General features: G+C 62.3%; 57 protein-coding genes and 2 tRNA genes (2 of these 59 running past the window's edge). 30 read left to right on the top strand and 29 right to left on the bottom strand.

The features are described from left to right. The 5 genes from RB548_RS19870 to RB548_RS19890 all read left to right on the top strand — a co-directional run. Positions 1 to 1564, top strand: the 3' portion of a protein-coding gene (locus tag RB548_RS19870) for a sensor histidine kinase (RefSeq protein ID WP_331372910.1). Its footprint begins 176 nt before the window's first position; 1564 of the gene's 1740 nt are visible here — the last part of the coding sequence; the start codon falls outside the window, past its left edge; it ends in the stop codon at positions 1562 to 1564. A 270-nt stretch (positions 1565 to 1834) separates the two neighbouring features. Further along, a complete protein-coding gene (gene rpsO / locus RB548_RS19875) occupies positions 1835 to 2104 on the top strand; it encodes a 30S ribosomal protein S15 (protein ID WP_097537666.1) in 270 nt (89 codons plus the stop codon). Positions 2105 to 2557: 453 nt separating this feature from the next. Then, positions 2558 to 4711 carry a polyribonucleotide nucleotidyltransferase gene (gene pnp / locus RB548_RS19880; protein ID WP_331372911.1) on the top strand — a complete coding sequence of 718 codons (2154 nt, stop codon included), beginning with the start codon at positions 2558 to 2560 and terminating at the stop codon, positions 4709 to 4711. A gap of 83 nt (positions 4712 to 4794) precedes the next feature. Further along, positions 4795 to 5811, top strand: a complete 1017-nt coding sequence (locus RB548_RS19885) for a class I SAM-dependent methyltransferase (protein ID WP_331372912.1) — start codon at positions 4795 to 4797, stop codon at positions 5809 to 5811. Positions 5812 to 5961: 150 nt separating this feature from the next. Then, a complete protein-coding gene (locus tag RB548_RS19890; protein ID WP_331372913.1) occupies positions 5962 to 6198 on the top strand; it encodes a hypothetical protein in 237 nt (78 codons plus the stop codon). 31 nt (positions 6199 to 6229) lie between these two features. Here RB548_RS19890 and fabI read toward each other — a convergent pair whose 3' ends face one another. The 3 genes from fabI to fabA are packed head-to-tail and all read right to left on the bottom strand — an operon-like array spanning position 6230 to position 8824. After that, the gene (fabI, locus tag RB548_RS19895) at positions 6230 to 7036 is read right to left on the bottom strand and encodes an enoyl-ACP reductase FabI (protein ID WP_331372914.1); all 807 of its coding nucleotides are present in this window, start codon (positions 7034 to 7036) and stop codon (positions 6230 to 6232) included. Positions 7037 to 7040: 4 nt separating this feature from the next. Further along, positions 7041 to 8261, bottom strand: coding sequence for a beta-ketoacyl-ACP synthase I (fabB, locus tag RB548_RS19900; protein WP_331372915.1), 1221 nt, complete (start codon positions 8259 to 8261; stop codon positions 7041 to 7043). 47 nt (positions 8262 to 8308) lie between these two features. Beyond that, entirely contained in the window at positions 8309 to 8824 is a 516-nt protein-coding gene (gene fabA / locus RB548_RS19905; protein ID WP_153442463.1) for a 3-hydroxyacyl-[acyl-carrier-protein] dehydratase FabA, read from the bottom strand. 387 nt (positions 8825 to 9211) lie between these two features. Here fabA and irrA point away from each other — a divergent pair, with 387 nt between their 5' ends. After that, on the top strand, positions 9212 to 9634 hold the full coding sequence (gene irrA / locus RB548_RS19910) for an iron response transcriptional regulator IrrA (RefSeq protein ID WP_153442464.1): 423 nt from the start codon (positions 9212 to 9214) through the stop codon (positions 9632 to 9634). Positions 9635 to 9693: 59 nt separating this feature from the next. On the opposite strand, the gene RB548_RS19915 is transcribed toward irrA, so the two are convergent. The 4 genes from RB548_RS19915 to RB548_RS19930 all read right to left on the bottom strand — a co-directional run bounded on the left by RB548_RS19915 (position 9694) and on the right by RB548_RS19930 (position 12310). Further along, on the bottom strand, positions 9694 to 10329 hold the full coding sequence (locus RB548_RS19915; RefSeq protein ID WP_331372916.1) for a trimeric intracellular cation channel family protein: 636 nt from the start codon (positions 10327 to 10329) through the stop codon (positions 9694 to 9696). A gap of 276 nt (positions 10330 to 10605) precedes the next feature. Next, complete coding sequence (locus RB548_RS19920; protein WP_331375024.1) at positions 10606 to 11391, bottom strand: YdcF family protein; 786 nt, start codon at positions 11389 to 11391, stop codon at positions 10606 to 10608. A gap of 202 nt (positions 11392 to 11593) precedes the next feature. Further along, positions 11594 to 11669 (bottom strand) — tRNA-Ala (locus tag RB548_RS19925). A gap of 251 nt (positions 11670 to 11920) precedes the next feature. Continuing rightward, positions 11921 to 12310: a TIGR02300 family protein gene (locus RB548_RS19930; RefSeq protein ID WP_331372917.1), complete on the bottom strand. Its 390-nt coding sequence runs from the start codon at positions 12308 to 12310 to the stop codon at positions 11921 to 11923. A 286-nt stretch (positions 12311 to 12596) separates the two neighbouring features. On the opposite strand from RB548_RS19930, the gene aroA reads away from it, so the two are divergent. The 3 genes from aroA to rpsA all read left to right on the top strand — a co-directional run bounded on the left by aroA (position 12597) and on the right by rpsA (position 16471). Beyond that, complete coding sequence (aroA, locus tag RB548_RS19935; protein ID WP_331372918.1) at positions 12597 to 13964, top strand: 3-phosphoshikimate 1-carboxyvinyltransferase; 1368 nt, start codon at positions 12597 to 12599, stop codon at positions 13962 to 13964. Then, positions 13964 to 14602, top strand: coding sequence for a (d)CMP kinase (cmk, locus tag RB548_RS19940; RefSeq protein ID WP_331372920.1), 639 nt, complete (start codon positions 13964 to 13966; stop codon positions 14600 to 14602). The genes aroA and cmk overlap by 1 nt, the downstream gene beginning before the upstream one ends. A 162-nt stretch (positions 14603 to 14764) precedes the next feature. Further along, positions 14765 to 16471 (top strand): 30S ribosomal protein S1, encoded by a 1707-nt coding sequence (gene rpsA / locus RB548_RS19945; RefSeq protein ID WP_136509254.1) that lies wholly within the window; start codon positions 14765 to 14767, stop codon positions 16469 to 16471. An 81-nt stretch (positions 16472 to 16552) separates the two neighbouring features. Here the strand turns inward: rpsA and RB548_RS19950 are convergent, their stop codons facing one another. After that, the gene (locus tag RB548_RS19950) at positions 16553 to 18199 is read right to left on the bottom strand and encodes a hypothetical protein (protein ID WP_331372921.1); all 1647 of its coding nucleotides are present in this window, start codon (positions 18197 to 18199) and stop codon (positions 16553 to 16555) included. 610 nt (positions 18200 to 18809) lie between these two features. Here RB548_RS19950 and RB548_RS19955 point away from each other — a divergent pair. Continuing rightward, a complete protein-coding gene (locus RB548_RS19955) occupies positions 18810 to 19139 on the top strand; it encodes a DUF6665 family protein (protein WP_331372922.1) in 330 nt (109 codons plus the stop codon). A gap of 32 nt (positions 19140 to 19171) precedes the next feature. Here RB548_RS19955 and RB548_RS19960 read toward each other — a convergent pair whose 3' ends face one another. Beyond that, entirely contained in the window at positions 19172 to 20215 is a 1044-nt protein-coding gene (locus tag RB548_RS19960; RefSeq protein WP_331372923.1) for a hypothetical protein, read from the bottom strand. Positions 20216 to 20605: 390 nt separating this feature from the next. Beyond that, positions 20606 to 21049 carry a BA14K family protein gene (locus RB548_RS19965; RefSeq protein WP_331372924.1) on the bottom strand — a complete coding sequence of 148 codons (444 nt, stop codon included), beginning with the start codon at positions 21047 to 21049 and terminating at the stop codon, positions 20606 to 20608. Positions 21050 to 21386: 337 nt separating this feature from the next. Here RB548_RS19965 and RB548_RS19970 point away from each other — a divergent pair. Next, a tRNA-Leu gene (locus RB548_RS19970) sits at positions 21387 to 21471 on the top strand. A 263-nt stretch (positions 21472 to 21734) separates the two neighbouring features. Here the strand turns inward: RB548_RS19970 and RB548_RS19975 are convergent. The 3 genes from RB548_RS19975 to RB548_RS19985 form a co-directional block, all read right to left on the bottom strand. Further along, positions 21735 to 23867 carry an adenylate/guanylate cyclase domain-containing protein gene (locus tag RB548_RS19975; RefSeq protein WP_331372925.1) on the bottom strand — a complete coding sequence of 711 codons (2133 nt, stop codon included), beginning with the start codon at positions 23865 to 23867 and terminating at the stop codon, positions 21735 to 21737. 470 nt (positions 23868 to 24337) lie between these two features. Then, a complete protein-coding gene (locus tag RB548_RS19980) occupies positions 24338 to 26305 on the bottom strand; it encodes an adenylate/guanylate cyclase domain-containing protein (protein ID WP_331372926.1) in 1968 nt (655 codons plus the stop codon). A 236-nt stretch (positions 26306 to 26541) separates the two neighbouring features. Next, on the bottom strand, positions 26542 to 26868 hold the full coding sequence (locus RB548_RS19985) for a hypothetical protein (protein WP_331372927.1): 327 nt from the start codon (positions 26866 to 26868) through the stop codon (positions 26542 to 26544). A gap of 127 nt (positions 26869 to 26995) precedes the next feature. On the opposite strand from RB548_RS19985, the gene RB548_RS19990 reads away from it, so the two are divergent. Further along, positions 26996 to 27622 carry a ribonuclease D gene (locus RB548_RS19990; RefSeq protein WP_331372928.1) on the top strand — a complete coding sequence of 209 codons (627 nt, stop codon included), beginning with the start codon at positions 26996 to 26998 and terminating at the stop codon, positions 27620 to 27622. Between the two features lie 6 nt (positions 27623 to 27628). On the opposite strand, the gene RB548_RS19995 is transcribed toward RB548_RS19990, so the two are convergent. Beyond that, the gene (locus RB548_RS19995) at positions 27629 to 27973 is read right to left on the bottom strand and encodes a YqaA family protein (RefSeq protein WP_331375025.1); all 345 of its coding nucleotides are present in this window, start codon (positions 27971 to 27973) and stop codon (positions 27629 to 27631) included. Positions 27974 to 28284: 311 nt separating this feature from the next. Between RB548_RS19995 and RB548_RS20000 the strand changes: the two genes are divergently transcribed. Further along, the gene (locus RB548_RS20000) at positions 28285 to 29160 is read left to right on the top strand and encodes an aldo/keto reductase family oxidoreductase (protein ID WP_331372929.1); all 876 of its coding nucleotides are present in this window, start codon (positions 28285 to 28287) and stop codon (positions 29158 to 29160) included. Positions 29161 to 29285: 125 nt separating this feature from the next. Here RB548_RS20000 and RB548_RS20005 read toward each other — a convergent pair whose 3' ends face one another. Further along, positions 29286 to 29567, bottom strand: a complete 282-nt coding sequence (locus RB548_RS20005) for a SelT/SelW/SelH family protein (protein ID WP_331372930.1) — start codon at positions 29565 to 29567, stop codon at positions 29286 to 29288. Positions 29568 to 29852: 285 nt separating this feature from the next. On the opposite strand from RB548_RS20005, the gene RB548_RS20010 reads away from it, so the two are divergent. Further along, positions 29853 to 30308: a DoxX family protein gene (locus tag RB548_RS20010; protein WP_331372931.1), complete on the top strand. Its 456-nt coding sequence runs from the start codon at positions 29853 to 29855 to the stop codon at positions 30306 to 30308. Positions 30309 to 30359: 51 nt separating this feature from the next. Here the strand turns inward: RB548_RS20010 and rnk are convergent, their stop codons facing one another. Beyond that, a complete protein-coding gene (gene rnk / locus RB548_RS20015; protein WP_331372932.1) occupies positions 30360 to 30761 on the bottom strand; it encodes a nucleoside diphosphate kinase regulator in 402 nt (133 codons plus the stop codon). Positions 30762 to 31233: 472 nt separating this feature from the next. Between rnk and RB548_RS20020 the strand changes: the two genes are divergently transcribed. The 3 genes from RB548_RS20020 to RB548_RS20030 are packed head-to-tail and all read left to right on the top strand — an operon-like array spanning position 31234 to position 32815. Then, a complete protein-coding gene (locus tag RB548_RS20020; protein WP_331372933.1) occupies positions 31234 to 31725 on the top strand; it encodes a GFA family protein in 492 nt (163 codons plus the stop codon). Then, positions 31722 to 32273, top strand: a complete 552-nt coding sequence (locus RB548_RS20025; protein WP_331372934.1) for a sugar O-acetyltransferase — start codon at positions 31722 to 31724, stop codon at positions 32271 to 32273. The genes RB548_RS20020 and RB548_RS20025 overlap by 4 nt, the downstream gene beginning before the upstream one ends. Before the next feature lie 32 nt (positions 32274 to 32305). After that, the gene (locus RB548_RS20030) at positions 32306 to 32815 is read left to right on the top strand and encodes a GNAT family N-acetyltransferase (protein WP_331372935.1); all 510 of its coding nucleotides are present in this window, start codon (positions 32306 to 32308) and stop codon (positions 32813 to 32815) included. Positions 32816 to 32821: 6 nt separating this feature from the next. Here the strand turns inward: RB548_RS20030 and RB548_RS20035 are convergent, their stop codons facing one another. From RB548_RS20035 to RB548_RS20050, 4 genes are all read right to left on the bottom strand, one after another. Further along, a complete protein-coding gene (locus RB548_RS20035) occupies positions 32822 to 33121 on the bottom strand; it encodes a CcdB family protein (protein ID WP_331372936.1) in 300 nt (99 codons plus the stop codon). Next, positions 33121 to 33354, bottom strand: a complete 234-nt coding sequence (locus RB548_RS20040; protein ID WP_331372937.1) for a type II toxin-antitoxin system CcdA family antitoxin — start codon at positions 33352 to 33354, stop codon at positions 33121 to 33123. The genes RB548_RS20035 and RB548_RS20040 overlap by 1 nt, the downstream gene beginning before the upstream one ends. A gap of 58 nt (positions 33355 to 33412) precedes the next feature. Next, positions 33413 to 35239: a translation elongation factor 4 gene (gene lepA, locus RB548_RS20045; RefSeq protein ID WP_408642387.1), complete on the bottom strand. Its 1827-nt coding sequence runs from the start codon at positions 35237 to 35239 to the stop codon at positions 33413 to 33415. 82 nt (positions 35240 to 35321) lie between these two features. Beyond that, entirely contained in the window at positions 35322 to 36581 is a 1260-nt protein-coding gene (locus RB548_RS20050) for an MFS transporter (protein ID WP_331372939.1), read from the bottom strand. A 184-nt stretch (positions 36582 to 36765) separates the two neighbouring features. Between RB548_RS20050 and RB548_RS20055 the strand changes: the two genes are divergently transcribed. Together RB548_RS20055 and RB548_RS20060 are read left to right on the top strand one after the other, a co-directional pair. After that, a complete protein-coding gene (locus tag RB548_RS20055; RefSeq protein WP_331372940.1) occupies positions 36766 to 37344 on the top strand; it encodes a helix-turn-helix domain-containing protein in 579 nt (192 codons plus the stop codon). A gap of 2 nt (positions 37345 to 37346) precedes the next feature. Then, positions 37347 to 37874 carry a GNAT family N-acetyltransferase gene (locus tag RB548_RS20060; protein ID WP_331372941.1) on the top strand — a complete coding sequence of 176 codons (528 nt, stop codon included), beginning with the start codon at positions 37347 to 37349 and terminating at the stop codon, positions 37872 to 37874. A 127-nt stretch (positions 37875 to 38001) separates the two neighbouring features. Here RB548_RS20060 and RB548_RS20065 read toward each other — a convergent pair whose 3' ends face one another. After that, positions 38002 to 38640, bottom strand: coding sequence for an exopolysaccharide biosynthesis protein (locus tag RB548_RS20065; RefSeq protein WP_331372942.1), 639 nt, complete (start codon positions 38638 to 38640; stop codon positions 38002 to 38004). Positions 38641 to 38885: 245 nt separating this feature from the next. On the opposite strand from RB548_RS20065, the gene RB548_RS20070 reads away from it, so the two are divergent. Beyond that, positions 38886 to 39551: an OmpA family protein gene (locus RB548_RS20070; protein WP_331372943.1), complete on the top strand. Its 666-nt coding sequence runs from the start codon at positions 38886 to 38888 to the stop codon at positions 39549 to 39551. Between the two features lie 59 nt (positions 39552 to 39610). On the opposite strand, the gene RB548_RS20075 is transcribed toward RB548_RS20070, so the two are convergent. From RB548_RS20075 to RB548_RS20090, 4 genes are all read right to left on the bottom strand, one after another. Next, positions 39611 to 40345, bottom strand: coding sequence for a class I SAM-dependent methyltransferase (locus tag RB548_RS20075; protein ID WP_331372944.1), 735 nt, complete (start codon positions 40343 to 40345; stop codon positions 39611 to 39613). A gap of 184 nt (positions 40346 to 40529) precedes the next feature. Then, positions 40530 to 42014 (bottom strand): MFS transporter, encoded by a 1485-nt coding sequence (locus RB548_RS20080; RefSeq protein WP_331372945.1) that lies wholly within the window; start codon positions 42012 to 42014, stop codon positions 40530 to 40532. Beyond that, the gene (gene sigJ / locus RB548_RS20085) at positions 42011 to 42901 is read right to left on the bottom strand and encodes an RNA polymerase sigma factor SigJ (RefSeq protein WP_331372946.1); all 891 of its coding nucleotides are present in this window, start codon (positions 42899 to 42901) and stop codon (positions 42011 to 42013) included. The genes RB548_RS20080 and sigJ overlap by 4 nt, the downstream gene beginning before the upstream one ends. A gap of 1 nt (position 42902) precedes the next feature. Continuing rightward, positions 42903 to 43334, bottom strand: a complete 432-nt coding sequence (locus RB548_RS20090) for a carboxymuconolactone decarboxylase family protein (protein ID WP_331372947.1) — start codon at positions 43332 to 43334, stop codon at positions 42903 to 42905. Positions 43335 to 43637: 303 nt separating this feature from the next. On the opposite strand from RB548_RS20090, the gene RB548_RS20095 reads away from it, so the two are divergent. Genes RB548_RS20095 through RB548_RS20105 form a run of 3 tightly spaced genes read left to right on the top strand, consistent with a single transcriptional unit; the run spans position 43638 to position 44762 of the window. Beyond that, positions 43638 to 44246: a TetR/AcrR family transcriptional regulator gene (locus RB548_RS20095; protein ID WP_331372948.1), complete on the top strand. Its 609-nt coding sequence runs from the start codon at positions 43638 to 43640 to the stop codon at positions 44244 to 44246. 13 nt (positions 44247 to 44259) lie between these two features. Next, positions 44260 to 44544 carry a YciI family protein gene (locus tag RB548_RS20100; RefSeq protein WP_331372949.1) on the top strand — a complete coding sequence of 95 codons (285 nt, stop codon included), beginning with the start codon at positions 44260 to 44262 and terminating at the stop codon, positions 44542 to 44544. A gap of 47 nt (positions 44545 to 44591) precedes the next feature. Next, complete coding sequence (locus tag RB548_RS20105; RefSeq protein ID WP_331375026.1) at positions 44592 to 44762, top strand: DNA-3-methyladenine glycosylase I; 171 nt, start codon at positions 44592 to 44594, stop codon at positions 44760 to 44762. A gap of 80 nt (positions 44763 to 44842) precedes the next feature. On the opposite strand, the gene RB548_RS20110 is transcribed toward RB548_RS20105, so the two are convergent. Together RB548_RS20110 and epmA are read right to left on the bottom strand one after the other, a co-directional pair. Continuing rightward, positions 44843 to 45895: a lysine-2,3-aminomutase-like protein gene (locus tag RB548_RS20110; RefSeq protein WP_331372950.1), complete on the bottom strand. Its 1053-nt coding sequence runs from the start codon at positions 45893 to 45895 to the stop codon at positions 44843 to 44845. Further along, positions 45892 to 46944 (bottom strand): EF-P lysine aminoacylase EpmA, encoded by a 1053-nt coding sequence (gene epmA / locus RB548_RS20115; RefSeq protein WP_331372951.1) that lies wholly within the window; start codon positions 46942 to 46944, stop codon positions 45892 to 45894. The genes RB548_RS20110 and epmA overlap by 4 nt, the downstream gene beginning before the upstream one ends. Before the next feature lie 192 nt (positions 46945 to 47136). Here epmA and efp point away from each other — a divergent pair, with 192 nt between their 5' ends. The 3 genes from efp to mbfA all read left to right on the top strand — a co-directional run bounded on the left by efp (position 47137) and on the right by mbfA (position 50391). After that, positions 47137 to 47706: an elongation factor P gene (gene efp, locus RB548_RS20120; protein ID WP_331372952.1), complete on the top strand. Its 570-nt coding sequence runs from the start codon at positions 47137 to 47139 to the stop codon at positions 47704 to 47706. A gap of 212 nt (positions 47707 to 47918) precedes the next feature. Then, positions 47919 to 49160 (top strand): cyclopropane-fatty-acyl-phospholipid synthase family protein, encoded by a 1242-nt coding sequence (locus tag RB548_RS20125; protein ID WP_331372953.1) that lies wholly within the window; start codon positions 47919 to 47921, stop codon positions 49158 to 49160. A gap of 247 nt (positions 49161 to 49407) precedes the next feature. After that, a complete protein-coding gene (gene mbfA / locus RB548_RS20130) occupies positions 49408 to 50391 on the top strand; it encodes an iron exporter MbfA (protein ID WP_331372954.1) in 984 nt (327 codons plus the stop codon). 229 nt (positions 50392 to 50620) lie between these two features. Here the strand turns inward: mbfA and RB548_RS20135 are convergent, their stop codons facing one another. Together RB548_RS20135 and RB548_RS20140 are read right to left on the bottom strand one after the other, a co-directional pair. Beyond that, positions 50621 to 51241 carry a transglutaminase-like cysteine peptidase gene (locus tag RB548_RS20135; RefSeq protein WP_331372955.1) on the bottom strand — a complete coding sequence of 207 codons (621 nt, stop codon included), beginning with the start codon at positions 51239 to 51241 and terminating at the stop codon, positions 50621 to 50623. Positions 51242 to 51505: 264 nt separating this feature from the next. After that, entirely contained in the window at positions 51506 to 52315 is an 810-nt protein-coding gene (locus RB548_RS20140; protein ID WP_331372956.1) for an alpha/beta hydrolase, read from the bottom strand. A 221-nt stretch (positions 52316 to 52536) separates the two neighbouring features. Between RB548_RS20140 and infC the strand changes: the two genes are divergently transcribed. From infC to pheS, 4 genes are all read left to right on the top strand, one after another. Beyond that, positions 52537 to 53073, top strand: a complete 537-nt coding sequence (infC, locus tag RB548_RS20145; RefSeq protein ID WP_136506618.1) for a translation initiation factor IF-3 — start codon at positions 52537 to 52539, stop codon at positions 53071 to 53073. Positions 53074 to 53348: 275 nt separating this feature from the next. Next, on the top strand, positions 53349 to 53552 hold the full coding sequence (gene rpmI / locus RB548_RS20150) for a 50S ribosomal protein L35 (RefSeq protein ID WP_014330719.1): 204 nt from the start codon (positions 53349 to 53351) through the stop codon (positions 53550 to 53552). Between the two features lie 37 nt (positions 53553 to 53589). Further along, positions 53590 to 53994, top strand: a complete 405-nt coding sequence (gene rplT, locus RB548_RS20155; protein WP_280660457.1) for a 50S ribosomal protein L20 — start codon at positions 53590 to 53592, stop codon at positions 53992 to 53994. Positions 53995 to 54196: 202 nt separating this feature from the next. Next, positions 54197 to 54708 carry the 5' end (the start) of a phenylalanine--tRNA ligase subunit alpha gene (gene pheS, locus RB548_RS20160; RefSeq protein WP_331372957.1) on the top strand. It continues 571 nt past the right edge of the window, so only the first 512 of its 1083 coding nucleotides appear in the window; its start codon is at positions 54197 to 54199; its stop codon lies off the right edge, out of view.

The raw sequence follows: 54708 nt of genomic DNA on the forward strand, positions 1-54708 counted from the left end.
GGATGCACAGGAGCAGGTCGTGACTTCGCTTCTGAAGGCCTCGACCGGCTCCGTGGCGCGCATCGTCGAGCGCGAGGTCGAGGGCATGCTGACGACCCTCAAGGTTCTTTCGACTTCGAACGCGATGGAACTGCGCGACATGCGCGCATTTTACAACCGCGCCTCCGTCGCCCTGGCCGACACCGATTCCAGTCTCGTTGTCATAGACAGGAGCCACAATCAGAGACTGAACACCCGGCTTCCCTTCGGTGCGCCGCTTGGACCGGCGTCCGATCCCGAATCGATCGAGCTTGCCTTCAAGAGCAAGGGTCCGCTCGTCTCCGGCGTGTTTTTCGACAACACCGACGGAAGATGGGCCTTCAATGTCTACCTCCCGGTTCGGCTGCCAACCGGGGAGAGCTATCTGCTGGCCCTGACGCAAGACGCTGGCGGGATGGCGAAGGCCGTCAATCGCGACACGCTGTCGCCCGGCTGGAATGCGGCACTGGTGGATGGCAGCGGCAAGGTCATCGTTTCTTCCGATGCGGTGGTCAAACCGGGCGATGCCTTCTTCCTCGAGAAGCTGCCGGCGATCAGTATCGGCGTCGCCAACATCAGCGAAAGCGGCGCGGACTACCGCGTCGCGACGGAGTTCTCCGTGGTGACCGGCTGGCGCATCGTCGCCTGGGCGCCGCGCGCGGTCGTCGATGCGCCGATAATGTGGTCGTTCCTCTGGCTGTCGCTTGGCGGCATCATCTTCGCAAGCCTCGCCGTGGCAGGTTCCCTGACCATCGCCCGCCTGCTCTCGCAGGGGGTGAAACTGCTTGCCATGGATGCGCGCCGTCTCGGTGCCGGCGAGCCGATCAAGCCGCGTCGGTACATGATCACCGAGGTCGAGGATGTATCGAGCGCGTTTACCCAGGCGGCCGCGGCTCGCACCAAGGCCGAAGGGGAAATCCGTTTTCTGATGAGAGAGGTCGCGCATCGCTCAAAGAACCAGCTCACAGTCATCCAGTCTATGCTGAACCAGTCCGCTACTTCCACCGGGAGCGCGTCGGAATTCGCTGAGGCCTTTCGAAAGCGGATCGCCGGGCTTGCCCGGTCTACGGACCTGATGGTCGCCAATGCCGCTCTCGGTGTCGATTTCCGTGAACTGGCGCAGGACCAGTTGCAACCCTTCGCTCCCGATGACCCGCAGCGCATCGTCCTCAACGGTCCGCACATACGCTTGGAAACACAGGTGGCGCAGATGCTTGGCATGGCACTGCATGAGCTTGCGACCAATGCGACCAAACACGGCGCACTCGCCAACGCGACCGGTGTCATCAGGCTCGACTGGTCGGTATCCGACGGAATGATCGCCATTCGCTGGCGCGAAGAGGGAGCGGATATCGCCGCGCCGCCCGAACAAGCTTCGGGGCGGGCAGCGGGGCGAACGGGCTTCGGAACGGTCGTGCTCGAGCGCATGCTCGGCATGGCGCTCGGGGCCGAACTCGAAAGGGCGATGCACCCGGACGGCATCGAATGGACCATCCGAATTCCGCGCGGCGGCAGAAGCGACGTGCCGGCCGAAACCGGAAGTTGATCGCGCAAGACGCGGGCGCCGATGCTTTTCAAAGGCTTGCCGGGCAGCGCCCTCGACGCCTGGAAACCAGGGGAGGCGCCTTCAGCCAACCGGCAATTGAGGCGTGGCGCGTCGCCTCCGGACGCCGGGTTCCATGACCCTTTCCTTTTCGATCCATTTCGTTTATAGGCACGCCAGCGAAAGGCACTGCCTCTTCGTTTGAACGGCCGCGGCTGGACGACATCCCGGCTGCCGGCGACCCCGAAATCCTCGAAACGAAAGGATCATCCGATGTCGATTACTGCAGAGCGCAAAGCTCAGCTCATCAAGGAATTCGCGACCGCTGAAGGCGACACCGGCTCTCCGGAAGTCCAGGTTGCGCTCCTGACGGAACGGATCAACAACCTGACCGAACACTTCAAGGGCCACAAGAAGGACAACCATTCCCGCCGTGGTCTTCTCGCGATGGTTTCCAGCCGCCGTTCGCTCCTCGACTATCTGAAGAAGAAAGACGAAGCGCGCTACAGCAAGCTGATCGGTGCCTTGGGCATCCGTCGCTAACCGACTTTGTCCGGCGGGTCGCTTGCGGCCCGCCGGCTTTTTATCGGGCGCTCGACCGCCTGCTGCATGATTCCTTAAATCGGGGCCGATTGAAGGATAAACATGCAGAAATTCAAAGTGCTGCTGCGACCTTTGTATGTCTGAAGAGACGCACGGCGCTGCAGAAATTGTCTCTCCACTGGCGCCTGAGGCGCGGGGATTGGAGAGAACGTCCAGCGGACCGGATGGGCCGGTATCGCGGATCAACCGATGGCCCGTCATGGGGCAGGATTGCAGGATGCTTCGGCCCTGCTTGCCGGATGCTGCCACGCAAGCAGCGCGGCAAAGCGGTAACGAGCCGGTTCTTTTTGAAGCCTCCCGTTGTCTTGCCCGTGATGCGCCACCACCAAGCGGCATTCAGACCATCCGCGCTGCAACAGCCGCGGATGGTCTCCCGCACACGAAGGACAGAACATGTTCGAGACCCACAAGGTAGAAATCGAATGGGCAGGGCGTCCGCTCAAGCTCGAGACCGGCAAGATCGCGCGTCAGGCTGACGGTGCTGTTCTCGCCACCTACGGCGAAACGGTGGTGCTCGCCACCGTCGTTTCGGCCAAGGCACCGAAGCCGGGCCAGGACTTCTTCCCGCTCACCGTCAACTACCAGGAAAAGACCTACGCTGCCGGCAAGATCCCCGGCGGTTATTTCAAGCGTGAAGGCCGCCCGAGCGAAAACGAGACGCTCGTTTCCCGCCTGATCGACCGTCCGATCCGCCCGCTCTTCCCGGAAGGCTACAAGAACGACACCCAGGTGATCGTCACGGTCATGCAGCATGACCTGGAAAACAATCCGGACGTTCTCTCGATGGTTGCGGCGTCGGCCGCGCTCACCCTTTCGGGCATCCCCTTCATGGGCCCGATCGGCGGCGCCCGCGTCGGCTACATCAACGGCCAGTATGTGCTCAACCCGCACCTCGACGAGATGGACGAATCCTCGCTTGATCTCGTCGTCGCCGGCACCCAGGAAGCCGTGCTGATGGTCGAGTCGGAAGCCAAGGAACTGCCGGAAGACATCATGCTCGGCGCTGTCGTCTTCGGCCAGAAGGGCTTCCAGCCGGTGATCGACGCGATCATCAAGCTCGCCGAGGTCGCAGCCAAGGAGCCGCGCGAGTTCGAACCGGAAGATCATTCCGCGCTCGAAAACGCCATGCTTTCGATTGCCGAAGACGAACTGCGCAATGCCTACAAGATCACCGAGAAGGCTGCCCGCTACGCCGCCGTCGACGCCGTCAAGGCCAAGGTGAAGGAACATTTCCTGCCTGAAGGCATCGAGAATCCCGCACATACGGCGGAAGAGATCGCTGCCGTCTTCAAGCATCTGCAGGCCAAGATTGTTCGCTGGAACATCCTCGACACCCAGAGCCGCATTGACGGCCGCGACCTCGTCACGGTCCGCCCGATCGTCGCCGAGGTCGGCCTCCTGCCGCGCACCCACGGTTCCTCGCTCTTCACCCGCGGCGAGACGCAGGCGATCGTCGTTGCCACGCTCGGCACCGGCGAAGATGAGCAGTATGTCGATTCCTTGACCGGCATGTACAAGGAAAACTTCATGCTGCACTACAACTTCCCGCCCTTCTCGGTCGGTGAAACGGGCCGCATGGGTTCTCCGGGTCGTCGTGAAATCGGTCACGGCAAGCTCGCCTGGCGCGCCATCCACCCGATGCTGCCGACGGCGGAGCAATTCCCCTACACGCTGCGCGTCGTTTCCGAAATCACCGAGTCCAACGGCTCCTCCTCGATGGCCACCGTCTGCGGCACGTCGCTGGCGCTGATGGACGCAGGCGTCCCGCTTGCAAAGCCCGTCGCCGGTATCGCCATGGGCCTCATCAAGGAAGGCGACCGCTTCGCCGTTCTCTCCGACATTCTCGGTGACGAAGATCATCTCGGCGACATGGACTTCAAGGTTGCGGGCACGGAAGCCGGCATCACCTCGCTGCAGATGGACATCAAGATCGAGGGCATCACCGAAGAGATCATGGGTGTTGCACTCAACCAGGCCAAGGGCGGCCGCATGCACATTCTCGGCGAAATGGCCAAGGCCATCTCCGAGAGCCGCGGCCAGCTCGGCGAATTCGCACCGCGCATCGAAGTGATGAACATCCCGGTCGACAAGATCCGCGAAGTCATCGGTTCGGGCGGCAAGGTCATCCGCGAGATCGTCGAAAAGACCGGCGCCAAGATCAACATCGAAGACGACGGTACGGTCAAGATTGCATCCTCCTCCGCCAAGGAGATCGAAGCGGCCCGCAAGTGGATCCATTCGATCGTTGCCGAGCCGGAAGTCGGCCAGATCTACGAAGGCACGGTCGTCAAGACCGCCGATTTCGGCGCCTTCGTCAACTTCTTCGGCGCCCGCGACGGCCTCGTCCACATCTCGCAACTCGCGTCCGAACGCGTCGCCAAGACGACCGATGTCGTCAAGGAAGGCGACAAGGTCTGGGTCAAGCTGATGGGCTTCGACGAGCGCGGCAAGGTTCGCCTCTCCATGAAGGTCGTCGATCAGGCAACCGGCAAGGAGATCGTCGCCGAGAAGGCCGAGAAGAAGGACGGCGGCGAAGCGGCCGAATAAGCTAGCCCCGCAGAACGCATTCGGGGGTGCGGAGCGGATCGCTCCGCGCCCCCTTTCTTTAAGCAAAGAACGGATTCGACCCAATGAGCCGCGACGCACTGAAAACCCTGTTCCACCCTTTCGAGACCGGCGTCATCGACCCTCCGGGAGAGGACGAACGCGTGCTCTTTCTCGGGGCGGAGGCGGGCTACAGGCGGCCGCAGGACTTTTCCGCCTCCATTGCCGCCGTGCAGCCTCTAAGGTCGCTCTATCGCGTGCTGGAAGCGGCACGCGCCGACGTCACGCCGGTTGCCGAGGGCGAAGGCTACGACGCCGCGCTGGTGCTCTGCGGCAAGCACAAGGGCGAAAACGAGGATCGGATCGCCGAGGCGCTCAAGCGCACCCGCGCCGGCGCACTGGTCGTGATTGCAGGCGGCAAGGAGGACGGGATCCAGCCGCTGCGCAAGAAGATCGGCAAATTCGGCTGGGACGGGGACTCGCTGCCGAAATACCATGGCGTGGCCTTCTGGTTCACCCGGCCCGAAGATGTGTCGCAGGCTGTGTCCGCGCTCGCCAAGGTGGCGGTGCGTGTCGATGGCCTGTTCGAGGCGTCACCGGGCATGTTCTCCCATGATCGGGTGGATGCCGGTTCGGAGCTTCTTGCCTCCCGCCTGCCGAAAGATTTTGCCGGCCATGCGGCCGATTTCGGTGCCGGCTGGGGCTATCTCTCTGTGATGCTCGCCCATGCCTCGCCGGGGCTGAAGGGCATCGATCTCTTCGAGGCGGACTATGAGGCGCTGGAGGCCGCGCGCGTCAACATGATGGCGAACGCGCCCTCGACACCTGCCCGCTTCTATTGGCACGATCTGACCAGCGAGGAGACCCGCGACAAATACGACCTGATCGTCATGAATCCGCCCTTTCACGAAGGGCATGCCGCAGAGCCGTCGCTTGGTGCCGCGATCATCAAATCCGCCGCCAAGGCTTTGAAGCATGGCGGTAGGCTGATGCTGGTCGCCAATCGCGGCCTGCCCTACGAGCAGGTTCTCGCGGAAGCCTTCAAGGAGAGCGGCGAGACCTGCCGCAACGCGCGCTTCAAGGTGCTTTGGGCGAAACGCTAGAGCATCCCGCGAACACAGGCTCCGGAAGGCGCCGTTGCTTGCTCGCAACGGCCGTTTCCTGTTGCCAGCACGGACGATCAGGCACACCATGGTCGTGGTGGCTATGGCGACACGACAACGCGGTGCGTCTTTGCAGGAGAGGAGCAGGCTATGGGATTTGGACCAGCTCGACCCCCTATGATGGAAGATGTCGAAGAGGTGATTGCCCGCGACATCAAGAGTGCCGAAGGGCATGGCGAGACGTCGGAAGTTCCCCTGCCGTTCCTCCGCAGCCTCTATCGTGTACCGCTTGTGCCGGGAAAGCTGCGGCACATGCGTGGCGCCATTGTTGGCCTCGCGCTGCTGGCCATTCTGTTCGGATTGATTTGGGCCTGGACGGCGGCCTGATCCGGGTTCCGAATAACCCGGATCGGCTGTCTTACTCCACGTCGGCTGTGCGCAACGCCTCGAGCGTCGGCATGGAGGTGATGTTGTAGCCGGAATCCACGTAATGGATCTCGCCCGTGACGCCGCGCGAAAGGTCGGAAAGAAGGTACAGCGCGGAATTGCCGACATCGTCGATCGTCACCGTGCGGCGCAGCGGCGAGTTCTTCTGCTGCCAGGAAAGCATCGCGCGTGCGTCCGAGATGCCGGCGCCGGCGAGCGTGCGGATCGGCCCGGCGGAGATCGCGTTGACGCGGATGCCGCGCGTGCCGTAGTCGGCGGCGAGATAGCGTACCGAGGCTTCGAGCGCTGCCTTGGCGACACCCATCACATTGTAGTTCGGCATCACCCGCGTCGAGCCGCCATAGGTCAACGTCAGCATCGTGCCGCCTTCGCTCATCAACTCTGCGGCGCGCTTGGCGATTTCGGTAAAGGAGAAGCAGGAGATGACCATTGTGCGGCTGAAATTGTCGCGCGTGGTGTCCGCGTAAAGCCCCTTAAGCTCGTTCTTGTCGGAAAAGCCGATGGCGTGAACGATGAAGTCGAGCCTTCCCCAGCGCTCCTTGAGCGCGGTGATCACGGCGTCGACCGAGGCGATGTCCTCGACGTCACAGGGCAGGAGGAAGTCGGAATTGACTTCGGCGGCGAGCGGCTTCACCCGCTTGCCGAGCGCTTCGCCCTGATAGGTGAAGGCAAGTTCGGCACCCTGGGCGGCGAGTGCCTTCGAGATTCCCCAGGCAATAGAATGGTTGTTGGCCACACCCATGATGAGGCCGCGCTTTCCGTTCATCAGTCCGTTCATTGTGTTATCCGTTGTAGCGCTGGAAGACGAGCGTGGCGTTGGTGCCGCCGAAGCCGAAGGAGTTCGAAAGAACCGTGTCGATCTTGGCGTTGTCGATCCGCTTGCGGACGATCGGTACGCCCTCGAACTCGGGGTCGAGCTCGCTGATATGCGCGCTTTCGCCGATGAAGCCGCCCTGCATCATCAACAGGCCGTAGATCGATTCCTGGACGCCGGCAGCACCCAGCGAATGGCCGGTGAGAGATTTGGTCGACTGGATATGCGGCATCTTTTCGCCGAAGACTTCGCGAATGGCGCCGATTTCCTTGGAGTCGCCGACTGGCGTCGAGGTTCCGTGGGTGTTGATGTAGTCGATATCGCCCTTCACGGTCGCGAGCGCCTGACGCATGCAGCGCACGGCACCCTCGCCGGATGGGGCAACCATGTCGTAACCGTCGGAGGTTGCGCCATAGCCGATGATCTCGGCATAGATCTTGGCGCCGCGGGCCTTGGCATGCTCCAGTTCCTCGAGCACCAGAACCCCGGCGCCGCCGGCAATCACGAAGCCGTCGCGGTTGACGTCATAGGCCCGCGAGGCCGAGGAGGGCGTGTCGTTGAACTTCGAGGACATGGCGCCCATGGCGTCGAAGAGGTTGGACATGGTCCAGTCGAGATCCTCGTGGCCGCCGGCGAACATCACGTCCTGCTTGCCCCACTGGATCATTTCCGCGGCATTGCCGATGCAATGCGCCGAGGTCGAGCAGGCGGACGAGATCGAGTAGTTGACGCCATGGATCTGGAACCAGGTCGCAAGGGTGGCCGAGGCCGTCGAGGACATCGCCTTCGGGACCGCGAAGGGACCGATGCGCTTGGGGCTCGTGTTCTTGCGGGTGACATCGGCAGCCTCGACGATGGTGCGGGTCGAAGGACCGCCCGAGCCCATGATGATGCCGGTGCGTTCGTTGGTGATGTCGCCGGCTTCGAGGCCCGAATCCGCGATTGCCTGCTTCATCGCCACGTGGTTCCAGGCGCCGCCCTGCGACAGGAAGCGCATGGCGCGCCGGTCGACGAGTTCCGTCGGGTCGAGCGATGGCGCACCCCAGACCTGGCACTTGAAGCCGTTCTCGGCGAAATCCGGGGAAAACGTGATGCCTGATTTCGCATCGCGCAACGACGCCGTGACTTCCTCGGCATTGTTACCGATCGAGGAAACGATGCCGAGGCCCGTGACAACTACCCGTCTCATGGTAATGACCTTTTCTTTACTTGAACCCGTCCTGGCCGTTTTGCGGCTCAGTCGGCCTTTTCCTGGAAAAGACCGACCCTGAGGTCGCTGGCCTTGTAGATCACTTCGCCATCGGCCTTCATCCAGCCGTCGGCAATGCCGAGCACCAGGCGGCCGCGCATCACGCGCTTGAAGTCGATGCCGTATTCGACCAGCTTGGTCTTCGGCGTCACCATGCCTGTGAATTTCACCTCGCCGGTGGAGATCGCGCGGCCCTTGCCGGGCTCGCCGAGCCAGCCGAGGAAGAATCCGGTGAGCTGCCACATGGCGTCGAGGCCAAGGCAGCCGGGCATGACGGGGTCGCCCATGAAATGGCACGGGAAGAACCAGAGGTCCGGCGTGATGTCGAACTCGGCGCGGATGTAGCCCTTGTCATGCGGGCCTCCGGTTTCCGAGATGTCGGTGATGCGGTTGAACATCAGCATCGGCGGCAAGGGCAGCTGGGCATTGCCGGGGCCAAACATTTCACCTCGGCCGCAGGTCAGGATTTCCTCATAGCTGAAGCTGGATTGTCTGGTTGTCATGAATGGCTATTTCCCCGAGTGACTGAGTGTTCTCCGACCTGCTTTAGAGCAAGTTCGGGCTGAATTGAAGCGTGGCGCTGCGCCAATGGCAATACTGCCCGCCGCAGTTTCCGCCTCGACGATATCCTATAAGGTAGTGCGGATGGCGGCGAAAACCCGCTTCACTTTTTCTCTCATGCGGCTCTTATTGGCGACATCGTCCCGCCGTCGCTTACAGTATGAATGTGGGCACGACCAGAGTTAAATGCCAGCCTTCCCCCGCTTTGGGCCGATTTTCAGGCGTTTGCACCCCTGGAAGCTCGGAATCTATTGAAAGCGGCGGCGGCAGAAGTTATATCGCAAACGGATAATCTGTGAATTTTGGCCAGGATACCGAAACGGCTGCGTATGACGAAAGCACCACAAATGTGTTCGCAGGAGAGGCTGCGCAATTCGGGGTTGCGCCCGACACGCCAGCGTGTCGCGCTTGCGGATCTCATTTTCGCAAAGGGCGACCGTCATTTGACCGTCGAGGAACTGCACGAAGAGGCGGTCGAGGCCGGCGTTCCGGTCTCGCTCGCGACCGTCTACAACACGCTTCACCAGTTCACCGAAGCGGGCATGATCCGCGTGCTGGCGGTCGAGAGCGCCAAGACCTATTTCGACACCAATGTGTCCGATCATCATCACTTCTTCGTCGAAGGGCAGAACGAGGTGCTCGACATTCCGGTGAGCAATATCCAGATCGACAATCTTCCGGAGCCTCCGGAAGGCATGGAAATCTCCCATGTCGACGTCGTGGTCCGCCTGCGTCGCAAGTCCGACCGCTGACCGGACGAACGGCGCCGCGTCCGTCGGACGCTGATGGCGCCTGATATTTTCGGGAACTGCTACATCACGTCGTTCGGGTCGCGGCCCGGGCCGGCCTTGTCGATCGGCAACGTCCAGCCATACCGCAACGCACCGCCGCGCACGGCAAAGGCCGCCAGCACGCCGAGTGCCGAGGTCACGGCCAACGGCATGCCGATAACCGTAGCGGATACGAAGGCGCCGGCGCCGACAAGAGCCGCGGTGACGTAGATCTCCGGCCGCAGCAGCACGGAGGGTTCGCCGGCGAGCAGATCGCGCAGGATGCCGCCAAAGGTTGCCGTCAGCACGCCGGTCACGATCGCGACGACCGGCGAGCCTGTCGCCGCCAGGCCCTTCGCTGCACCCATGACGCAATAGGCCGAAAGGCCGATCGCATCGAGCCACATGAGCACCCGGTAGCGGGACTCGAAGCGGTGAGATGTGAGGAACACCAGAAGCCCGACCGAGGCACAGACGATCAGATAGGCAGGGTTCAACACCCAGAACACCGGTGTGGCGCCCAGGATCACGTCGCGCATCGTGCCGCCGCCGATGCCGGTGACCGAGGCCAGGAAGAGATAGCCGATGATGTCGAGTTGTTTGCGGGACGCTGAAAGCGCGCCGGTCGCGGCGAAGACGGCGACACCGGCATAGTCAAGAATCTCGAGGATCGGCATGGGTGCTCCGCGCTGGACTGCGTTGATCAAGGATCGACGCTATCCGCGATCATTAGCGTAACGCTGCGATTAAGTCAGCGGGCGGCTCTGTCATCCGGATATAAGCTACAGCTCGAAATCGAAGGCACTTGCCCCTCGCCCTGGCCCTCTCCCCGGAAATACGGGGAGGGGAGACTGAGAGGCCGCGGCTCGTCCCTTCGCCCCGCGTGCGGGGAGAAGGTGGCCGGCAGGCCGGATGAGGGGCGTCACCGGGACGCCGTATCGCGACAGGCAGACTTAATGCGGCAAAAGCGCTTGCGTCCGGCCGAGCAGGTAATAGGCGAGCAGCCCGGTCCATTCCTTGGCGGCGGTGGTCGCCAGTTGCGCATTGAGCGAGGGCTGGGTGAAGTCGAAGCCAAGCCGCACCTTGCCGTCCGTCCGATAATCCGTCGGCCAGGGCATCACGTCGATGCCGAACGAACGAAAGAGGCCGACCGAGCGCGGCATGTGGTAGGCAGAGGTGACAAGCGCGCAGTGCTCCATTCGGTTCGCGCTTAGCAAGTCCTTGGTATTGCGCGCGTTCTCGAAGGTGGTGCGCGAATCTTCCTCGCGGACCAGTCGATCGGGGGCGATGTCGAACGCGTCGAAGAACGCCCGTGAGGCTTCCGCGTCGCCGGCATAGCCGCCGCTCAAGGAACCGTCCCCGCCCGACACGAGGATGCGTGCGGCAGGATAGGTCCTGGCGAGCCGAACGGTCTCGACGAAGCGCTCCGCCGCCTGGTTGAGTTCGATACCACCGCGCCCGGCAATCACCACGTTCTCGAAGGCGCCGCCAAGTACGATGATGCAGGAGAGCTCCGCCGGCGGCAAGGGGCGGGGAAACCGGTCCTCGAGGATTTGCAGGAAATAGGAGCCCGCTGTCGTGAACAGGGTCAGGGACAGCACCGCGAGGCCGAGCGAGCCGAAAATGCCGCCGATGCGTGCGCGGCCGCGCAGCGCCAGCAGAAAGCCGATGAGGACGCTGAAGAAGGCGAGGGAGAGCGGCTGGGCAAGGAGCCAGAAGATTTTCGAGACGAGAAACATGAGGTAACTGTTCTGGCGCCTGGTGGTTAATTTTTTGCAAATTCCGGGCGTCTTCATGCCGGCAGCGAGGCCGTCGCAGTCGTCACCCGCTGAAGCTGCTGTCGTCACCTCGACATTCTGACGACGTTGCCGAGCAATGCAACGCGCGCGCAAGAAATCCTCGCCGTTGTAAGCGTTCGTATCGCAAGTCATTGGAAAATTTTGGTGGAGCTAAGCGGGATCGAACCGCTGACCTCTTGCATGCCATGCAAGCGCTCTCCCAGCTGAGCTATAGCCCCATCAGGGTCCGGCAGTGCCGGTTCCGGGAAGATCGCCGGGTGTTTGCCCGGCGAGTGGCGGCTTATTACTTCTGCTTTTTGCAGATGGCAAGCCGAAAATTTAAAGCCGGTGCGATTTTATTTCTCTTCCGGGAAAACGCCCCGACCGCAGGGTGTCGTAACGGGCGGGGCGTCTTTCATGCGTGATTTGAAACGCTTAGCGTGATGAGAGGCGTGGGCGACGGGTTTTCCCGCCCACTTCCTGCCGATAATTAGACGTCTTCATCCTCGTCGGAGACACCGATGAGGTCGCTCATATCGTCTTCGTCGTCTTCGTCGTCGGTCTCGAGGAAGGTGTCGTCGTCATCGCCGTCGATTTCGACATCGTCGTCGCCGAGATCCGGCAGGTCGTCGCCGCCCGATGCCTCGTCGTCGGCATCCTCGAGCGAGACGAGTTCGACCTCCGTGTTCTCCGTATCGACTTCCGTTACGTCTTCCTCTTCCTCCTTCTCGAGCACCTTGGCGACGGAGCTCTCCTCGAAGAAGGACAGCGGATAGGACTTGCCCGTATAGGGGGAGACGATCGGATCACGGTTCAGATCGTAGAATTTGCGCCCCGTTTCCGGGTCGATGCGCTTTGTTCCAAGTTCCGGTTTTGCCACAGTCAAAGCCTCTTGAATGGCCGGACGAGCCGGCTCTTGCCGGTAAGCCGGCGGGTGGAAAGTTATCAAGCTTATGATGATTAGCCGGTCCCCATAATCATCTTGACGACTTCTGTCAAAGACAAACTTCGGCCGGGCCTCGCTCGCATTTTCTTCGTCCGGGAGGATGACCCTATTTGTGCTTTATGTTAGGGAGCCGACAAGACCGGCGGTCCGCTCCCTAACGCGTGAGAAGGGCGTGATGTTCCGTGGCTGCCGGCAGCCGGATTGTCAGAGGAAAAACATCATGTCCCATGGCTCAAGCCCGCGGCCTGCCACCGCAAAAAAGTCGTCCGATCTCAAGGGCACAGTCCGCATTCCCGGCGACAAGTCGATCTCGCACCGCTCCTTCATGTTCGGCGGTCTTGCTTCGGGCGAGACGCGGATCACCGGCCTGCTTGAAGGCGAGGACGTGATCAACACCGGCAAGGCGATGCAGGCCATGGGCGCCAAGATCCGCAAGGAGGGCGACACCTGGATTATCGACGGCGTCGGCAACGGTGCGCTGCTCGCGCCGGAAGCGCCGCTCGATTTCGGCAATGCCGGCACTGGCTGCCGGCTGACCATGGGCCTTGTCGGCGTCTATGATTTCGACTCGACCTTCGTCGGCGATGCCTCGCTGACCAAACGGCCAATGGGGCGCGTGCTGAACCCGCTGAGGGAAATGGGCGTCCAGGTGACATCGGCCGAAGGCGACCGGCTGCCGGTGACGCTGCGTGGGCCGCAGACGCCGAACCCGATCACCTATCGCGTGCCGATGGCCTCTGCCCAGGTGAAATCAGCCGTGCTGCTCGCCGGGCTCAACACGCCCGGCATCACCACGGTCATCGAGCCGGTGATGACGCGCGACCACACCGAAAAGATGCTCAAGGGTTTCGGCGCCAATCTGACGGTCGAAACCGATGCGGACGGCGTGCGCACCATCCGCCTCGAAGGGCGCGGCAAGTTGACGGGCCAGGTGATCGACGTGCCCGGCGACCCGTCATCGACAGCCTTCCCGCTGGTGGCCGCCCTTCTCGTGCCGGGCTCTGACGTCACCATTTTGAACTTGCTGATGAACCCGACCCGCACCGGCCTCATACTGACGCTGCAGGAAATGGGCGCCAATATCGAAGTCATGAACGCGCGGCTTGCTGGCGGCGAGGATGTCGCCGATCTCCGCGTGCGTTATTCGGAGCTTAGGGGTGTCACGGTGCCGGAAGAGCGCGCCCCGTCGATGATCGACGAATATCCGGTGCTCGCCGTCGCTGCCGCCTTCGCCGAAGGCGCGACCGTCATGAACGGCCTCGATGAACTGCGAGTCAAGGAATCCGACCGCCTCTCCGCCGTCGGCGACGGCCTGAAGCTCAACGGCGTCGACTGCGACGAGGGCGAGGCCTCGCTGGTCGTGCGCGGCCGCCCCGGCGGCAAGGGCCTCGGCAATCTGTCGGGTGGTGAGGTCAAGACCCATCTCGACCACCGCATCGCCATGAGCTTCCTCGTCATGGGGCTCGCGTCCGAATATCCGGTGACCGTCGACGACGCGACGATGATCGCAACCAGCTTCCCGGAGTTCATGGATCTGATGACGGGGTTGGGCGCGAAGATCGAGCAGACGGAAGCCAAGGTGGCTTAATGACACTCACCATCGCCATCGACGGACCCGCAGCGGCCGGCAAGGGTACGCTCTCGCGCCGGATCGCCGAGGAATACGGTTTCCACCATCTCGATACGGGGCTCACCTATCGTGCGGCCGCCAAGGCGCTGCTCGATACCGGGCTACCGTTCGATGACGAGGCGGTGGCCGAAAAGATGGCGCGCGAGGTCGACCTGTCCGGTCTCGACCGCTCGGTGCTTTCCGCCCACCAGATCGGCGAGGCGGCGTCGAAGATCGCGGTGATGCCCGCCGTGCGCCGGGCACTGGTCGAGGCACAGCGCGCCTTTTCGCAAAAGGAGCCGGGAACCGTGCTCGACGGGCGCGATATCGGCACCGTTGTCTGCCCCGACGCTGCCGTGAAGCTCTACGTCACGGCGTCGCCGGAAGTCAGGGCGAAGCGGCGTTTCGACGAGATCATCGCCGGCGGTGGCTCGGCCGATTACGACGCGATCTTCGAGGATGTGAAGAAGCGCGACGAGCGCGACATGGGCCGGGCCGACAGCCCGCTTCGCCCGGCGGCGGATGCACACTTGCTTGACACTTCGGAAATGAGTATAGAGGCGGCATTCCAAGCGGCGAAGACGCTGATCGACGCGGCCTTGCGAGAGAAGATTTGAAGAAAGCCATCATCGGCTCCTGCCGGATCGCCTTCTTTTAAAGCCTGAAATTCCGTCCACGCGCCGGATTGCCCTTCATATGGGGCGGACTGGGTTCAGGCCCGTTTAACGCTAACCCCCGGCGCATGTGCGTCTCTTCTTTGAGATGCATCAGGAGATTTTATGTCTGCAACCAACCCCACCCGTGATGATTTCGCAGCGCTTCTCGAAGAGTCCTTCGCCAAGACGGACCTCGCCGAAGGCTATGTCGCCAAGGGCGTCATCACCGCGATCGAAAAGGACGTCGCGATTGTCGACGTCGGTCTGAAGGTCGAAGGCCGTGTGCCGCTGAAGGAATTCGGCGCCAAGGCCAAGGACGGCTCGCTCAAGGTCGGCGACGAGGTCGAAGTCTATGTTGAGCGCATCGAAAACGCGCTCGGCGAAGCCGTTCTGTCGCGCGAAAAGGCTCGTCGCGAGGAAAGCTGGCAGCGCCTGGAAGTGAAGTTCGAAGCCGGCGAACGCGTCGAAGGCATCATCTTCAACCAGGTCAAGGGCGGCTTCACCGTCGATCTCGACGGCGCCGTAGCCTTCCTGCCGCGTTCGCAGGTCGACATCCGTCCGATCCGGGACGTCACCCCGCTGATGCACAACCCGCAGCCCTTCGAAATCCTCAAGATGGACAAGCGCCGCGGCAACATCGTCGTTTCGCGCCGCACGGTTCTGGAAGAGTCCCGCGCCGAGCAGCGTTCTGAAATCGTTCAGAACCTCGAGGAAGGCCAGGTTGTCGAGGGCGTCGTCAAGAACATCACCGATTACGGTGCGTTCGTCGACCTCGGCGGCATCGACGGCCTGCTGCACGTCACCGACATGGCATGGCGTCGCGTCAACCATCCGTCGGAGATCCTGAACATCGGCCAGCAGGTCAAGGTTCAGATCATCCGCATCAACCAGGAAACCCACCGCATCTCGCTCGGCATGAAGCAGCTCGAGTCCGATCCGTGGGATGGCATCGGTGCGAAGTATCCGGTCGGCAAGAAGATCTCCGGTACCGTCACGAACATCACCGACTACGGTGCATTCGTCGAGCTGGAGCCGGGCATCGAAGGCCTGATCCACATCTCCGAAATGTCCTGGACCAAGAAGAACGTTCACCCCGGCAAGATCCTGTCCACCAGCCAGGAAGTCGACGTTGTCGTTCTCGAAGTCGATCCGACCAAGCGTCGTATCTCGCTCGGCCTCAAGCAGACGCTAGAGAACCCGTGGCAGGCCTTCGCGCATAGCCACCCGGCTGGCACCGAAGTCGAAGGCGAAGTCAAGAACAAGACCGAATTTGGTCTGTTCATTGGCCTCGACGGCGATGTCGACGGCATGGTTCACCTCTCCGACCTCGACTGGAACCGTCCGGGCGAGCAGGTCATCGAAGAATACAACAAGGGCGATGTCGTCCGTGCTGTCGTTCTCGATGTGGACGTCGAGAAGGAGCGCATCTCGCTCGGCATCAAGCAGCTCGGCAAGGATTCTGTCGGTGAAGCTGCCGCTTCCGGCGAACTGCGCAAGAACGCCGTTGTTTCGGCTGAAGTCATCGCGATCAACGATGGTGGCATCGAAGTGAAGCTCGTGAACCACGAAGACATCACCTCGTTCATCCGTCGTGCGGACCTGTCGCGTGACCGTGACGAACAGCGTCCGGAGCGCTTCTCGGTTGGTCAGGTTGTTGACGCCCGCGTCACCAACTTCTCCAAGAAGGACCGCAAGATCCAGCTGTCGATCAAGGCCCTGGAAATCGCGGAAGAGAAGGAAGCCGTCGCTCAGTTCGGTTCGTCCGACTCCGGCGCTTCGCTCGGCGACATTCTTGGCGCTGCCCTGAAGAACCGCCAGACCAACGAATAATCGTTGGTGAATTTGAAATAACGAGCCCGCGGAGAGCGATCTCCGCGGGCTTTTTCGTTGAGTGGGACGTGCGAGGGCCGGTCAGCCAAGACCGCCGAGCTTTCTGTAGAGATCATAGGCATCGATGGCGCCGGGCTCGTCGCTCTTCTCTTCCATTTCGCCGTTGGAGGATTCCCTCGCTGGCGTTTCGCGATCGCCTTCGTCGCTCTTTGCGTCTGCTCCAGCATCGCTGTCCCCGTCGCCAGTCCACTCCTGCGGGTCGGGCTTCTCTATAACGTCTTCGGCCTCCGTCTTGGCCGGGGGGTAGGGAACGAGGGCGAATGGTATCGCCTCGCGGGGAAGCCCGTTTTCGACGAGACGGGTGATCATCTGCTGCATCGTCGGATCGTCGACGGCGTTCGACGCCTTCGCTTGGTTCCCCGGGCGCAGCGCCGCCGTCTTATCCGGCTCGTCGCCGGATCCCGGGCCGCTCATCGGAGAGGCCCCGGTCGCCTCGTTCCTGGGGCGCATGAACGGCGAACGTTCCGCCGCATCGCTTTCCGGCGGTGCCGCCGGCACCCGCAGTCCCGTCTCACCGGCCGTCGGTTCCGCCAGGTTTCCGCCTTCGCCCAAAATTTCGGGAAGGGCGAGGCCCTCACGGACAAATGCTTTTACGGCCTCGGCAGAAAAACGTGCGGCCTGACCGCTGGGCTCTCCGCGTGCACCAGCAGGTCGCGTGCCGTGTCCGTCGCCTTCCATATCGGGCGTGGGGCGGCCATAGGTGCCATCCGCATCGAGCCCGTCGTCATCAACCGCTTCGGCAGTCCCGCGTTCGAGCAAGGCCGTCTCCGTGTCGGTTGCCGCCGCTTCGGCGTCTTCCGGCACGGCGGGAAGGGCCGGCGGAGAGGCGTCGAGACCTTCCGCTTCGCCAGCAAAATAGGCGGTCCCGGCGGCGTCAATGCCGGGATCGACCACTTCGCCTTCGGCCTGCGTTTGTGAAAGCGCCGCATCGGTCTCAGCTACTTCACCCTGCGTTCCGCCGCCAGCAACCGATGCTGCTGTCTCCATGTCCGCGCGGGCCGGAACGTGGACCCGCCGTGTACCCGCGTCCGAGGTCCTTGCGGTATCCGACCTCCTGGCGTCCTTCGGCACCTCGTCCGGCGCTTCTTCAAACATCGCCTCGGCCGGATCGCCCTCTTCGTCTGCGCCGAAGGTTTTCTTCAGAATCGATTGAAGCAGCGCGACCTCGCTTGATGCAGAAGCCTTTATCGCGGCGAACTGAGGCGGTGCGGCCGTCTGTACCGGCAGATTGCGGATCGCTTCCTTGGGCTGAGATTGAGGAAGTCCCGCATTACCTCCCGCTGGTGCGGTTCTTTCGCTATTACCGGACGGCATGGCGGTCAGCACGGCGAGGCGCTGTGCGAGGCTGCGTCCGCCGAGTTGCCGCTCCAGGAGCAGACGCTCCGGCATCGGCATGGACTGAAGGAAACCGATCAGCCGCTTGACGAAATCACGGCCGCTTTCCTGCGGCAAGGGCGGAAACTTGAGAATGCGCGCAAGATCCTCCATCAGCCGCACCAGCGCGTCCTTGGAAAGAACCTCCTTGCCGGAGAGATGACGGCTGAGCGCGTCGAGGATTTTCTGGATCGCCTCGGCGCGCTGACCTGATGGAAGGGCCGCATGGCGGATCGGCGACGTGGTTTCGCCGATTGGCCCGGCCGCGTTCCTGGTCGTGAGAATGGGCAGCATTCCGGTTTCCACTTCGCTAGCAGCAACGTCCCCGGCGTCCTCGCAACACTGCGAGTAAAACTCGGCGCAAGGCCCCGAGCGGCGTCGGATCTCCATGATTGCTGTCGGAGAGCGCTTCATGCGCGCAACGGCCGTGGGCCGAGCCAACCACGGCCTGGCCGCGGACACTTACAGCGCCGCGCGTCTACTGCATGTCTCCTTAAAATCGACCTCGATTTAAGGACAAAGACATGCAGCAATTCAAAGTGCTACAGCGACCTTTGCGCGTCTGATAAGACGCGCGGCGCTGTAGTCGGTCGCGCGAGGGGACGCTGTAACGCTCTGATCCTCTGCGTGTTTATCCTCAAATCGTTGAGGTTTAAGGAAACATGCAGTAGGGCATGATCGTTAAGGGTAGGCTAAAGAAGTTTATGAAATCTTAACCATACCGCAGGCCCGGCAGAGACCTTGCCGCCACTTGCGCGACGGCCATTCCCGGTCCATCCTGCCCCTATAGCGCCGCGCGCCCTATCAGACGCGCAAAGGACGCTGTAGCACTTCGAATTGCTGCGTGTTTCCTTAAACCGGATACGATTTAAGGAAACATGCAGTAGCCTTCACGGAGCTGCCGATGACATTCCGCCTGCCGCAGTCGCTGAACCGCTTCGATACCAGAAGCGGCGTGAACGTGCTCGAATATGAGCTGATGGCGGAGCGTGCGGACGCGCTTGGCCGCCACGGCTTGAAGGTGGAAAGGGCGATCGCAGCGCTGGACAAGTTCGACAGCGGCAAGGACGGGCCGGCTGTCCGCGAGCGGCTGCTCGACGAGGCGGCGGATGCCGTCTGGGCCTTCCTCATCCAGCGCGAGATATGCGGCCTGCGCGACAGTCGCGACGCGGTGCGCCGCTACGGCATTCCAAAGGAGGTCATGGCCCGCCTCGGAATCGTCAGAAAGCGATAGTCAGCAATTCAAAAGACGCCGGAGCGCAGGGGTCATTGTGATCCAGCCAGCTTGCGCCTGATAAAGTCGTAGATGCCGTCTTCGTCAACGTGAAGAACGAACAGATCGCGGGCCTCGGCAGCCTGTTGGTCGGTCTGTTTTTCGCCGTTCTCATGGAGCGCAGCCATGAGGCTCGCCTCTTCCTTTGTGATACCGGCATTGTCGCGCGCGCTGTCTTGGCTTTGCGAGGTGTCCTGGTCGCCGTCATCGTTCTGCGCCTGCGTTTCCGCGACCTCGGCGCCGGCGGCAAGCACCGTCAGCATCTCGGCGGCGTCGACGCCTTCGCCATCGGGCGGCATTTTCCCGGCGTCTATATCGGAGGCAACCTCGTTCCGCTTTCTTACGGCCTCATGCAGTTCCTTGACATCGTCGAGCTTGTCATTCGCCTCGAGCGCACGAATCGTCTTCTCGCGCTCAGCGCGGGTTTCCTTGTCCTCGACGCGCGTCGGATCGCTCTCAGTCCGCTCGAGTTTCAGTTCCTCGAGCGATTTCGGATTGGCGGCATCCTCCAGCCGTTGCAGCACTTTTGCCGTTTCGATCGCATTCAGCCCGCCATCTTGCGTCTTGGTTTGCAGCGCCGCCTCGAGCTTGTCGTCTTCCGTGCCATAGGGATTCTTGATCGCGGCCAGGACTTCCGAGAGCGAAAGGTCGAGTGTGTCGAGGCCAAGCGTCTTCTCGATTACGCGGATTTGCTCGGGCTCAAGACCGGAAAGCGCCTCTTCGAGCTGACGCCCATAGGCATAGGCCGATTGGCCATCGGCTCGCTCCAGACCGACGAGTTCGCCGAGCTTGCCGATCAGTTCGAGCTTGAGCTCGGTGACGTCGACCACGGCGCGATTGAAGAAGTGGTTGTTGATCTTGTCGTTGGCGGCCTTCTGCGCCTCGTCCGACTTGATCCGCGCCTTGAGGATCTTGTCCTCCTTGGTCGCTTTCGCCTTTTCCTCTTCCTCCGCGCGGCGCTTTTCGATGTCCTCGATGATCGAGCCCACGAGGGTGGTCGAGACGGTCGCGCTTGCCTGCTGGGTCGGAAGCAGCATCGTTTCAATCCGCCATCTGATTGTACCGGTTTGAAACGATAGGTGGCCGAGGTTAACTGCGCCTTAATGATGCTGGCCGAGACCGGGGCTGCCGAAGGCACGGCGAAGATCTTCGCCGTGTCTTGCAAGCTGAGCCTTTACCGATAGGGCGAATAGCAGGCCCTGTCCGGGCCTTCCTGATACAGCGCGAGAGATATGCGGCCTGCGCGACAGTCGCGACGCGGTGCGCCGCTACCGCAGTGCGAAGGAGGTCATGGCCCGTCTTGGGATTTCCGGAAAGCGATAGGCCCGCATTTCCGCGACGCCCGACGCGGCAGTCTGCCCAGTCGCAGCTTCAAGAATCAAGGAGGCCCGGCGGATGCAGCCGCCGCGCCTCGTTCGAGCGGGCCCTTACCAGCCCCCATAGTATCCGGGTCGGTAATACCGATGTCCGTAGTAGCCGGGGCGATAGTAGCCGTACGGGGCACCGTAATACCGGTGTGGATAGTAACCGGGATAATAGCCTGGGCCGTAATAGCGGGTCCCGTAATAATACCGGTTCCCGTAGTAGTAGCGACCTGGAAAGTAACCGACGCCGGGCCCGAAATAGAAGGCGATGCCGGCCCGGCGATAGCCGGGAGAGTAACCCGGCCAGCCACCGTAGTAGCCGCCGCGCCAGCGCGGATAATAACCCCGACGATAATATCCACGGTGGGTCACGTTCTGGACATCCGCGGGGGCCTTCATCTCTATATCGAGCGCCGGACGCGGCATGGCCTGGACAGGCGCGACAGGGGGAATCATGGAGGCGGCCGCCAGCGCGCAGCTCATAACGAAATTCCGAAATCCCGTCATTTTTTCCTCACTTTCCGAAAGACGTGCTTTCCGGTTTGTCCCTGCTCCATAAACTTTTGTTTTGGTTGGTTGTTCCATGACGTCGGGTCGCGCGCACGCGTGCTCATCCGCCGGACTTCCGCGCCGATCAGCCGTCGGAGGAAGCATGCGCCTCTCCGGCACTCATGTCACTGGAATTCGTGCCCTATTTTTGCGGGTTGGGAATGCTCCAACCGGACCGGCGGAAGGCGGGCACGACGAAGCGGCGACACTCCCCGGAGCTTTTTCGTGATCCGACACGAAAACTTCAAAATGCCTGTTGACACTTCGGTCCCGGCCTTTTACATGCCGGTCCGTCGCCCAGATGGCGGAATTGGTAGACGCGCAGGTTTCAGGTACCTGTGCCGCGAGGCGTGGAGGTTCGAGTCCTCTTCTGGGCACCAAATTCCGATTTCAGACCGCCTCGTGCGGTCGTGAAACACAAAAAAAGCCCGGCCAGCCGGGCTTTTTTGTTGTCTAGAGCGCCGTGCGTTCAAGTGAACGCACAAAGGACGCTCTAGCACTTTGATTCTAGAGCATCTTATCCGCTTTCAGTGATTCCACTTGAAAGCGGGATGCTCTAGCGTTTTGTGGTGGCCTCGCGGGCTTCATTTGAAGCCGTCGCGGCTCACGTGAGACGCTGGCGGGCATGGGGGGTGCCACCGCTCTACAATCTCAGGAGCCACGCCTCAACCTTCCCTTTGCCCTTGACGTCGATTGTGCCGCGCGGCTCGAAGACGAACTGGCCTTTGAGCTTTTCGTAGACCGCGCGCGTAACCTGGATCGAATTGGGAATGCCGCCTGTTTCCATCCGGCTTGCGAGGTTCACGGTGTCTCCCCAAAGGTCGTAGATGTATTTGCTCTTACCGATGACGCCGGCCACGACCGGGCCGGTGTTGATGCCCACTCTGATGCTGAGCGAGGTGTTGTGTTCCAGGGCGTGCTCGCGGGTAATGTGAACCATCCGGATGGCCATGCGAACCATGCGCTCGGCGTGGTCGGCCGTGGGCACGGGTAGGCCGCACACCGCCATATAGGCATCGCCCACCGTCTTGATCTTCTCGACCCCGAGATCTTGAGCAGAAGCGTCGAAACGGGTGAAGAGCCCGTTGAGCAGTGTCACGACATCCTGCGGCGGCATATCAGACGTCAGCTCCGTGAATCCGACGATATCAGCGAAAGCGACAGTGACCTCCGCAAAGCCATCCGCAATCCCTGCCTCGCCACTACGCAGCCGGTTGGCGATCGGCGCGGGCAACACGTTCAGCAGCAGCTGCTCGTTCTCGCGATTCTTCTCCTCGATCGCGACGTTCTTCTGTCGAATATCCTCGACCATGCCATTGAAGGCCGAGCAGAGCTGGCCGATCTCGTCGCCCGTGCGGACCGGGACGCTGGCGCCGTAGTCGCCGGCGGCGAAGCGTTTCACCGCGGCGGTGAGCTCGAGCAGTGGCTGAAGCAGCGCGCGCGAAAGCCACGCGGCCGCGGCTGCCACCACCAGCGCCGCCAGCCCCCCGACCACCATCAGATCCCGGCGCAGCCGGTCGATCGGCGCGAAGGCTTCGGCGCTGTCGATCTTGGCGACAAGCCCCCACTTGACGTCGTGAATTGCGAGTGGCCCCCATGAAGCGAGCGTCGGAACGCCACGGTAGCCGATGATCTCGCCAGTACCTTCGACACCGGCCAGCGCCGCCCTAGTGGCCTGGGTGTCGATGCGTTGATGCAGCACGGGTGTCCTGTAGCGCCGAATGGCTGACATCTCGCTCTCAGGGCTGCCCACGGCGCGGAGGTCGGCGAAATAGCCGTCGAGATTCTCGTAGAACGCGCGCGGGGCCGAGCGCACCAGATAGTCCGGCCCGACGAGATATGCCTCGCCCGTGTTGCCAAATCCATCCTGCCGCCAGCGGCGGCCGCCGGTGACGACGTTGTCGATCTCCTCGTTCGACAGCTGCGCGATCAGCACGCCGATGACGACGCCCTTGTCGATAATCGGCGCGCTCATGAACGCGATTGGTGCGCCGCCTGATGGCTCATAAGGCGCGAAATCCGCAAGGCAGACAGCCGACTGGTCGGGAGCCAGCGAGCAGCGGGCGACTGCCGTTGCGACGTTTGAGCGGCGGTACGGACCGAACTGGAGGGATGTGGTGAAGTCCGTCTCCTTCTGGACGGTGTAGATCAGCCGGCCCGACTTGGGGTCGGCCACCATGAAGTCGAAGAATCCGACCGTTGCGGCGGCCGCCCGCATCAGCGGATGATAGATGGCGTGTAGCCGGCTGTATTCGCTGCCGTCGCCGGCGTCGTCGAGGAGCCCGCGCCGCTCCGCCGGGTTCGGATTGGCCACGATGTAGTGATACTGCAGGTAGTAGGGGGCTCCGCCGACCGGCAAGTAGTCGGACAGGGCTGGCTCCCTGCCCAAGAGACTCGTCATTTGCGGGATGATGTTCTCGGAATACCAGGCGCTGACCTTTTGGCTCAATTCGGGTGGTATGCCTGCCCGATCAAGTTGTTCTACTGCGATCCGGAACTCGCGTGTTGATTCGACTGCCATCTTCGAGGTGGCAAGGAGGCGCAACTCGGCCTGGATCGTGCGGAAGTAGGTTTCGATCTGGCGCGCTTTGGTCTGCCGGGCGGTCGTGAGCTGATCGAAAATTGCCTGCTCGAGCGCATCGCGGGCGCGGATATATCCGAGCACTGCCGTCAGCAGGACGGCGACCGCGCCAAGCAGGACGAGCGTCGCGAGCAGTTTTGCGGCCAGGCCCCAGCGCGCGGGCCGTGGTGTGCCGGTCACACCCTTGAAAGACATCCTCGACCTCTAATCCACAACGCGAAGTTTTTGGGCAGGCATCACCGGCGATGACAGCGTTTAGTCAGGTCGTTGCAAGTAACATCTGCTACCGATGACAGAGTACTGAAGTCGCGGCCTTGTGGCAGTATATTTTCAGGTCGACAGGGGCTATATGAACAGAGTTGCCACTCCGTCCTTTTCAATCTAACGCGGTCACGGAAGAACATCGACTTTGCGCCGGTAAGTGCCCGATCTCTCACGCGCTGACGTCTGCAGTGTACCGAATTCGCCATTTGGGCCGATTGCGCCAAACAACTGCTCACCGTGCTGCTGGAATCGAGCACCCTGAGCCTACGCAGCGAGCCACAGGCAATTGCAAGCAGATCGACGACTAGAGCATCCCGCTTTCAAGTGGAATCACTGAAAGCGGATAAGATGCTCTAGAATCAAAGTGCTAGAGCGTCCTTTGTGCGTTCACGCACGGCGCTCTAGGCTGCCGTTCCGGTTTGCGCTTCATCCATTTTCGGTTCGGCGACAGGGATTGCCGCCAGGACCTCGTAGATGTCCAGGGCTGTTGCCCGCCCCTTGGCCTGCGCCGAGCCGAGCGGGCGGAATGTGATGACGTCCTTGCATTGGGCAACGACTGCGCCGCTCGCCATGATCGTCGTGTCGTAATTCTTATTCATGCCTTCAAGCCGCGAGGCGACGTTCACCGTGTCGCCCATCGCCGTATATTGCAGCCGCTCCTTCGCGCCGACGCTGCCGACGACGGCGGTGCCGGTATGAATGCCGAAGCGCGTCCGGAATTCCGGAAGGCCCTTTGCCTTCTGTTTCTCGTTGAACGCCTGCAGCCTCTCCTTGACGGCGAGCGCGCAGCGACAGGCGTGTTCGGCATGTCGTTCGTCGGCGACCGGCGCGTTCCACATGGCGAAGACCGAGTCGCCGAGGAACTGGATGATCGTGCCTTCGTGGGCATGGACCGTTTCGCTGAAAATATCGAAATACTCCGAAAGCATCGCCACCACCTCCTCCGGCGCGTGACGCTCGCTGATCGTGGTGAAGTCGTAGATATCGGTGAAAAGCGCCGTCACCTCCTGACGCCAGGCGGCCCGGCCGCTGAACTGCCCGGATTCGATGCCTCGCCGCACCAGTTCCTTGGGCACGTAGAGCGCGAAGGTGAAGATCGCGTCGCGGGCCTTGTTCATCGCGCCGTTGAGCGTCGAGATTTCCGTGACATACGAGGGCACGTCGATCGGTGTGGTGAAGTCCAGGTCCTGCAGCCGGTTGGCGCTGGCGGTCAGCTGGTGCAGAGACTTCGTGATCAGGTGGGCGAGAACGAGAGCGCTGAGGACGGCGAGCACCACGACGGCGCCTGAAACCGCGAGGCCCTGGAGCAGGGCGGCGTTGGCGGTCGCCATCAGTTCGTCGAGAGGCGCGGCGACGACGACCCGATGCCCCGAGAGCAACAGGGCCGAGGCCAGCGGCGTCACCATGACGAGATAGGTTCGGTCACCGACGTCGACGAAGCTCGCCTTGCCGGCCGTAGGTGCGTTCAACCGAATGCTTTCGACCAGTGGGTCGTTCTTGGGAGATGCCTCCGGATCGTATCTCTCCGTCGCGGCAAGGATGCGGCGCATCATGGCGGGATTGGAGTGGATGATCGGCCGTCCGACCGCGTCGAGAATGAACGAAACGGAACCGTCGGTGAGCCGCTCGCGCGACAGGAAGTCGGTAATCGTGTCGAGAACGACGTCTGCGCCGATGACGATCTTTCCGTTTCCGTGATGGGCTTGCGATATCGTCATTCCGAGCTTGCCGGTCGTGGCCATCTCGTAAGGCCCGGTTGATACCGGACCGGTCCCGTCGACGGCGGCCTGATACCAGGGGCGGGTTTGCGGGTCGAAGCCCGTTGGCGTCAGCCGGCGTTCGGCGAACTGGATGCCGGCGGCATCGAGGAACAGAACGCGGTTGACCGGCTTTCCTTCGGCGTCCTTTTCCATCGAGCGCACGGCAAGTGCCGCCCCTCGCGGCACATCGAGCGCCATACGCCATGCAGGCATTGCCAGATCGACGACCTGGAAGAACCTACCATCCGGATAGCCGACGTAAACGCCATCGATATGCGGAGACCGCATGATGCCTTCACGCAGGATCGCGATCTTGTCGTTCAAACGCTCCGGTGGTGGCACGAGGAAGGAATTGGCCACCGATGCCACGAGACCGACGAGCGCCGATGTGTCGCCGGAGAGAACGCCGAGCCGGTCGACGAGACGGCCGACGAAGGCGTGCATGTTGGCCTCGGCGTCTTCGATCGCCGCATTGCGCGAACGGCGGTAATCGAGGCCGACCAGCGTCGCCGACACGACGATGAGCATGGCAACCATCACGAGGGCAAACAGCGACCGGAGAGAATGCGTCCAGATCGCGGGATGCCTATTCTCGTCGGAGCCGCGCATGCGTCTGTGTCCCCGTCAGTACGTTTGCCGTCAATCTTTGCAGCATTGCACGGCGTTTGCATAGAACTTGTTAATTGGCGAGCCGCAGCAATGGAGGAGACCAGATACGGGCTTGGCTCGAGCATGGAGCGTAAGCAATGGCCTACGATGATAAGGCGTCACGTAAGCTTGCTTGCGTCCTGCACGGGGATCGCGCCGAAGGTCCGGTTACCTCAAGCCTATGCTGGTTGAAACTGCTAATAGTTCAGACCACGCTTCTGCCGTTCGAGCGAAGGCGGCAATCGACTTCCCCGAAAGACCGGGCCGTCGCCCTCGCGGCATTTGTAGACCGTGTCGTAGCCTGGCCCGCGCGAGGACTCGAATGGCGCCCAGCGGTCGACGAAGATCTGCTCGCAGGCCACCCTCGGCGGATCCCGCAGCGGATCCTCGGCGCGGACGCCCGGAAGGTCGTGGTAGGCTTGAGCGAACTGCGGCACGCTTTGCGCCGTCAGAGCGGCGCCTGCCGAGATTCCGAGGAGGAAGGTGGCGCTGGCAGACACCAGGATGGATCGAAGCGAAATCATGCTCTCGGGCTCTCGGGAAGGAAACGGCAGAACCGGGCGGGAGAACCTACGGTATTGCCTCTGGCAAACTTGCGCTATAGGCCAACTGTGTTCCAATTCACTTGGCTAGTTGATCTGGGGATTTTCGATGGCGAATGCAATACGATTCCACGAAGGCGATATTTCCGCGGCCGATGCGGCCCGCTACACGGGCGCTATCGCCATCGACACGGAAACGCTCGGCCTCATTCCCCGCCGCGACCGGTTGTGCGTGGTGCAGCTTTCACCGGGCGACGGTACCGCCGACGTGATCCGCATCGCCGCCGGGCAGAGGGAAGCGCCGAACCTCGTTGCGATGCTCGCCGATCCGACGCGCCAGAAGATCTTCCACTTCGGCCGCTTCGATATCGCCGTGCTCTTCCACACCTTCGGCGTCACGGCGACACCGGTTTTCTGCACCAAGATCGCCTCGCGGCTGACGCGCACCTACACCGACCGGCATGGGCTCAAGGACAATCTCAAGGAACTGCTCGACGTCGATATTTCCAAGCAGCAGCAGTCATCGGACTGGGCGGCCGACATCCTTTCGCCGGCCCAGCTGGAATACGCCGCTTCCGACGTGCTCTACCTCCATGCGCTGCGCGACAAGCTGACGGCGCGCCTCGTGCGCGATGGCCGCATGGAGCATGCCGAAGCCTGCTTCGCCTTCCTGCCGACACGTGCCAAACTCGACCTGCTCGGCTGGGAGGAAACGGATATTTTCGCGCACAGCTGACGGATTTCAGGGGGTGAGCCACAACAGCGCCGCATAGCGCGCCGCCTTGCCTATCGTCACGAAGACAAGAAACGGCGTCAGCGGCGTCCTCAGCAGCCCGGCGACGAGCGTCAGCGGATCGCCGATGACGGGCAGCCAGGAAAAAAGCAGCACGGGCCGGCCATAGCGCTGAAAGAGCGCCTCGGCTCGTTGCCGCGCGGGAGGCGAAACCGGAAACCAGCGGCGGTGCTCGAAGCGGATGAGAAACCGGCCGAGCGCGAAATTGACAACGGCGCCAAGCACGTTGCCGGCGGTCGCCGCCAGGAAGAGCGCAGTGCGGCTCGTCTCGCCCGCAAGCGCCGCCGCGACGATTGCCGCCTCCGAAAGGCCGAAGAGCAAGGTCGCCGACAGGAAGGCAGCGGCAAAAACGCCGGAAAGCATACCGAAGTCCAGGCTCAGCTCCTGTCGACACGGCCGAGATCGCGCTCCGGCCCGATGCACTCGTGCTTCCATGGCGCGCGGCGTCAGAAAATCCGCCTGCACGCACCACCGCCACCAAAGCGTTCAGATCGCTGATGCCTACCTTCATTATTCGAAAATCCGCACAGCCTGTGCGGGTTGTATCAGGTAGTCGCACATTCGAACAACGCCTATCTGCGTTTCGTTAGATAGGGGGAAAGATCATGACCATCAACGACCAAACTGGAACCTTGGGCAACCGCACCCTGAAGCGTGTTGGTTACGGCGCAATGCAGCTCGCCGGGCCTGGCGTGTTCGGCCCGCCCAGGGATCATGGCGCGGCAGTGGCCGTGCTGCGCGCGGCCGTGGATGCCGGCGTGGACCACATCGACACCAGCGACTTCTATGGCCCGCATGTCACCAACCGGTTGATCCGTGAGGCGCTCGCGCCCTATCCCGACGACCTCGTTATCGTCACGAAGATCGGCGCCCGACGCGGTGAGGATGGAGCGTGGCTCCCGGCCTTCTCAAAGGAGGAATTGAAGCAGGCGGTGGATAATAACCTGCGCAATCTCGGGCTCGACGTGTTAGAGGTGGTGAACCTCCGCATCATGTTCGATGCGCATGCCCCTGCAGAAGGGTCGATCGAGGCACCGCTTACCGCCTTGGCCGAGTTTCAGCAACAGGGCTTGGTGCGTCATATCGGACTGAGCAACGTTACGCCAGCGCAGGTTGCCGAAGGACGCCGGATCTGCGACATCGTCTGTGTGCAGAACCACTATAATCTGGCGCATCGCGCTGATGACGCTCTGATCGACGACCTCGCTCGCGACGGCATCGCCTATGTCCCTTTCTTCCCGCTTGGCGGGTTCACTCCACTGCAGTCGTCCACCTTATCCGATGTCGCAAAGCGCCTTGACGCGACGCCGATGCAGGTCGCACTCGCATGGCTGCTTCATCGCGGGCCCAACATTCTTCTGATCCCCGGCACATCCTCGGTCGCGCATCTGCGTGAGAACCTCGCCGCCGCCGACATCGCTCTCTCGGATGATACGCTCAAGGCACTGGACGGCATGGCGGAAAGCTCCAGCTTCGGCTGACGATCTGAAGCTAGAAAGCGATCCCACTGCTTCGCAACGCCTTCTTGCGTTGCGGCGCGACTACGCTCCTCAGGCGCCTCGAATGCCACTCCGAACGCCGCCGTGATAGTGCTGGAGCAACTGGCTCAGCTTCTGTCGACATGACCGAGATCGCGCTCCGGCTCGATCACGTCGCGGATCCGCTGCTTCAACTCCTTCGGCCCAGGGAAGCCGCCGTCGCGTTTGCGCTCCCAGACGAGCTCGCCATCGACCCGGATCTCGAAATTGCCGCCAGTGCCGGGGATCAGCGCGACTTCGCCGAGCGCGTCGCCAAAGGTCGACAGCAGCTCCTGCGCCATCCAGCCGGCGCGCAGCAGCCAGTTGCACTGGGTGCAATAGAGGATTGTGACGCGGGGCTTTTCGCTCATCTCATGCTTCCTGCCTGTGCTCGGACGATACAGCGCCGCGCGTCTTATCAGACGCGCAAAGGACGCTGTAGGACTTTTATTTGCTGCATGTTTTTGTCCTTAAATCGGGTACGATTTAAGGAAACATGCAGTAGTGGCGGTTCGGAGCCGCAACAACCAGCCTCTTCACGCACACATCACACACATGTCAACTTTCATAGTCATGTTTTTATCGGCGGGAGTCTTGTATTGCGAACGGCGCCCGGCAAGAGAATTGCTGCAGTGCAACCAATTCCAGAGGAAATCATGACCGACACCACCGCTACGACCGCCCGCCCGCGCGCGATCCTGCCGGCCCTCGAAAAGATCTATCTGCCGCTCGGCACCTTCGCGGAAACGCTGCTGCGTGTGCTTGCCGGTGCGCTGCTCGTCACCCATGGCTACGGCAAGATCCTCGATCCCTTCGGCGCCATTGGCATGGTGGAAGGCCTGGGCTTTTATCCCGGCGCCTTCTGGTCGCCGCTGCTCGCCGCCACCGAATTCTTCGGCGGCATCTTCATCGCCATCGGCTTTCTGACCCGCCCCGCCGCTTTCGCGGCCACAATCGTGCTGCTGGTCACCGTCTATTTCCACGGCATTGTGCAGGGTCAGGGGCTCGGCGGCGCCGAGAAATCGATCCTTTGGGCCGCAATCACCTTCTTCTTCGTCATGCGCGGCGCCAACAGCCAGTCGGTCGACGCCAAGCTTGGCAAACAGTTCTGATCTCTTGCTTTTTGACGCGGCCTCTCGTCGGCCGCGTCTCGCTTCGCATGATCAATATGATCGGGTGACGCTGCGGATCGTCATGCGATGCGCCTTCCCCGCCCGGTCGAGCCAGTCGATCGACTGTCCGACGGAAAGACCGATCAGCGCGGCGCCGATCGGCGTCAACACCGAAATTCTGCCCGCTTCGATATCGGCTTCGCCGGGATAGACCAGCGTCACCTCCTTGGCAAAGCCATTGTCGGCATCGAAGGCGACGGTCGAGCCCATCTGCACGCTGTCCTTCGGCAAATCCCGTGTCGCGACGCGCGCCCGTTCGAGTTCGGAAAGCAGCGTTTCGGCGACGTCGGGCACGCGGTCGAGTGCCGACATGGCGAGTGCGGTAAGGCGCGCGTGGTCCTCGGCATTGATGACGATCGGTGGAAGTTTCTTGCGGTTTGCTGTGTCCGCCATGATGATATCCGTGTCTGTGCGCATGGTTGCCTACGCGCATGTTTCCTCGAATCCGAACCGAGGAAACATGCAGCAATTCAAAGTGCCGCAGCGTCCTTGCGTGCCTGACGCGGCGCGCGGCGCTGCAGAGGCGCCATGATCGCGAGTGTTCCTGTGAAATGTTTTTTGCGCTGGCCGCACTGAAGTCCGTGGATGGTCGCAGACGTCTCGATGCGAAAGGCTCCCCTTCCCCGGAGAGCGCACGCATCCGGGCCGGGGTCAGGTTCCTGCGATAGGGCAGACCCGGAAAAAACAACGGAAATGGATCGCAAGCGTCGACATGGCCCAAAGGTCGGAAAGTTCGCCGACGAAGTCAAGGCCGGCGATCGCCTCTTGAACGGCGGCGGCGGCCGTGGTCAACCTAGCCCACGGCGCGCCGGTAGGCATTCGGGCCACCCGCGGCGTTGCGAACTCGTGATGGAGGAGGTTGGTCATGAGCGAAGCGATCGAGGGTGGCTGCTTTTGCGGGCGCATCCGCTACCGATTGAAGAAGCGCCCGATGTTCGTCCATTGTTGCCACTGCAGCGACTGCCAGCGGCAGGTGGGAAGTGCTTTCGCGATCAACGGCCTCGTCGAGGCGGAAAACGTCGAACTGCTCAAGGGCGAGCCCGTGATGGTTACACTGCCGACCGACAGCGGCCGCCCGCACGACGTCTATCGCTGCGCCGACTGCCAGTCGGCGCTCTGGAGCGATTACGGCCGGCGCAAGTGGCTGTCCTTCGTGCGCGTCGCAACGCTCGACCGGCCGTCGGATTTTCCGCCGGACGTGCACATCTATACGCGCTCGAAACTCGACTGGGTGGCGCTGCCGGCGGGCGCCAAGACTTTCGAGGAATATTACGACATGCAGGCGCTCTGGCCGAAGGAGAGCCTGGAGCGGCGCGATCGGGCCTACACCAAGGCGAAAGGACAGGCGCAGCCGTGACGGAGAGCGAGCGCAGGAAGATGGCGGCCGGCGGGTGGTATTGCTGCCTTGATCCGGAACTGGATGAATTGCGCGATCGCGCCCGCAAGGCGGTTCACCAACACAACACCCTGCCGCCGGACGAACGCGGCAGCCTGGCCCCGGGCTTGAGGGCGCTCTTTGCCGATGTTGCCCCGGACGCCTTCGTCGAGGCGCCATTTCATTGTTCCTACGGCATGAACATAACGCTCGGCGCCCGCGTCTACCTGAACGCCGGCTGCACGATCCTCGACAGCGCGCCCGTCGTCATCGGGGCCGATACGATGCTCGGACCGGGCGTGCAGATCTATTGCGCCGAACACCACAAGGATCCGGCCCTGCGCCGGGAGGGACTGGAACTCGCCCGCCCCGTGGCGATCGGCGAGAACGTCTGGATCGGCGGCGGCGGGATCATTCTCGCCGGTGTGACGGTCGGCGACGGCGCGATCGTCGGCGCGGGCGCGGTGGTGACACGCGATGTTGCCCCGGGCGCGACGGTGGTGGGGAATCCGGCGCGAGTTCTGCGGTGACGTCCGAAGAAGAGAGCAGGAGCTTTTCATCAATGGCCGATAACGTGGTGCTACAAGTCAGGCCGGCGCGCTCCGACGACGTACCGTCGCTTTGCGCCTTTCTGAACGAGATCATACAGATGGGCGGCACGACCGCCCACGAAGTGCCCTTCACCGATGAGAGCTTTGCCGCGCATTTTCTTTCATGTCCGGGCTTCATCAGCTGCTATGTTGCAGACGATGCCGATGGCCGGCCTTGCGCCTTCCAGGCCCTGGAGCGCTGGGATGCTCTCCCCGAGAGCTGGGCGGATATCGGAACCTTCGCTCGTCCGCACGGGAAAGTGCGTGGCGCGGGAACGGCGCTTTTTGCTGCCACCAAGGCACACGCTTTCGAGGCTCGCCTTGAGGCGATCAACGCGACGATCCGCGCCGACAACGCCGGCGGGCTGGCCTACTACGCCAAAATGGGCTTCGTCGATTACAAGATCGAGAAGACGGTGCCGCTGAAGGATGGCCGGCCGGTCGACCGCATCTCGAAGCGGTATCTGCTTGGTGTGCGATAGAGGGGCTCAGAAACCTTGGAATGCGAAATCCGTGGCGGCGACAATGTCGTCGCGCCGGCTCGACAGATCCGCGACCATCTCATCGAGTTCGTTCACTGAGATCGCAGCCAGGAGATGGATAGCGATAACGCAGGCGTCCCCGCCGATGGTCACGCGTGGATTGAGGCGTGACATGACATGACCGATGTCGGACACCCGAATGAGCGGCGCGACAATTCTGGTCTTCAGCGCGTCGAAGAGGTCGGCCTGGAGATCGACCACCAATGTCTCGGCCTGCTTCAAACGGTAGACATGAAACCGGGCCATCAGAACTGCCGATGTTTCGTCAGGGGCAGTCCGCGCTTTTCGACCAGGGTGTTGGCATCGGCGATCGCTTTCGCGTTCTCAACGCGCCAGAGCTTTTCCCGTTCGGTCTTGATCGCTTGCGCGATGCCTTCTTCCGCCGCGCGCGAAACGTTGATCTTCAGATCGCGCGCCTTTGAAAGCAAATCGGCGTCGAGGGAGAGATTGGTCGGGCGCCGTGCGGTTGATCGCGTCATGTTCGTTTTCCCATGAAGATGCGCACATTATATGCGCATCTTCATGGGAAGAAAACAATCACTCGTCGCCCATCTTCAACGCCGCGATAAACGCTTCCTGCGGGATCTCCACCTTGCCAAACTGGCGCATGCGCTTCTTGCCTTCCTTCTGTTTTTCCAGAAGCTTGCGCTTGCGGGTGGCGTCGCCGCCGTAGCACTTCGCCGTCACGTCCTTCCGGAGCGCCCGAACCGTTTCGCGGGCGATGATGCGGCCACCGATTGCGGCCTGGATCGGGATCTGGAACATGTGCTGCGGGATCAGGTCTTTCAGCTTTTCGCACATGACGCGGCCGCGCTTTTCCGCGGCCGACCGGTGGACGAGCATCGACAGCGCGTCGACCGGTTCGCCGTTGACGAGGATCGACATCTTGACGAGGTCGCTCTCGCGATAGTCGGAAAGGTTGTAGTCGAACGAGGCGTAGCCCTTGGAGATCGACTTCAGCCGATCGTAGAAATCGAAGACCACTTCGTTGAGCGGCAGATCGTAGGTCAGCATCGCCCGGTTGCCAACATAGGTCAGTTCCGTCTGGATGCCGCGCCGGTCCTGACAGAGCTTCAGGATGCCGCCGAGATATTCGTCCGGCGTCAGGATCGTCGCCCGGATCCACGGTTCGCGAAATTCGGTGATCTTGACGACGTCCGGCATGTCGGCCGGATTGTGCAGCTCCTTCTCGGTGCCGTCCGTCATGGTCAATTGATAGACGACCGAGGGGGCGGTCGCGATCAGGTCGAGGTCGAACTCGCGCGACAGCCGTTCCTGGATGATTTCGAGATGCAGGAGCCCCAGGAAGCCGCAGCGGAAGCCGAAGCCGAGGGCGGCGGAGGATTCCATTTCGAACGAGAACGAGGCGTCGTTGAGCCTGAGCTTGCCCATCGCGCCGCGTAGCTCCTCGAAATCGGCGGCATCGACCGGGAAGAGGCCGCAGAACACCACCGGCTGCGCCGGCTTGAAGCCCGGCAGCGCCTCCGCCGTCGGGCGCTTGTCCTCGGTGATCGTATCGCCGACGCGGGTATCGGCCACTTCCTTGATCGAGGCGGTGATGAAGCCGATCTCGCCCGGGCCGAGCGAATCCATCGCCACCATCTTCGGCGTCAGCACGCCGACGCGCTCGATCGTGTATTTCGCCCCGGTGCCCATCATGCGGATGGTCTGGCCCTTGGTCAGCACGCCATCGATGATGCGCACGAGAACCATGACGCCGAGATAGGTGTCGTACCAGCTGTCGACGAGCAGCGCCTTCAGCGGCGCCTTCTCGCCACCGGAGCTCTTCGGCGCCGGCAGCTTGTGGACGATCGCCTCGAGCACGTCCGGAATGCCGAGGCCGGTCTTGGCCGAGATCAGCACGGCGTCGGAAGCGTCGATGCCGATCACTTCCTCGATCTGTTCCTTGATCCGCTCCGGTTCGGCCGCAGGCAGGTCGATCTTGTTGAGCACGGTGACGAGCTCGTGGTTGTTGTCGATCGCCTGATAGACGTTGGCGAGCGTCTGGGCTTCGACGCCCTGGCTCGCGTCGACGACGAGCAGCGAGCCCTCGCAGGCCGAAAGCGAGCGCGAGACTTCATAGGCGAAGTCGACGTGGCCGGGCGTGTCGATGAGGTTCAGCACATAGGTTTCGCCGTCATTGGCCTTGTAGTGCAGGCGCACGGTCTGGGCCTTGATGGTGATGCCGCGCTCGCGCTCGATGTCCATGCTATCCAGCACCTGCTCGGACATTTCGCGCTCGGCAAGACCACCGGTCGACTGGATCAGCCGGTCGGCGAGCGTCGATTTGCCGTGGTCGATATGGGCCACGATCGAGAAGTTGCGGATGTGCGACAGGGGCGTCTTGGAAGATGTTGTGCTCATGGGCCGCATATAGCAGCGCGATCAGGCGGCGCAAAGCGGGAAATGAAGGCTTCGTTCACTATGTTTTGGCCGCTCCCGCCGCCTATTCGGAGCGTGCTTCCGCCTCGATCAGCGCGCCGGCGTTCGGCACCTGCGCGCTCTTCAGTTCGAAGCTTTCGCAGAACTGCGGCGGCACCCTCTCGCGACTGCCGAGACGCAAGAGTACGAATATCGCATAACAAACCGCCACGGCCATTGCCGCGTAAATGAAGGTGCGTTGCCCCAAGGCCGGCGTCAGCATGGTGACAAGCATCGGAACTATGGTTGCGGCCGTCGACCAGGCAACGAGCATGGTGCTGGCGAGCGGCACGAAATCGGACGGATCGGCGCGGTCGTTGGCATGCGCATTGGCGATCGAGTAGACGGTCTCGACCGCACCGGCGAAGAGCGCGAAGACCAGCATCAGCAGGATGAGATTGGCGAAGGAAACGCTGAGCGCCGCGAGTCCGGCGGCAACGATCAGCGTGCAGGTGGCGATCAAGACGATGCGGCGATCGATCCGGTCGGAGAGCGCGCCCATCGGATACTGGATGAACATCAGCCCGAACTGCATGACGAACATCAGCGCCGCCACGTCCTTCTGGCTGACGTCGTTGGCGGCGGCATAGATCGGCGTGAAGCCCTGCACGACCATGGATAGGCCGCCGGCCGCAAGTACGCCGACGAAGGCGACCGGAGAGTTCCGCCACGCCATCGGAATGTCGATGCTGACCTTGGCGGGCGCCGGCGGCGTCGGCAGGCGGGTGAGGCCGATCGGCAGGATCGCGACCGTGGTGAAGAAGATCGTGATGATCGGCGCAAGGTTGCCTTCCGCGGGAATCTGGCCGAAGAGCCAGGCGCCGGCGCCGAGGCCGATCACATAGGCCATGTAGAAAAGCGCCATCGCCTTGCCGCGCCAGTGGTTTTCGCTCGCGTGGTTCAGCCAGCTCTGGCTGATGATGAAGTTCGTATTGCCGGCGGCGCCGTAGAGGCAGCGTGCGAATACCCACAGAAGCGGATGGACGCCAAGACTGATCATCAGCGCAGCGAGAATGACGAGGGCCATGGAGCAGGAGAAGGCGCGCGCATGGCCGACGCGGCGGATGAGCGGTCCGGCGATCACGCAGCCGACGAGCCCGCCGAAGGCGATGGCGGTTACCGCCGCGCCCGGAACCCAGTCCGGCGCCTCGGACCGTGTCAGCACGAAGGGGACATAGGCGAGCATCATGCCGTTGCCGATCGCGACCGCCGTCATCGAGACGACGATGCTGGCGATCGACATGAGCGAGGAAGGGGTCCCGTGCCTGGCTTCCGCGACGTCCATGCTGCTCCCCCCTCGACAAGAGATTTCTAAACTATTGAAGAGAAATACTTTTGCGAACTAACGCTTGCCCGCAACCATAGCGCCTGGCGCGCCAGCGCGTTGTCGTCAAAACGGCACGAACGAAATTAATTTCGCGGTTCGGCAGCGTCTTGACTCCACTATATGAGAAATGCAATCTCAGATAATGGAACATGTTAACGACCCCCTTGAACGAGCCATCGGCGAACGGGTGCGGCAACTGCGAACCGAGCAGGCGCTGACCCTCGACGATCTCGCGACGCGCTCCGGCGTCAGCCGGGCCATGATATCGCGCATCGAACGCGGTGAAACGAGCCCGACGGCGCAGCTTCTGGCGAAGCTTTGCAGCGCGCTCGGCACGACGCTTTCGGCGCTCTTCGCCTTCGAGGTAAAAGATGCCTCGCCGGTCGTGCGGCGGGCGGATCAACGGCTCTGGCGCGATCCGGAAAGCGGCTACCTGCGCCGGTCTGTTTCGCCGGAAGGCGTCGGCTCGCCGGTCGATATCGTCGAGGTCGAGTTTCCGCCCAAGGCCCGGGTCGTCTTCGAACGCCAGCCGGCGGACCGTGGCATCACGCAGCACCTCTGGCTCTTTTCCGGCCGGCTCGAACTGACGATGGAGGACGGACCCCATCTGCTCGAGGCGGGCGACTGCCTCTTCATGGGGCTGGAGGAGGCGCATGTCTTTCATAATCCCTATGACGAACCGGCCCACTACGCCGTCATTCTCTGCCGCACCAAGGTCTAGCCATGCCTGAGATAAACACCCGTGTGCTCTGCGAAGAAGAAACCCGCGCCGCTCTGCCGGCGCTTGCCGAGATCCTTTCCGATTGCGTCGATGGCGGTGCGTCGGTCGGGTTCATGCAGCCTTTCGCGCCGAGGGACGCCTTGCCCTTCTGGGAGGCGGTTTGCGCCTCCGTCGCCCGAGACGAGACGGTGCTGATCGTTGCCGATGTCGACGGCCGGGTGGTCGGTACCGTGCAGCTCGGCATCGGTACAATGCCCAACCAGCCGCATCGCGCCGACATCAAGAAGCTGCTTGTCCACCGGGATGCGCGCGGCCTCGGTCTTGGGCGCCGGCTGATGGAGAAAGCCGAAACCGAGGCCGTGAAGCGCAGCCGGCGCGTGCTGGTGCTCGACACCGCGACCGGTGAGCCGGCGGAGGCGATCTATGAGCGCCTCGGCTGGATGCGCGCCGGAGTCGTCCCCGATTACGCGCTGATGCCGGACGGCCGCTATTGCAGTACGACCTTCTTCTACAAGCACCTCGCGCTTTAGGGTAGGTCCAGGGGTACAACGGTTATCCACCTGAAATTGCGTCGTTTCCACCCGGGACGGCCGCAAGCGTCTGCCCCGAGGCGATGTCGACGGGCGCCCGGCTGGAAGCGCTCCCTGTCGTCGCCGCTTATGAAACGAAGAAGCTGGAGAGGCCCTGGCCGGCGGCAAGGGCCAGGTAGGCGAGAACGGTAAAATAGACCGTTGTCGCGACGAGAAAGAGATAGCCCGCGGCCACCATCAGGCCGTCGCGCTGGATGATGCCCAGCGACAGGAGCAGGATCGCGATACCGGGCAGCGTGTTCGACAGCGGGATCAGTCCGAGCGGAAACATCAGGAGCACGCCGCCGGCCATGATCATCAGCCCGTTGAAGCGGCTCATGAAGGCGCCCTGCGTCAGGAAGTGCAGTCTCGGCCGCACGAAGCGGTCGAGTTTGGAGACGAGCGCAGCGCCCTTTTTGAGCGTCGGCACGAGCTTCTCGGTTTCGATCTGCCGATCGAGAATGCGTTGCGGCAGCCAGGGCAGGCGATTGAGTGTGATCGCCAGTGAGATAAGGATGATTGCCGCACCGAAGACGGTGCTGACGCCCGGAATCGAAACCGGAATCAAAAACGGCAGCGTCAGCAATGCGCAAAGCAGCAGAAAGCCGTGCTCGCCAATTCCGATCATAAGCTCGCGCAGCGTGATCGTGTTGCCTCTGATAGAGGCGATCATGTCGTTCAGCGTGTCGCTGAGATTGCGTTCCGTGTCGCCGAACTCGACCGCCATACCGTCGTCCCCGCTTGTCTAGAGCCTCGGCCCATGTAGCACGGGCATGTGAAGGATCGGTTAGCGGGTGCTCTGGACAGCAATGTGGCGGCGGACGGCCATTTTCTCAGGCTGCCGCGGCCGTTGCCCGCGTGCAACATCAAGATGCATGCAGGCGGTTGCAGCGCGAATGGAATGCCTCTTCATCTTCCTGCCTCAATCGATAGTATGAAGCATTTCGAGCACCAACGGGGACAATCGATTCGATGATCAAGAAATGCGCCATCCTGGCCATTGCGGCCGCTTACCTTTCCGGATGCACCACCACCGATCCCTACACAGGCGAGCAGAAGATGTCGAATACGGCGGGCGGTGCGCTGCTCGGCGCGGGCCTTGGCGCCGCAACCGGCCTTCTGGTCGGCGGCAGCGCCGCGGGACGACGTGATGCCGCGCTTGTCGGCGCCGGTATCGGCGCGCTCGGCGGCGGTCTGGTCGGCAACTACATGGACCAGCAGGAATCGGAACTGCGCGCCCAGTTGCAGGGCACGGGCGTGTCGGTGACGCGCGCGGGCGACCGCATCATCCTCAACATGCCGTCGAACATCACCTTTGCGACCGACCGCGACCAGGTGGTGCCGGCCTTCTATTCGACGCTCGACTCGGTCGCGATCGTATTGCGCAAGTTCAACCGGACGCTCATCGACGTCGACGGCCATACCGATTCGACCGGCAGCGCCGCCCACAACCAGGCTCTCTCCGAGCGCCGCGCGGCTTCGGTTGCGAACTTCCTCGGCGGCCGCGGGATCGACCAGCGCCGCATCTCGACCATGGGCTATGGCATGGAGCGGCCGATCGCATCGAACGCCACCGAGGCCGGCCGTGCGCAAAACCGCCGCGTCGAAATCTCGATCGCGCCGATCAAGCAAGGCTGATCCGCGACACAACGGATCAACAAGGGGCCGCCGGCATGCCGCGCGGCCTTTTTAGTGCGTCAAAAGCGGTAGAGAAGCAGCCGCCCCATCGGCGGCAGCATCGGGGTCGCCTCGAGCATTTGCAGCGCAACCTGCAAAGGCGGAGACATGCGCGCAGCCTTGACGCCGCTCCAGCGCGAGCGGTCCTCGACGAGGGTGAGGCCCGGTACCAGCCGCGTAAGCTCCGCCGGATCGTCGAGCGCCCAATGAAGGTCGGCACCGGCGGCGCGGATCGCGGGGTTGACGTTCAGCAACCAGATCATCAATCGGCTATAGGCATCAAAGGCGATCTCGCCGAACGGCAAGTGGCCGACGAGTCTGCGCAGAAGCAGTGGTACCTGGTCGCGCCCCAGATAGGGCAGCACACCCTCGGCAACGATCATCGCCGGCGCGTCTGCGGGACATCGGCAAAGCCACGCCGCCTCGGTGATCGAGGCGGCAATCATCGCATAGTTGTCCCGGCAGGGGTAAAGACGCCGCCTGAGCGCGATGACATCCGGAAAATCGACATCGATCCAGCGCACCGGCGGCTGTGGATCGAGGCGGAAGACGCGGCTGTCCAGACCGCAGCCGAGGTGCAACACTGTCGCATCGGGGTGCCGACCGAGAAAGGCCTCGGTCCAGCGATCGAGCAGATAAGCCCGCATGGCGATCGCGATCGTCATGTCGCGGCCTACCTTCAGGTGCGTCAGATCCTCGCCGATGCGGGCGAGCGCGGCGGCGGCGAAATGGTCGTGCAGCACGGAGCCGCGCATGACGCTCTCCTCCGCCTTTGCCTGGAGCGTCATCAGCGGAGTTGCCTTGACGCCGCTGAAGCACATCCCCTGGGCCATCGCGCTCACTGGCGACATCGACTGGCGATGATCTCCGATCACTTTCGCAGAAGCCTTCGCAAAATCGCAGCGCGGCACGCTTGCCGCGATGTTCGAGTTCGGGACTCTAGTGCATTTCTTGGTTCTGCATATGTCGGTTAGCGCTTCCGCCAACCGCCCTCCGAGCGGAGACGATGCCCAGGGCCGGTGCGAGTGCGAAGAGCCCGAAGAGCCAGATCGCGGCCGAGGTGGCGCCCTCTGCCGCGCCCTCGCCAATACCGGCAAGGTTGGCTGTCATGCCAGCAAGTGCCGCGCCGAGAGATGCCGCGAAAAGCTGGATCGTCGTAATCGACGCTGCCGCCTTTTCCTCTTCGCCAGCCGGTGCGGCGGCATAGACCGCCGTGACGATGTGCGGCCACGCGAGTCCGATGCCGAAGCCGACCGCGGCGATCCCGAGGCACAGTGGCACCGCGATCGCGGCGAAGCCAGCCGATATGACCGGCATGAAGGCGGCGATCGTCAGGAGGCCGACGAGGCCGAAGAACGGACCGGCGGCAATCGTCTTGCGTGCGCGGCCGCCATCCCAATGGGCGCTCGTCATCGAGCCGGCCGTCCAGCCGAGCGCCATCAGCGCGGCGATATAACCGGCGACGAGGGGAGACCGCCCGTGAAGTTCCTGCAACAGATAGGGAACGTAGATCTCCGGCTGCATGCCGATCATCGCCAATGCAATGGTCGCATAGAGCGCGGCGAGCGGCGAGCGCGGGCTGAGAGCGCCGTGCGGCAGCAGCCGCTCGGTCGCGCGGCGTTCACTGGCGACGAGCACCGCGAACAGGGCGAGCGCGGCACCAACGCCTGCGATCTGTTCGCCGATCACCGTACGGGTCCCGCTCACCGAGAGCACTAGGACGATGGCGATGAGAAGCGTGAGTTGCGCCAGCGGCAGCGGACCGCGCGTGCCTGATGTCGTTCGCGGCAGAGTCGACAAGGCGAGGATCGCAAGCACTGCCGTCAGGGGCAGCAGCGACCAGAAGGCGGTCCGCCACGCGCCATATTCTGCAAACACGCCGCCGACCGCCGGGCCGATGAGTGTCGCCGTGCCCCAGGTGGCGGAGATCAGCCCGATCGCGCGGGCCCAGAGTGCAGCCGGGAAAACCATGCGGATGACGCCATAGGCCAGCGCGTACAGAAGCCCGCCGCCGAAGCCCTGGATGGCGCGGCCGGCAAGCAGCAATGCCATGCTGGGTGCCACGGCGCATGTGAGCGAACCAAGTCCGAAGACGATCGCACCGACGGCATAGGCGCCCCCGGCGCCGGCCCGATTGAGCAGCCGCGCCGAGAGCGCCGCACCGAGAATGGACGCGGCAACGAAAAGCGTCGTGCTCCAGGCATAATAGTCGAGCCCGCCGATGTCCCGCACGATGGATGGCATGACGGTCGTGACGATATAGATATTGAGCGCATGCAGCGCGACGCCGCCGCTGAGCACAAGCGAATGGATGGCGTTTCCGCCGGAGACAAGACAAGGGTGAGCCAGCCGGCATCGGATGCGGCCGCCGCATTCTTGGTCTTGTCGAGCATATTGGGCCTCGTTGATCGGCGATCGTTTCAATGGACGGTTGCGTCGTCAAGATGAGTGAGCTTGTCCGGATTGCGGACGATAAAGATATCGGTGACCCGGCCGTCTGTGTCGTAGCCGAAGGAAACAGTTGCGGCGACATCGCCGTCTTCACTCCGCAGGACAATGCCGCGTCCGCCGTTGAGCTCCGCGGTTTCCCACCGGTAGTGCGACCAGTATTCGGTGAGCCGCTCGGCAATGAAGGCCACGACGGTCTCCTTGCCGGAAAGGATGCCAAGCACGGTCGCGGCCTTGCCGCCGCCGTCGGCGGTGAGCCTCACGTCGGCCGACAGCAGCGCCGAAAGGCCGACGATGTCTCCGCCGTGAATGGCACCGTGGAAAGCGGCAAGGAGTTCCTCCTGGCGTTCGCGCGGCGTCGTATGTCGGGTCTGAACCACACCGATATTGTATTTCGCGCGTGAGACCAGCTTGCGGGTGGCCGCCTCCTGCATGTCGAGCGTTTCGGCAATCTCGTCATAGGGTTGGCCGAAAATCTCATGCAACAGATAGGCGGCCCGCTCCTTGGGCGTCAGCCGTTCGAGCATCAGCAGGAATGCCGTCGTGAGCGACGAGGTGAGGGCAAGCTTCTCCTCCGCGTTGTCGTCGCTTGCGGTGTGGATCGGTTCCGGCAACCACGCGCCGACATAGTCGACGCGTTTGCGGTGCGCGGACTTGAGCAGGTCGAGGCAGCGGCGGGTGCAGGCGGTGGTGAGCCAGGCGGCCGGACTTTCGATTGCGGAAACATCGGCTGCCTGCCATTTCAGGAACGTGTCCTGCACCGCATCCTCGGCATCGGCACGCGAACTAAGAATGCGGTAGGCGAGGCCAAGGAGGCGGGGTCGCGCCTCCTCGAACATGCCGATCTTGTCGTTGCGAACCATGTCAGTGCCTCGAAATCTGGATGCGGTTCCAAAGGTTGATCATCGCCACGGTCGAAGTGATGACGCTGATCTCGTTGTCGCTGAAGTGCGCGCGAAGCCGAGCACGCAGGCTTGCGAAATCCGTCCGGGGCTCGAGTTCCGTCAGAGCCTCGGTCCAGGCGAGGGCGGCCTTTTCGCGCTCGGAGAAATCGCCGACCTGATCCCAGACGATGATGCGGTCGAGCCGTTCACTCGTCTCGCCGTCGGCACGGGCTTCTTTCGTGTGCATCTTCACGCAGAAGCCGCAACGGTTGATCTGCGAGGCACGAAGCTGGACCAGGTGGTGGATCGATCGGTCGAGGCCGTGGCTGTCCATCTTGTTGTGCACGTCGGCGAGCGCGCCGAGGACTTCGGGGATTTCCTGTTCGTAGCGGACGGCTTTCGTGTCGGTCATGGTCTGTCTCCATTGCTCAGTCAATTAATGCTTACGATCCGTTGACGATTGACCATGGGCGCCTGTGACGTGAGGTTCGAAATCTTTCCTGATTATGATCCGTGGGAGATAATGGCCACCTCTCGGTGAAACGTTTGGGAGTCAAGGGTTGCTGCCAGATAGTGCGCATAATCCTCGCCCTCAGCTACAGAGGAAGTTCCCTCGCCACCACTTGACTCCTCTAGGACAATTGACCTAATGAGTGTTAGGTCAATTGTCCTAGATCCTTCATGGACCAGGACGGATGCTTGGTGAGATCGAGACTTGGCAGGTGCAAACACACGACAGCAGATTGTGGAAGCTGCCGACAGGCTCTTCTACGAGCGAGGGTTTGAAGCGACGTCTTTCGCCGACATCGCGGGGATAGTCGGTGCTTCCCGGGGAAACTTCTATTATCACTTCAGGACGAAAGACGAGATCCTGGGGGCAGTAATTGCCTATCGTCTCTCCAAAACCAAGGAGATGCTCGATGGCTGGGAATCCTCGGCAGAGACACCTGCGAAGCGCATTCTCAGCTTCATCGAACTCCTGCTCATAAACCAGACGAAGATCATGGCCCACGGCTGCCCCGTCGGCACTCTGTGCAACGAGCTCGCTAAGCTGGATCATGTCGCTAAGGACGATGCGGCCAAACTTTTCAATTTGTTTCGCGACTGGCTGTCAGGTCAATTTGCAGCACTCGGTCGGGGGACTGATGCCGACACGCTCGCCATGCACATCCTGATGCGGAGCCAAGGGGTCGCGACCCTCGCCACGGCGTTTCGCGATGAAGCCTTTGTCCGGCGCGAGGTCGACGAGATGCGCGCTTGGCTGGCCGCGCAGCGCCCAAGGCTATCTGAGACTCCAGCACCCGTTTCCGATTACGACTCCTAAGGAAGGATCCTGCATGTTCGTCGTTGCCCTCAAGTTCTCTGACAAGTCGAAGGCGCTCGACCTGATGGAAAGGCATAATGCCTGGATTAAGCGCGGCTTCGATGACGGCGTCTTTCTTGTCACCGGCAGTCTGCAGCCAGGTTTGGGCGGAGCCGTACTCGCACACAACACCTCACGCGCCGATCTGGAGTGTCGTGTTCAGGAGGATCCGTTCGTGGCGGAAGGCGTAGTGGAGGCCGACATTCTTGAAATTGCACCAGGCCGCACCGATGAGCGTCTTGCATTCCTGAGGGTGTAGCATCATGAGCGCGACGGTTTTGGGGCTGGACGATCGCGTTGCCGTTGGTGCGCCGCCGCCTGGAGTTTTTACATTATCACGACACTGAATGGGGCTTTGCAGTCGGTGACGACTGCCATCTATTTGAGAAGCTCAGTCTACTGCATGTTTCCTTAAATCGTAGCCGGGATAAAAATATGCAGCATTTCAAAGTGCTACGGCGTCCTTTGCGCGTCTGATAAGACGCGCGGCGCTGTAGATGAGGATAACTCCCACGGATCATGATCGTGGTTATGTGCGCCAACGCATAATCCTGAGGTCATGCCTTGGGCGGATAGGCGTGCTCGTTTCCGCGGAAATCGGTGACGGTGTAGCAGCCACCCCCTTCCGCGGCGATCGCGCTTGCGCTGATGACGGCCTTGCCGTGGCCGCCGGGGATATCGAGGATATAGGTCGGCTGGCAGAGGCCGGAAACGCGGCCGCGAAGCGCTGCGACGAGTTTCTGCCCCTCCTCGATCGACAGCCGGAAATGGCCGGTGCCGGGGGCAAGGTCCGGATGATGCAGGTAATAGGGTTTGATCCGTGTTTCGACGAAGGCACGCATCAGTTCCGCGAGCACGGCCGGATCGTCGTTGACGCCCTTAAGCAGCACCGACTGGCTGACCATGACGATGCCCGCGTCGATGAGGCGGGCCGAGGCGGCGCGCGCCTCGGCCGTCAGCTCGCGCGGGTGGTTGGCATGCAGCGCTACATAGGTGGCCTTGCCGCTCGCCTTCAACGCCGCGACGAGGTCGGCATCGACGCGCTCCGGTTCGACGACGGGAACGCGTGTGTGGAAGCGGACGATCTTGACATGGTCGATCGCGCCGATCCGCTCCATGATTTCGCCGAGCCGACGGGGCGAAAGCACCAGCGGATCGCCGCCGGTGAGGATCACCTCCCAGATTTCGGAATGGTCCGCGATGTAAGCGATCGCGGCGTCGAACTCGGCGGGTGTCAACGTCCCGAGCCCCTGCGGCCCGACCATTTCGCGACGGAAACAGAAGCGGCAATAGACCGGGCACACATGCACCGCCTTGAGCAGCACGCGGTCGGGATAGCGGTGAACGATCCCGGCAACCGGGCTGTGCGAGCTGTCGCCGATCGGATCGGCCCGCTCTTCCGGCGTCAGCGTCAGCTCGGCGGCGTCCGGCACGAACTGGCGGGCGATGGGGTCGTCCTTGTCCTGGCGGTCGATGAGACCTGCAATCGCCGGGCTGATCGAAACAGCGTAGCGCGACGCAACATGCGATGTCGCCTGTTCGTCCGCCGGCGCGATAAGGCCGGCATCGACGAGTTCGCGCGCCGTTCTGATGGAACGCTGTGCCGTCATGCGCTTGCCTCCGCGACCGGCGCCCAGAGCACCTGATCGATGCGCGAAGCACCCGTCGCCAGCATCACCAGGCGATCGAAGCCGAGCGCGATGCCGCTCGCCTCGGGCATGATCGCGAGAGCCGACAGGAAGTCTTCATCGAGCGGATAGGTTTCACCATAGACGCGCGCCTTCTCCGCCATTTCGAGCTCGAAGCGGCGGCGCTGTTCTGCGGCATCGGTCAGTTCGCCGAAGGCATTGGCAAGCTCGACGCCGCAGGCATAGAGCTCGAACCGTTCGGCGACGCGACGGTCTCGCGCCGTCGGCCTGGCGAGCGCCGCCTCGGCGACCGGATATTCGTCGAGGATTGTCGGCCGGCCGAAACCGAGATTGGGCTCGACCTTTTCCACGAGCACGCGGCTGAAGAGGTCAGCCCAGCTGTCGTCGTCGGCGACGCGCAAGCCCGAAACCCTCATGGCCGCGGCCAGCTGGTCACGATCCGTCGCTCCGTCCTTCGCGATCGAGGCGATGAGGTCGATGCCGGCAAAGCGCTCGAAGGCCTCGGCCAGCGAAAGCCGCTCCGGTTCGAGAAACGGATCGGTGGCCCTGCCCTGATAGGTGAGGGATCGTGTGCCCGTCGTCTCGGCGGCGAGCGCGAGGATTTCGGCGCAGTCGCGCATCAGCGCCTCGTAGCTCTCGCCGGCGCGATACCATTCGAGCATGGTGAATTCGGGATGGTGCAGCGGCCCGCGCTCCCGATTGCGGTAGACATGGGCAAAACAGGCGATGCGCTTTTCGCCGGCGGCCAGCAGTTTCTTGCAGGCGAATTCCGGCGAGGTGTGGAGATAAAGCGGCTGGGCGGAGCCGTCGTGACCGAGCGCTTGCGTTGCGAAGGCATGCAGATGGGCCTCATTGCCCGGCGACACCTGCAGGCTCACCGTATCGACCTCGACGAAATCGCGCTCGTCGAAGAACCGCCGCAAAGCCGCTTGGATGCGGTTGCGCCCGATGAGAAACGGGCGCCGGTCGGCATGGACATCCGGTGTCCACCAGGGAGAAGCATGCGGCATGATCGGTCGGTCCAAACTTTCTTCGCCTGCCAAGTTTCTTCGCGTGCCAGTTTCTTCACGTGAATGCCGGCGCAGGCTGGCTATTTGCGCGAAATTAGGGTAGTTGCGGCGCGAAATCTCAGTTTTCGCGTCCTTCAGGGCCGGTTTTCCCAGCTCGCCGCGTCGCGCATACCTCTGTTACAAGGAAGACTAATGGTCAAGGTCATCGCTTCTTCTGTCCGCAAGGGCAACGTTCTCGACGTCGACGGCAAGCTCTATGTCGTGCTTACCGCACAGAACTTCCACCCGGGCAAGGGCACACCGGTGACGCAGGTCGACATGCGCCGCATTTCCGACGGCGTGAAGGTTTCGGAGCGCTACCGCACGACCGAGCAGGTCGAGCGCGCTTTCGTCGAAGACCGCGAACACACGTTCCTCTACGAAGACGGCGAAGGCTTCCACTTCATGAACCCGGAAAGCTATGATCAGCTCGTCATGTCGGCCGACGACATTGGCGACCAGAAGGCCTACCTCCAGGAAGGCATGGCCGTGATGCTGTCGATCCATGAAAGTGTTGCGATCGCCATCGACCTGCCGCGCCACGTCATCCTCGAGATCACCGAAACCGAACCGGTGGTCAAGGGCCAGACGGCATCCTCTTCCTACAAGCCGGCCCTTCTTTCGAACGGCGTTCGCACCTCCGTGCCGCCGCACATCCAGGCCGGCACCCGTGTCGTCATTGCGACCGAAGACGGCTCCTACGTCGAGCGCGCCAAAGACTGAGGAAGACTCGGGCAGAGTCCCAGTTGAGATATCTCAACTGGGTGTTTGCCCCTCTCCCCGCAGGCGGGGAGAGGGGACGAGGTTGGCGCCACAGGTCCCCTTCTCCCCACCCGTGGGGAGAAGGTCGCGGCAGCGGGATGAGGGGCAGACGCTGCTCACACGCCAGCTCCGGATGCGCCGGTTGATTGCACGTCACGAGAATGAGGCACTGCATGTTCCCACTGTCGCATATGATGAAGTCCTTCATTCGTAAGGGTCGCCTGACGGTGATCGACGCCGATGGCAAACGCCACGTGTTTTCCGGCGAACCCGGGCCGCACGTGACGATGCGGCTGACGGACAAGCGGCTTTATCGCAGCCTCGTCTTCAACGCCGAGCTTGCCGCCGGCGAGGCTTATATGGATGGTACGATGCGCTTCGAGGAAGGCTCGACGCTTCGGGACTTTCTCACGCTGTTTTCGATCAACCGGCTCTCGCTCGGTTCCTATCCGATCCAGAAGGTGTTGCGGGCTGTTAAGATGCGCTTCCGCAAGCGCCAGCAGGCAAACCCGAAGGGCAAGGCCCAGCAGAACGTTGCGCACCACTACGATCTCGGTAACGATTTCTACAAGCTCTTCCTCGACGAGAACATGCTCTATTCCTGCGCCTATTTCCGCGCGCCGGACGAGACGCTGGAGGCGGCGCAACGCAACAAGCTCCGGCTGCTCGCGGCGAAGCTGGGCCTGAAGCCGGGAATGAAGGTGCTCGATATCGGCTGCGGCTGGGGTGACCTGGCGCTCTACCTGGCGGCGCTCGAGAATGTCGAGGTTCTGGGAGTGACGCTTTCGAAGGAACAGCAGGCACTGGCTTCCGAGCGGGCTCGCAAGGCGGGCATGGCCGATCGCGTGCGTTTCGAGCTGAAGGACTACCGCGACGTCCAGGGTCCCTTCGACCGCATCGTCTCGGTCGGCATGTTCGAGCATGTCGGCGTGCACCACTACGACGAATTCTTCAAGAAGCTGAATGCGTTGATGCCGGATGACGGGCTCGCCGTGCTGCACTCGATCGGACACATGAGCCCGCCCGGCATGGCAAGCTCGTGGCTGCGCAAGTACATCTTCCCCGGCGCCTATTCGCCGGCACTGTCGGAGGTCTTCTCGGTCGTCGAGCAGAACAGCCTGTGGGTGACCGATCTGGAGTTCCTGCGGGTGCATTATGCGACGACGCTGGCGCACTGGGGCAAGCGCTTCGAGGAAAACCGCGACAAGGTGATCGCGATGTACGACGAGCGCTTCGCCAGGATGTGGGAGTTTTACCTGATCAGCGCGGAGATGATGTTCCGCACCGGCAGCCAGCTCGTCTTCCACATGCAATTGTCGCGCTCGCGCGACGCCGCCCCGATCGTGCGCGACTACATCACCGATCAACAGCGCGCCTATATCGAGCAGGAAAAGGCGCTGAACCTCACGATTTGAGTCCGGCCTGCATCACCGTTGCCCTCACCCTGACCCTCTCGCCGCAAGCGGGGCGAGGGAAGGGGAGTTTGCGGCGTCGTCCCTTCTTCCCGCGTGCTTCCCGCGTGCGGGGAGAAGGTCGCGGCAGCGGGATGAGGGGCAACGCTTCCGCCGGTCGGTCGGCTGCGCCACTGCGGCTTCGCGGCCTTGACGTTCGATGTGGTGCCTCCTATGTTCTTTAGAATTATTCTAAAGAAGGTTGTTGTAGATGCTTTCCCGCCTTTTCTCCCGTTTCAAGCGGCCGTTCCTTTCCTTGAGCGAGCAGGAAATCCTCGCGCTGGCGATCTCCTCGGAGGAGGACGACGGCCGCATTTATCTCGCCTATGCGGATGCGCTGCGCGAAAAATATCCGCATTCCGCCAGGGTCTTCGAGGAGATGGCGGAAGAGGAAAGCCATCATCGCCAGGCGCTGATCGACCTGCATGTCGCCCGTTTCGGCAATCGTATCCCGTTGATCCGGCGCGAGCATGTGCGCGATTTCCCGGAGCGCAAGCCCGATTGGCTGGTCGCCGAGATGCCGATCGAAAAAGCGCGTGACGAAGCTGAAGCGATGGAGGAGGCGGCCCACCGGTTCTATGTTGAGGCGGCCGCGCGTACGCAGGATGCCGCGACGCGCAGATTGCTCGGCGACCTAGCGATTGCCGAGAAGTCGCATGAATCGCTGGCCCGCCGGCTTGGCGAGAAGCATACGCCCGAAAATGTGCGCGCCGAGGAAGGTGAGACGTCGCGCCGGCAGTTCATCCTCACTTACGTCCAGCCGGGCCTTGCCGGCCTGATGGACGGATCGGTTTCGACGCTTGCGCCGATCTTTGCTGCCGCCTTCGCAACTCAGGACACCTGGCAGACCTTTCTCGTCGGCCTTTCGGCCTCCGTCGGCGCCGGCATTTCAATGGGCTTCACCGAGGCTGCCCATGACGACGGTAAACTGTCAGGGCGCGGCTCGCCGACCAAGCGTGGACTTGCCTCGGGCATCATGACGGCACTCGGGGGCCTGGGCCACGCACTGCCTTATCTGATCCCGCACTTCTGGACGGCGACGGTGACGGCAGCCGCAATCGTCTTCTTCGAACTTTGGGCGATCGCCTTCATCCAGAACCGGTTTATGGAAACGCCATTCCTCAGGGCGGCCTTCCAGGTCGTCCTCGGTGGCAGTCTGGTGCTCGCCGCCGGCGTCCTGATCGGCAACGCCTGATGCATGTCGCCCAAAAGTGCGCAGCGGTTTTGGGATAACGACATGCATCAACGCAGCACCGCATGTCGCCCAAAAGTGCGCAGCGGTTTTGGGATAACGACATGCATCAACGCAGCACCGCATGTCGCCCAAAAGTGCGCAGCGGTTTTGGGATGACGATATGCGTCGAAAAACGGCATGAAAAAGGGCCGCAGAACGGCCCTCTTTTGATAACTCGCCGCTGCCCTGGTCAGTTGCCGACCGAGCCGACGACGATCTCCCCGCTGTTGTCGATGGTCACCCAGCGGCCGCTGTTATAGGACGCCTGGCGCTTGAGATAGCGATAGGGCGTTTGCGTCCACAGCCTCACCCTGCTTTCGAGATTGTCGAGAATGAAGTCGCCCTGCGCGGTGCGGACGGTCAGGACCGCATGGCCCTCGCCATCAGGCTTGCGCACGACGGTCATCAGCAACTGACTGGCAGAAAAGCCTCGCTTCATCAGGCGGCGGCGTTTTTCGAGCGCGAAGTCTTCACAATCTCCGGTGGTGGTCGGATATGACCAGACCTCGTCTCTGCCGAAAACCTGCTGGTCGGTCACGGGCGTGATCTCGCGGTTGACCTGAGCATTGACCTGTCGGATGACGGCCCAGCCTCGGTCGGTGACGCGTGGCGCGACGGTGGTCTTGGACCGTGCGCCGCATTCTCCGCGATGCTTCTGGCAAAACTCGTAATGCCCGATCGGCTGGGACGTTAGCGAGCCGGTCTGCATCCATGGAGAGGGTCCCGCCTGGGCGGGAATTGCCGTGTTTGCCGAAATGAAAACTGCGCAGAAAGCCGCAATGCTTGCCTTAACCCCTGTCCAAGACGCCATACAGATCCCCTGCAACGCGGCGTGCCGGTACTTCATGTCCGGACCTATCCGCGCAATCCTGAGTTGACGACAGCTTTTTTAGGATTTCCCCGAGTGCTGCTCTAATCGTTAACAAAGAGTTAATATTGTTAGATCGTTGGAGTCAATCTTCTGATTCGCGGATCGGCCTTTATGGTTAAAAACGCCGAGAATTGGCGGTAATAATCCTTGCGCCGCAACGGCGTTGCGCGGGGTGCGTCGGAAAGACGGTTGGCTGCGCGGCAGTCAGGCTTGCGTCAGCATTGCGCCGATCGCCTGTTTCAATTTGGCAATGTCTTCGTCACGTGAGAGCCGATGGTCGCCGTCGCGAATGAGGGTCATCACGACATCGTCCGCCGGCATATGCTCCATCAGCTTCAGTGCATGGGTATAGGGCACATCGGGATCGCGCATGCCCTGGAGGATATGGACCGGGCAGCCCGTTTCGACCGGGCCCGAAAGCACGCGATTGGCCCGGCCGTCTTCGATCAGCGCCCGCGTAAAGATGTTGGGCTCGGGACTGTATTGCGACGGTTCCTCGAAATAGCCGCGCTCGGCGAGCGAGGTTTTCTCGGCTTCAGTAAGATTGGGTTCGATCAGTTCCGCCGTGAAGTCTGGAGCAGGCGCGATCAGCACGAGTCCTGCGACGCCGCCCGTCGCGCCGCGCCGCCTGAGCTCCTGAATGAGCCGCAAGGCGACCCAGCCGCCCATCGAGGAGCCGATGAGGATGAGGCGCGAGGCCGGCGCGGCGTGATCGATGACGGCAAGGCTTTCCTCGATCCAGCGCGAGATCGTGCCGTCCCGGAAATCGCCGCCGGAGGAGCCGTGGCCGGAATAGTCGAAACGGATGCAGTCGGTTCCGGCCAAGCGGGCATAGTGTTCGACCTCGACGGCCTTCGTGCCGGACATGTCGGAGCGATAGCCGCCGAGCCACACGAGCGTCGGGCGCTCCGAGCGCTGCTCCGTGCGAAAGATCCGCATGGCGATCGAGCGCGCGGCCGCACCGCTGCCGACTTCGATCCGCGTGATTTCAGTTTCGGCTGATGCTGTTGACATCGGATATCCTCTCGAAAGACGGCGGCAGGCGGCAGATTTCCTTCTAAAACAGATTCGCCTATGCTTCGACAGAGGGTGATTTTCCTTGCGAGCCATGCTATTGACTCTGGCGCCGCAATTCACACATTGCCGTCAGTGACAGTTTCAAGCGCTTCGTTTGAGATCGCGCTGACCGTTCAAGCAGACCAAATATACGTAAATAGCTCGAGGAGAGTACGACCATTCGCAGACCGTTCAAAGCGGACGCCCCGGTTAAAGAGGGGCCGCGCTCAAACAAGGAAATCCGGGTCCCCCGGGTTCAGCTTATCGATGCCGAAGGCCAGAATGTCGGCGTCGTTCCGATCGACCAGGCGCTCCGCATGGCGGACGAAGCCGGTCTTGATCTGGTAGAGATCGCACCGAACTCAGAACCGCCGGTGTGCAAGATTCTCGATCTGGGCAAGCTGAAATACGCGAACCAGAAGAAGGCCGCGGAAGCGCGCAAGAAGCAGAAGATCGTCGAGATCAAAGAAATCAAGATGCGTCCGAACATCGACACCCACGACTACGAGGTGAAGATGAAGGCCATGAACCGATTCTTCGAGGAAGGTGACAAGGTCAAGGTGACGCTGAAGTTCCGCGGTCGCGAAATGGCCCACCAGGAACTCGGCATGAAGCTTCTCCTGCAGGTAAAGGACGACACTCAGGCGATCGCCAAGGTGGAAGCCGAGCCGAAGCTCGAGGGCCGCCAGATGATGATGGTGCTGGCGCCGAAGTGATCGGTCACGCCCACGCACAATGAATATGACGGGAAGCCGCCACTTGGGGCGGCTTTTTGTTTGAAGGGCATCGCCCGCACGGGGCTGGTCGCCGAGCGAAGCGACACCGCTTCGGGTCGCGTCCGGCTCCTTCGTTTGCCCGCTTGCGTTTTTCGGGGCATGTGGGTATAAGCCCCCGTCCGAACGGTCCGGCAGGGCATGCCGTGGCCGTTCTTAACGCTGGAAACGGGCTTCGTCTGCCTGTTTCGCACTATTAAGAACAATGGAGTAGCAAAATGCCCAAGATGAAGACGAAATCGTCTGCCAAGAAGCGGTTCAAAGTTACCGCAACCGGCAAGGTTCGAGCTGCTGCTGCTGGCAAGCGCCACGGCATGATCAAGCGGTCCAACAAGTTCATTCGCGACGCGCGCGGAACCATGGTTCTCGCTGAGCCTGATGGCAAGAAGGTCGTCAAGAACTACCTGCCTAACGGTCTTTAAGACGTCTGGCGATTTGGATACTTAAGGAGATCATGACATGGCACGTGTAAAACGCGGTGTGACCGCCCACGCCAAGCACAAGAAGACGCTCAAGGCCGCCAAGGGTTTCTACGGCCGCCGCAAGAACACCATTCGCGCCGCCAAGGCAGCGGTGGACCGTTCCAAGCAGTACGCCTACCGCGACCGCAAGGTTAACAAGCGCAACTTCCGCGCTCTCTGGATCCAGCGCATCAACGCTGCCGTCCGCGAGCATGGCCTGACCTATGGCCGCTTCATCGACGGCCTCAACAAGGCCGGCATCGAAGTCGACCGCAAGGTTCTGTCGGACATGGCGATCCATGAGACGGCAGCATTCGGCGCGCTCGTCGAAGCCGCCAAGAAGGCGCTCGCCTACCTCAAGGAAGCCGGCACGACAAACGAGTTTGAAAGCGCTGTCCGTTAAGCCAGCGTTTTCCCAAAACCGTTCTTGAAATTTGTTGGGAAACCCGCGCTGGCAGGGGCTGGCGCGGGTTTTTCTATTCGGCACGTCAAAAAAGCGCGCCGACGGCAGTGACAGATCTCGTCCACCTCTCGGGCGCGACGCGATCACATTCTTGAAGATTTGAATCGGTAAGAACCGACATTCCCGCATCGAGGCTGCACGGATGAGCGAACTGGAAACATTGGAACGAACATTGCTGGCGGATATCGATGCCGCCGGCGACGAGGGAGCGATCGAGGCGGTGCGCGTCGGCGCGCTCGGCAAGAAGGGCTCCATTTCCGAACTCTTGAAGACGCTCGGCACGATGTCGCCGGAGGAGCGCCAGACGCGCGGCGCCCAGATCAATGCGCTGAAGAACACGGTGACGGATGCGATCTCCGCCCGCAAGCTGGCGCTCAAGGATGCCGCAATCGCCGAGCGGCTGGCGCGCGAAACGGTAGACATCAGCCTGCCGGTCCGCTCCTCGCCGGCCGAGCGTGGCCGCATACACCCGATCAGCCAGATCGTCGACGAGATCACCGCGATCTTCGGCGACATGGGTTTCTCGATCGCCGAAGGGCCGGATATCGAGACGGATTATTACAACTTCACGGCACTGAACTTCCCCGAAGGCCATCCGGCCCGCGAGATGCACGACACCTTCTTCTTCCAGCCGGACGAGAAGGGCGAGCGCAA

It is taken from the genome of Sinorhizobium chiapasense (assembly GCF_036488675.1).
Taxonomy (GTDB): Bacteria; Pseudomonadota; Alphaproteobacteria; order Rhizobiales; family Rhizobiaceae; genus Sinorhizobium; species Sinorhizobium chiapasense.

What these genes read in the sequence shown, in the direction of transcription:
- RB548_RS20070 (WP_331372943.1), top strand. Translation starts at nt 38,886, where the DNA reads ATGATCAAGAAATGCGCCATCCTGGCCATTGCGGCCGCTTACCTTTCC.
- fabI (WP_331372914.1), bottom strand. Translation starts at nt 7,036, where the DNA reads ATGAACGGACTGATGAACGGAAAGCGCGGCCTCATCATGGGTGTGGCC.
- pnp (WP_331372911.1), top strand. Translation starts at nt 2,558, where the DNA reads ATGTTCGAGACCCACAAGGTAGAAATCGAATGGGCAGGGCGTCCGCTC.
- RB548_RS19915 (WP_331372916.1), bottom strand. Translation starts at nt 10,329, where the DNA reads ATGCCGATCCTCGAGATTCTTGACTATGCCGGTGTCGCCGTCTTCGCC.
- RB548_RS19950 (WP_331372921.1), bottom strand. Translation starts at nt 18,199, where the DNA reads ATGCTGCCCATTCTCACGACCAGGAACGCGGCCGGGCCAATCGGCGAA.
- rnk (WP_331372932.1), bottom strand. Translation starts at nt 30,761, where the DNA reads ATGGCGGACACAGCAAACCGCAAGAAACTTCCACCGATCGTCATCAAT.
- RB548_RS19985 (WP_331372927.1), bottom strand. Translation starts at nt 26,868, where the DNA reads ATGATTTCGCTTCGATCCATCCTGGTGTCTGCCAGCGCCACCTTCCTC.
- RB548_RS20010 (WP_331372931.1), top strand. Translation starts at nt 29,853, where the DNA reads ATGACCGACACCACCGCTACGACCGCCCGCCCGCGCGCGATCCTGCCG.
- cmk (WP_331372920.1), top strand. Translation starts at nt 13,964, where the DNA reads ATGACACTCACCATCGCCATCGACGGACCCGCAGCGGCCGGCAAGGGT.
- RB548_RS20005 (WP_331372930.1), bottom strand. Translation starts at nt 29,567, where the DNA reads ATGAGCGAAAAGCCCCGCGTCACAATCCTCTATTGCACCCAGTGCAAC.
- efp (WP_331372952.1), top strand. Translation starts at nt 47,137, where the DNA reads ATGGTCAAGGTCATCGCTTCTTCTGTCCGCAAGGGCAACGTTCTCGAC.
- lepA (WP_408642387.1), bottom strand. Translation starts at nt 35,239, where the DNA reads ATGAGCACAACATCTTCCAAGACGCCCCTGTCGCACATCCGCAACTTC.
- mbfA (WP_331372954.1), top strand. Translation starts at nt 49,408, where the DNA reads ATGCTTTCCCGCCTTTTCTCCCGTTTCAAGCGGCCGTTCCTTTCCTTG.
- RB548_RS20030 (WP_331372935.1), top strand. Translation starts at nt 32,306, where the DNA reads ATGGCCGATAACGTGGTGCTACAAGTCAGGCCGGCGCGCTCCGACGAC.
- sigJ (WP_331372946.1), bottom strand. Translation starts at nt 42,901, where the DNA reads ATGGTTCGCAACGACAAGATCGGCATGTTCGAGGAGGCGCGACCCCGC.
- fabB (WP_331372915.1), bottom strand. Translation starts at nt 8,261, where the DNA reads ATGAGACGGGTAGTTGTCACGGGCCTCGGCATCGTTTCCTCGATCGGT.
- RB548_RS20135 (WP_331372955.1), bottom strand. Translation starts at nt 51,241, where the DNA reads ATGGCGTCTTGGACAGGGGTTAAGGCAAGCATTGCGGCTTTCTGCGCA.
- RB548_RS20000 (WP_331372929.1), top strand. Translation starts at nt 28,285, where the DNA reads ATGACCATCAACGACCAAACTGGAACCTTGGGCAACCGCACCCTGAAG.
- RB548_RS20035 (WP_331372936.1), bottom strand. Translation starts at nt 33,121, where the DNA reads ATGGCCCGGTTTCATGTCTACCGTTTGAAGCAGGCCGAGACATTGGTG.
- rpsA (WP_136509254.1), top strand. Translation starts at nt 14,765, where the DNA reads ATGTCTGCAACCAACCCCACCCGTGATGATTTCGCAGCGCTTCTCGAA.
- RB548_RS20020 (WP_331372933.1), top strand. Translation starts at nt 31,234, where the DNA reads ATGAGCGAAGCGATCGAGGGTGGCTGCTTTTGCGGGCGCATCCGCTAC.
- irrA (WP_153442464.1), top strand. Translation starts at nt 9,212, where the DNA reads ATGACGAAAGCACCACAAATGTGTTCGCAGGAGAGGCTGCGCAATTCG.
- RB548_RS20065 (WP_331372942.1), bottom strand. Translation starts at nt 38,640, where the DNA reads ATGGCGGTCGAGTTCGGCGACACGGAACGCAATCTCAGCGACACGCTG.
- RB548_RS20050 (WP_331372939.1), bottom strand. Translation starts at nt 36,581, where the DNA reads ATGGACGTCGCGGAAGCCAGGCACGGGACCCCTTCCTCGCTCATGTCG.
- RB548_RS19965 (WP_331372924.1), bottom strand. Translation starts at nt 21,049, where the DNA reads ATGACGGGATTTCGGAATTTCGTTATGAGCTGCGCGCTGGCGGCCGCC.
- RB548_RS20055 (WP_331372940.1), top strand. Translation starts at nt 36,766, where the DNA reads ATGGAACATGTTAACGACCCCCTTGAACGAGCCATCGGCGAACGGGTG.
- RB548_RS19955 (WP_331372922.1), top strand. Translation starts at nt 18,810, where the DNA reads ATGACATTCCGCCTGCCGCAGTCGCTGAACCGCTTCGATACCAGAAGC.
- RB548_RS19990 (WP_331372928.1), top strand. Translation starts at nt 26,996, where the DNA reads ATGGCGAATGCAATACGATTCCACGAAGGCGATATTTCCGCGGCCGAT.
- RB548_RS20140 (WP_331372956.1), bottom strand. Translation starts at nt 52,315, where the DNA reads ATGTCAACAGCATCAGCCGAAACTGAAATCACGCGGATCGAAGTCGGC.
- RB548_RS20075 (WP_331372944.1), bottom strand. Translation starts at nt 40,345, where the DNA reads ATGCGCGGCTCCGTGCTGCACGACCATTTCGCCGCCGCCGCGCTCGCC.
- RB548_RS19885 (WP_331372912.1), top strand. Translation starts at nt 4,795, where the DNA reads ATGAGCCGCGACGCACTGAAAACCCTGTTCCACCCTTTCGAGACCGGC.
- RB548_RS20040 (WP_331372937.1), bottom strand. Translation starts at nt 33,354, where the DNA reads ATGACGCGATCAACCGCACGGCGCCCGACCAATCTCTCCCTCGACGCC.
- RB548_RS19980 (WP_331372926.1), bottom strand. Translation starts at nt 26,305, where the DNA reads ATGCGCGGCTCCGACGAGAATAGGCATCCCGCGATCTGGACGCATTCT.
- aroA (WP_331372918.1), top strand. Translation starts at nt 12,597, where the DNA reads ATGTCCCATGGCTCAAGCCCGCGGCCTGCCACCGCAAAAAAGTCGTCC.
- RB548_RS19890 (WP_331372913.1), top strand. Translation starts at nt 5,962, where the DNA reads ATGGGATTTGGACCAGCTCGACCCCCTATGATGGAAGATGTCGAAGAG.
- RB548_RS20100 (WP_331372949.1), top strand. Translation starts at nt 44,260, where the DNA reads ATGTTCGTCGTTGCCCTCAAGTTCTCTGACAAGTCGAAGGCGCTCGAC.
- fabA (WP_153442463.1), bottom strand. Translation starts at nt 8,824, where the DNA reads ATGACAACCAGACAATCCAGCTTCAGCTATGAGGAAATCCTGACCTGC.
- epmA (WP_331372951.1), bottom strand. Translation starts at nt 46,944, where the DNA reads ATGCCGCATGCTTCTCCCTGGTGGACACCGGATGTCCATGCCGACCGG.
- rpmI (WP_014330719.1), top strand. Translation starts at nt 53,349, where the DNA reads ATGCCCAAGATGAAGACGAAATCGTCTGCCAAGAAGCGGTTCAAAGTT.
- rpsO (WP_097537666.1), top strand. Translation starts at nt 1,835, where the DNA reads ATGTCGATTACTGCAGAGCGCAAAGCTCAGCTCATCAAGGAATTCGCG.
- RB548_RS20125 (WP_331372953.1), top strand. Translation starts at nt 47,919, where the DNA reads ATGTTCCCACTGTCGCATATGATGAAGTCCTTCATTCGTAAGGGTCGC.
- rplT (WP_280660457.1), top strand. Translation starts at nt 53,590, where the DNA reads ATGGCACGTGTAAAACGCGGTGTGACCGCCCACGCCAAGCACAAGAAG.
- RB548_RS19920 (WP_331375024.1), bottom strand. Translation starts at nt 11,391, where the DNA reads ATGTTTCTCGTCTCGAAAATCTTCTGGCTCCTTGCCCAGCCGCTCTCC.
- RB548_RS20110 (WP_331372950.1), bottom strand. Translation starts at nt 45,895, where the DNA reads ATGACGGCACAGCGTTCCATCAGAACGGCGCGCGAACTCGTCGATGCC.
- RB548_RS19960 (WP_331372923.1), bottom strand. Translation starts at nt 20,215, where the DNA reads ATGCTGCTTCCGACCCAGCAGGCAAGCGCGACCGTCTCGACCACCCTC.
- RB548_RS20060 (WP_331372941.1), top strand. Translation starts at nt 37,347, where the DNA reads ATGCCTGAGATAAACACCCGTGTGCTCTGCGAAGAAGAAACCCGCGCC.
- RB548_RS19975 (WP_331372925.1), bottom strand. Translation starts at nt 23,867, where the DNA reads ATGTCTTTCAAGGGTGTGACCGGCACACCACGGCCCGCGCGCTGGGGC.
- RB548_RS20090 (WP_331372947.1), bottom strand. Translation starts at nt 43,334, where the DNA reads ATGACCGACACGAAAGCCGTCCGCTACGAACAGGAAATCCCCGAAGTC.